Source organism: Kosmotoga sp. DU53 (assembly GCF_001639905.1).
Lineage (GTDB): Bacteria > Thermotogota > Thermotogae > Petrotogales > Kosmotogaceae > Kosmotoga > Kosmotoga olearia.
Window position 1 is genome coordinate 1 of the sequence record NZ_JGCK01000015.1, and the last position, 57671, is coordinate 57671.

Annotated in this window: 55 protein-coding genes, 1 pseudogene and 1 riboswitch (1 of these 57 running past the window's edge); of the genes and pseudogenes, 37 read left to right on the top strand and 19 right to left on the bottom strand. The window is 40.5% G+C overall.

What is annotated here, in order from left to right; genetic code table 11:
- A partial coding sequence (locus DU53_RS11785) for an integrase core domain-containing protein (RefSeq protein ID WP_153020791.1) occupies positions 1–175 on the top strand: 175 nt, incomplete at its 5' end.
- A 31-nt stretch (positions 176–206) separates the two neighbouring features.
- Here DU53_RS11785 and DU53_RS12240 read toward each other — a convergent pair.
- The 6 genes from DU53_RS12240 to DU53_RS01995 all read right to left on the bottom strand — a co-directional run bounded on the left by DU53_RS12240 (position 207) and on the right by DU53_RS01995 (position 7440).
- Positions 207–545 (bottom strand): hypothetical protein, encoded by a 339-nt coding sequence (locus DU53_RS12240; RefSeq protein WP_161484728.1) that lies wholly within the window; start codon positions 543–545, stop codon positions 207–209.
- Positions 546–698: 153 nt separating this feature from the next.
- Entirely contained in the window at positions 699–1631 is a 933-nt protein-coding gene (locus tag DU53_RS01975) for an SIR2 family protein (RefSeq protein ID WP_063727166.1), read from the bottom strand.
- 92 nt (positions 1632–1723) lie between these two features.
- Positions 1724–2494 (bottom strand): lamin tail domain-containing protein, encoded by a 771-nt coding sequence (locus DU53_RS01980; RefSeq protein ID WP_012744929.1) that lies wholly within the window; start codon positions 2492–2494, stop codon positions 1724–1726.
- A gap of 149 nt (positions 2495–2643) precedes the next feature.
- Positions 2644–4836 (bottom strand): VIT domain-containing protein, encoded by a 2193-nt coding sequence (locus DU53_RS01985; RefSeq protein WP_012744930.1) that lies wholly within the window; start codon positions 4834–4836, stop codon positions 2644–2646.
- A gap of 137 nt (positions 4837–4973) precedes the next feature.
- Positions 4974–6866 (bottom strand): M6 family metalloprotease domain-containing protein, encoded by a 1893-nt coding sequence (locus tag DU53_RS01990; RefSeq protein ID WP_063727168.1) that lies wholly within the window; start codon positions 6864–6866, stop codon positions 4974–4976.
- Position 6867: 1 nt separating this feature from the next.
- Positions 6868–7440: a tetratricopeptide repeat protein gene (locus DU53_RS01995; protein WP_063727169.1), complete on the bottom strand. Its 573-nt coding sequence runs from the start codon at positions 7438–7440 to the stop codon at positions 6868–6870.
- Positions 7441–7700: 260 nt separating this feature from the next.
- On the opposite strand from DU53_RS01995, the gene DU53_RS02000 reads away from it, so the two are divergent.
- On the top strand, positions 7701–8777 hold the full coding sequence (locus tag DU53_RS02000) for a metallophosphoesterase (protein WP_063727171.1): 1077 nt from the start codon (positions 7701–7703) through the stop codon (positions 8775–8777).
- Here the strand turns inward: DU53_RS02000 and DU53_RS13300 are convergent.
- Positions 8778–10312: pseudogene (locus DU53_RS13300) on the bottom strand (B12-binding domain-containing radical SAM protein).
- A gap of 206 nt (positions 10313–10518) precedes the next feature.
- Here DU53_RS13300 and DU53_RS02010 point away from each other — a divergent pair.
- The 10 genes from DU53_RS02010 to DU53_RS02050 all read left to right on the top strand — a co-directional run bounded on the left by DU53_RS02010 (position 10519) and on the right by DU53_RS02050 (position 19464).
- Positions 10519–11238 carry a DegV family protein gene (locus tag DU53_RS02010; RefSeq protein ID WP_161484729.1) on the top strand — a complete coding sequence of 240 codons (720 nt, stop codon included), beginning with the start codon at positions 10519–10521 and terminating at the stop codon, positions 11236–11238.
- A 10-nt stretch (positions 11239–11248) separates the two neighbouring features.
- Complete coding sequence (locus tag DU53_RS13135) at positions 11249–11383, top strand: hypothetical protein (protein WP_255358859.1); 135 nt, start codon at positions 11249–11251, stop codon at positions 11381–11383.
- A gap of 32 nt (positions 11384–11415) precedes the next feature.
- Positions 11416–12327, top strand: coding sequence for a cation diffusion facilitator family transporter (locus tag DU53_RS02015; protein ID WP_082853747.1), 912 nt, complete (start codon positions 11416–11418; stop codon positions 12325–12327).
- 134 nt (positions 12328–12461) lie between these two features.
- Positions 12462–12521, top strand: a riboswitch (Fluoride riboswitch).
- Positions 12522–12564: 43 nt separating this feature from the next.
- Entirely contained in the window at positions 12565–13275 is a 711-nt protein-coding gene (locus DU53_RS02020) for a DUF6062 family protein (RefSeq protein ID WP_063727173.1), read from the top strand.
- A gap of 29 nt (positions 13276–13304) precedes the next feature.
- Positions 13305–14246, top strand: coding sequence for a MoxR family ATPase (locus DU53_RS02025; protein ID WP_012744938.1), 942 nt, complete (start codon positions 13305–13307; stop codon positions 14244–14246).
- Positions 14239–15528, top strand: a complete 1290-nt coding sequence (locus DU53_RS02030) for a DUF58 domain-containing protein (protein WP_063727175.1) — start codon at positions 14239–14241, stop codon at positions 15526–15528. The genes DU53_RS02025 and DU53_RS02030 overlap by 8 nt, the downstream gene beginning before the upstream one ends.
- Entirely contained in the window at positions 15509–16942 is a 1434-nt protein-coding gene (locus DU53_RS02035; protein ID WP_012744940.1) for a hypothetical protein, read from the top strand. The genes DU53_RS02030 and DU53_RS02035 overlap by 20 nt, the downstream gene beginning before the upstream one ends.
- 97 nt (positions 16943–17039) lie before the next feature.
- Positions 17040–17354, top strand: coding sequence for a 1-acyl-sn-glycerol-3-phosphate acyltransferase (locus tag DU53_RS12375; RefSeq protein WP_063727178.1), 315 nt, complete (start codon positions 17040–17042; stop codon positions 17352–17354).
- 150 nt (positions 17355–17504) lie between these two features.
- Positions 17505–18152, top strand: a complete 648-nt coding sequence (locus DU53_RS12380; RefSeq protein ID WP_201029973.1) for a hypothetical protein — start codon at positions 17505–17507, stop codon at positions 18150–18152.
- Complete coding sequence (locus DU53_RS02050; protein ID WP_012744941.1) at positions 18130–19464, top strand: membrane protein; 1335 nt, start codon at positions 18130–18132, stop codon at positions 19462–19464. The genes DU53_RS12380 and DU53_RS02050 overlap by 23 nt, the downstream gene beginning before the upstream one ends.
- Positions 19465–19541: 77 nt before the next feature.
- Here the strand turns inward: DU53_RS02050 and DU53_RS02055 are convergent, their stop codons facing one another.
- The 4 genes from DU53_RS02055 to DU53_RS02070 form a co-directional block, all read right to left on the bottom strand.
- Positions 19542–20045, bottom strand: a complete 504-nt coding sequence (locus DU53_RS02055) for a TraR/DksA C4-type zinc finger protein (RefSeq protein ID WP_012744942.1) — start codon at positions 20043–20045, stop codon at positions 19542–19544.
- Positions 20046–20091: 46 nt separating this feature from the next.
- Positions 20092–20970, bottom strand: a complete 879-nt coding sequence (locus DU53_RS02060; RefSeq protein WP_012744943.1) for a DegV family protein — start codon at positions 20968–20970, stop codon at positions 20092–20094.
- Positions 20971–21134: 164 nt separating this feature from the next.
- A complete protein-coding gene (locus DU53_RS02065; RefSeq protein ID WP_012744944.1) occupies positions 21135–21656 on the bottom strand; it encodes a chromate transporter in 522 nt (173 codons plus the stop codon).
- Positions 21653–22183, bottom strand: coding sequence for a chromate transporter (locus DU53_RS02070; protein WP_012744945.1), 531 nt, complete (start codon positions 22181–22183; stop codon positions 21653–21655). Before DU53_RS02070 ends, DU53_RS02065 begins: the two co-directional genes overlap by 4 nt.
- An 82-nt stretch (positions 22184–22265) precedes the next feature.
- On the opposite strand from DU53_RS02070, the gene DU53_RS02075 reads away from it, so the two are divergent.
- The 8 genes from DU53_RS02075 (at position 22266) to DU53_RS02110 (ending at position 29451) form a co-directional block, all read left to right on the top strand.
- On the top strand, positions 22266–22880 hold the full coding sequence (locus DU53_RS02075) for a PRC-barrel domain-containing protein (protein WP_012744946.1): 615 nt from the start codon (positions 22266–22268) through the stop codon (positions 22878–22880).
- A gap of 115 nt (positions 22881–22995) precedes the next feature.
- Positions 22996–23430, top strand: a complete 435-nt coding sequence (locus tag DU53_RS02080) for a hypothetical protein (protein ID WP_148207968.1) — start codon at positions 22996–22998, stop codon at positions 23428–23430.
- Positions 23431–23456: 26 nt separating this feature from the next.
- Positions 23457–24146, top strand: a complete 690-nt coding sequence (locus DU53_RS02085; protein ID WP_041288621.1) for an ABC transporter ATP-binding protein — start codon at positions 23457–23459, stop codon at positions 24144–24146.
- Positions 24147–24152: 6 nt separating this feature from the next.
- Complete coding sequence (locus DU53_RS02090) at positions 24153–27179, top strand: FtsX-like permease family protein (RefSeq protein WP_012744949.1); 3027 nt, start codon at positions 24153–24155, stop codon at positions 27177–27179.
- Positions 27180–27215: 36 nt separating this feature from the next.
- Complete coding sequence (locus DU53_RS02095) at positions 27216–28361, top strand: SpoIIE family protein phosphatase (RefSeq protein WP_012744950.1); 1146 nt, start codon at positions 27216–27218, stop codon at positions 28359–28361.
- Positions 28362–28396: 35 nt separating this feature from the next.
- Positions 28397–28756 (top strand): STAS domain-containing protein, encoded by a 360-nt coding sequence (locus tag DU53_RS02100; RefSeq protein ID WP_063727180.1) that lies wholly within the window; start codon positions 28397–28399, stop codon positions 28754–28756.
- Positions 28749–29060, top strand: coding sequence for an STAS domain-containing protein (locus tag DU53_RS02105; RefSeq protein ID WP_063727182.1), 312 nt, complete (start codon positions 28749–28751; stop codon positions 29058–29060). Before DU53_RS02100 ends, DU53_RS02105 begins: the two co-directional genes overlap by 8 nt.
- On the top strand, positions 29047–29451 hold the full coding sequence (locus tag DU53_RS02110) for an ATP-binding protein (RefSeq protein WP_012744953.1): 405 nt from the start codon (positions 29047–29049) through the stop codon (positions 29449–29451). The genes DU53_RS02105 and DU53_RS02110 overlap by 14 nt, the downstream gene beginning before the upstream one ends.
- On the opposite strand, the gene DU53_RS02115 is transcribed toward DU53_RS02110, so the two are convergent.
- A complete protein-coding gene (locus tag DU53_RS02115) occupies positions 29434–32310 on the bottom strand; it encodes a response regulator (protein ID WP_063727184.1) in 2877 nt (958 codons plus the stop codon). The genes DU53_RS02110 and DU53_RS02115 overlap by 18 nt on opposite strands.
- Before the next feature lie 219 nt (positions 32311–32529).
- Between DU53_RS02115 and DU53_RS02120 the strand changes: the two genes are divergently transcribed.
- Both DU53_RS02120 and DU53_RS02125 read left to right on the top strand, forming a co-directional pair.
- Positions 32530–32733, top strand: a complete 204-nt coding sequence (locus tag DU53_RS02120; RefSeq protein WP_063727186.1) for a hypothetical protein — start codon at positions 32530–32532, stop codon at positions 32731–32733.
- 250 nt (positions 32734–32983) lie between these two features.
- Positions 32984–33514 (top strand): cob(I)yrinic acid a,c-diamide adenosyltransferase, encoded by a 531-nt coding sequence (locus tag DU53_RS02125; RefSeq protein WP_063727188.1) that lies wholly within the window; start codon positions 32984–32986, stop codon positions 33512–33514.
- Positions 33515–33538: 24 nt separating this feature from the next.
- On the opposite strand, the gene DU53_RS02130 is transcribed toward DU53_RS02125, so the two are convergent.
- Positions 33539–35563, bottom strand: a complete 2025-nt coding sequence (locus tag DU53_RS02130; RefSeq protein WP_063727190.1) for a urocanate hydratase — start codon at positions 35561–35563, stop codon at positions 33539–33541.
- A 360-nt stretch (positions 35564–35923) separates the two neighbouring features.
- Between DU53_RS02130 and DU53_RS02135 the strand changes: the two genes are divergently transcribed.
- From DU53_RS02135 to DU53_RS02180, 10 genes are all read left to right on the top strand, one after another.
- Positions 35924–37249 (top strand): transporter substrate-binding domain-containing protein, encoded by a 1326-nt coding sequence (locus DU53_RS02135; protein WP_063727192.1) that lies wholly within the window; start codon positions 35924–35926, stop codon positions 37247–37249.
- 40 nt (positions 37250–37289) lie between these two features.
- Complete coding sequence (locus tag DU53_RS02140) at positions 37290–38786, top strand: HD domain-containing phosphohydrolase (protein ID WP_063727194.1); 1497 nt, start codon at positions 37290–37292, stop codon at positions 38784–38786.
- A gap of 11 nt (positions 38787–38797) precedes the next feature.
- The gene (cobT, locus tag DU53_RS02145; protein WP_063727195.1) at positions 38798–39820 is read left to right on the top strand and encodes a nicotinate-nucleotide--dimethylbenzimidazole phosphoribosyltransferase; all 1023 of its coding nucleotides are present in this window, start codon (positions 38798–38800) and stop codon (positions 39818–39820) included.
- A gap of 114 nt (positions 39821–39934) precedes the next feature.
- Positions 39935–40306 carry a bifunctional adenosylcobinamide kinase/adenosylcobinamide-phosphate guanylyltransferase gene (locus tag DU53_RS02150; protein WP_255358860.1) on the top strand — a complete coding sequence of 124 codons (372 nt, stop codon included), beginning with the start codon at positions 39935–39937 and terminating at the stop codon, positions 40304–40306.
- Complete coding sequence (cbiR, locus tag DU53_RS02155) at positions 40303–40902, top strand: cobamide remodeling phosphodiesterase CbiR (RefSeq protein ID WP_063727197.1); 600 nt, start codon at positions 40303–40305, stop codon at positions 40900–40902. The genes DU53_RS02150 and cbiR overlap by 4 nt, the downstream gene beginning before the upstream one ends.
- Entirely contained in the window at positions 40892–41587 is a 696-nt protein-coding gene (locus DU53_RS02160) for an adenosylcobinamide-GDP ribazoletransferase (RefSeq protein WP_012744966.1), read from the top strand. The genes cbiR and DU53_RS02160 overlap by 11 nt, the downstream gene beginning before the upstream one ends.
- A 125-nt stretch (positions 41588–41712) precedes the next feature.
- A complete protein-coding gene (locus DU53_RS02165; protein WP_063727199.1) occupies positions 41713–42147 on the top strand; it encodes an Rrf2 family transcriptional regulator in 435 nt (144 codons plus the stop codon).
- Complete coding sequence (locus tag DU53_RS02170; protein WP_082853753.1) at positions 42144–42605, top strand: hypothetical protein; 462 nt, start codon at positions 42144–42146, stop codon at positions 42603–42605. The genes DU53_RS02165 and DU53_RS02170 overlap by 4 nt, the downstream gene beginning before the upstream one ends.
- Before the next feature lie 34 nt (positions 42606–42639).
- Positions 42640–43857: an MFS transporter gene (locus tag DU53_RS02175; RefSeq protein ID WP_063727201.1), complete on the top strand. Its 1218-nt coding sequence runs from the start codon at positions 42640–42642 to the stop codon at positions 43855–43857.
- A gap of 28 nt (positions 43858–43885) precedes the next feature.
- Entirely contained in the window at positions 43886–45001 is a 1116-nt protein-coding gene (locus tag DU53_RS02180) for a sugar phosphate nucleotidyltransferase (protein ID WP_235599669.1), read from the top strand.
- Between the two features lie 62 nt (positions 45002–45063).
- On the opposite strand, the gene DU53_RS12695 is transcribed toward DU53_RS02180, so the two are convergent.
- The 6 genes from DU53_RS12695 to DU53_RS02205 all read right to left on the bottom strand — a co-directional run bounded on the left by DU53_RS12695 (position 45064) and on the right by DU53_RS02205 (position 52708).
- Positions 45064–46656, bottom strand: a complete 1593-nt coding sequence (locus DU53_RS12695) for a glucodextranase DOMON-like domain-containing protein (protein WP_235599664.1) — start codon at positions 46654–46656, stop codon at positions 45064–45066.
- Between the two features lie 59 nt (positions 46657–46715).
- A complete protein-coding gene (locus DU53_RS12700; RefSeq protein ID WP_235599665.1) occupies positions 46716–47570 on the bottom strand; it encodes an alpha-amylase family glycosyl hydrolase in 855 nt (284 codons plus the stop codon).
- 420 nt (positions 47571–47990) lie between these two features.
- Positions 47991–48929, bottom strand: a complete 939-nt coding sequence (locus DU53_RS02190; RefSeq protein WP_012744972.1) for an ABC transporter permease — start codon at positions 48927–48929, stop codon at positions 47991–47993.
- A complete protein-coding gene (locus DU53_RS02195) occupies positions 48926–50038 on the bottom strand; it encodes an ABC transporter permease (RefSeq protein WP_012744973.1) in 1113 nt (370 codons plus the stop codon). Before DU53_RS02195 ends, DU53_RS02190 begins: the two co-directional genes overlap by 4 nt.
- Positions 50035–51540: an ABC transporter ATP-binding protein gene (locus DU53_RS02200; protein WP_041288824.1), complete on the bottom strand. Its 1506-nt coding sequence runs from the start codon at positions 51538–51540 to the stop codon at positions 50035–50037. The genes DU53_RS02195 and DU53_RS02200 overlap by 4 nt, the downstream gene beginning before the upstream one ends.
- Positions 51541–51649: 109 nt before the next feature.
- Positions 51650–52708: a BMP family ABC transporter substrate-binding protein gene (locus DU53_RS02205; protein WP_012744975.1), complete on the bottom strand. Its 1059-nt coding sequence runs from the start codon at positions 52706–52708 to the stop codon at positions 51650–51652.
- Between the two features lie 359 nt (positions 52709–53067).
- On the opposite strand from DU53_RS02205, the gene DU53_RS02210 reads away from it, so the two are divergent.
- From DU53_RS02210 to DU53_RS02230, 5 genes are all read left to right on the top strand, one after another.
- Positions 53068–53838: an ABC transporter ATP-binding protein gene (locus tag DU53_RS02210; RefSeq protein ID WP_201029974.1), complete on the top strand. Its 771-nt coding sequence runs from the start codon at positions 53068–53070 to the stop codon at positions 53836–53838.
- The gene (locus tag DU53_RS02215) at positions 53835–54638 is read left to right on the top strand and encodes an ABC transporter permease subunit (protein WP_063727204.1); all 804 of its coding nucleotides are present in this window, start codon (positions 53835–53837) and stop codon (positions 54636–54638) included. Before DU53_RS02210 ends, DU53_RS02215 begins: the two co-directional genes overlap by 4 nt.
- A gap of 891 nt (positions 54639–55529) precedes the next feature.
- Positions 55530–56828, top strand: a complete 1299-nt coding sequence (locus DU53_RS02220; RefSeq protein WP_161484730.1) for a WD40 repeat domain-containing protein — start codon at positions 55530–55532, stop codon at positions 56826–56828.
- A 17-nt stretch (positions 56829–56845) separates the two neighbouring features.
- Positions 56846–57421 carry a hypothetical protein gene (locus DU53_RS02225; RefSeq protein ID WP_012744979.1) on the top strand — a complete coding sequence of 192 codons (576 nt, stop codon included), beginning with the start codon at positions 56846–56848 and terminating at the stop codon, positions 57419–57421.
- A protein-coding gene (locus tag DU53_RS02230; protein ID WP_063727207.1) for a BREX system ATP-binding domain-containing protein crosses the window boundary here: on the top strand, positions 57422–57671 show its 5' end (the start). 965 nt of this gene lie beyond the right edge of the window; 250 of the gene's 1215 nt are visible here — the first part of the coding sequence; the start codon lies at positions 57422–57424; its stop codon lies beyond the right edge, outside the window. It begins immediately after the preceding gene.

Sequence of the window (57671 nt, forward strand, 5' to 3'; positions counted from 1 at the left end):
AAGGGAATTCGTAAGAAACAACGAATTCAAGAATCTTGAAGACTTGTGTGAAAAACTAAAGGTATATCTGTCTTTTTACAACAACCTGAGACCTCATGGGTCATTGAAATACCAAACACCAAGATACTATACTGAATTCTCCAGCCAAAACGAGCCTGTGTACGTAAATCCTTGATGTTGGTCTGCTTTTGTCCAATATTTGGGGGTCAAGCCGACTTTTTGAAAACAGCTGGTCTAGGGGTTAGAAAAACGAACGCACAACGTACAACCAACAACAATGAAATCCGAGAAAGCTGTTTTGCAGCGGTGATACGAATCCCTTCGGGATTGGAACGACCGACTGCGGCGGTGGGGCGAACTCCTTCGTAGTTGATTCGAACTGCTTCGCAGTTGTAGCTACCGGCTACACCGGTGATTTGCGCCTTCGGCGGATAAAAACCCGGGATTCGAGACCCGAGATTCGAGAAGTTAAGATCCGGAGATCCTGAATCGAGCTCAGGATGACAAGTTGGCTTTTGTAAAATCTGTTTTATCAGTTTTTTCAACTGCGAAGCAGTTCGGAACAACCACGTAGTGGTTCGAAACAACTCTGAAAGAGTTCGCAACAACCGCTTGCAGTTCGCATCGTTCACCATCTGACAGCGTTGCAAGCCTCCGGAGCGCAGCTCCGCACATCATTGCCAAAGGCAATTCCGGTATTATTCCTCAAAAAGCTCTATCGCTTTTTTCACCTTTTCTTTCGTTAGTTCCACAACATCCTCTTTGCTGTTCTCGCTTAAAGGACATGGAGTGAGGTTACTCAGAAGATTTTGGAGATAAGAGAACGGGCGACTGACAAAATCCGGTGGAAAACAATTGAGGTTCTGCGCCAATTTAACGAAGAAACTATCGGCATCGTAACCTCTGATATAAAAAGCGTACTTACCTTCTTGAAGAAGTTTTTCTTGAACGTGCTTGGGAGGCTCGCTGTCTTTATAACCTACCCAGTAAAGCCTGTAATCAAAACGCGGGAATTTTGCCAGATGATCAAAAACAGGATCGTTTCTACCACTGTATCCCACAACGATCCACATTCTTCCCCGTGCCGTATCCATTATGGCCGGTTCTATACGTTTAACATGTTCCTCAAACTCTTTCTCGGTATTGATAAGCTCAAATCCGGTCCGCTGCCCGTGAAGATAGAAAACCGCTTTATCCGGGATGAAGTCCGGTTTGAAGTTTGCACTTGTAGTGAGATCATATACGGCAGGAAATTCCCCGAGAAGAGCACAGGCCCGAATTACAAGTGAGTCAAAATTAGTTGTAAGGATTCTGTCAACATAACCTGATTTCATAAGCTGCGCTATTACAATATGCGCCCAATTTACTTTCGTTTCATCGGTAAAATTGGCTATAAGATCCCTACGCTCGCCAGGAGCTAGCTGGCTCATACATTTGGAATACGTTTTTTTCGGGGCCCTTTCGTAGTCCAAAGGCCGGGTCTCCTTTATCATATCTACAACCTTGGCTGCTGTCGGAACACCGGCCTGAGCAGAACACCCTGTACCTATCAAGAGAGCAGTTTTTCGACCATGTATTTTCGCGTTTCTTAAGGATTCCACTACATCATCTATTTCTCTTTCAAAAATCATAAGCTTAAGAGCCTCCATTTCTTTGACTAACTATCCTATATTCTCTGGATTATATCATGTTCTATTTTTGGTCAGGAAATCCATTTCCGTCCTCAATAAGAATAAGTGGTTACCGTTGCACCTGAAGAATCGTAGAGATAAGCAGTATCTCCATCGTTGTTCCATACATATTGCCCTGTCCACTTCAAATTATTTTCTCCTTCTGGCATCGGCGAGCTGGCGGTAACGTGGGAATAGACCCTGACTTCTTCACCCGGCTCAAGCACGAAATTAGGAAATGTGAAAATATGGTTGGCTATATCTTTCAACTTCCACCCAAGAAGATTCACAGAGAGTGTTCCGAGATTTTTTATATGAACCACTTCAGGATTTGCGGCGTATTCAATGTTTGTGATCTCAACATCTGCTTCTAGAGTCCCGCCACCTATCGAGATCACGTAGCTATAGTAGATGTTTTCAGGATCTTCTGAGTAAGACGGACTTCCCGACAATACTGTTGGTGAGCTCAACGGAACGTAGTCCTGGGAAACGTCAGGTAGTATGGTTTTGAGCGTATCGTAGTCAACATCTTTGCCAGTATAATATACAACTACCAACCATGTCCCATTACTTACTTCATATGCCACTCCATAATTGTCCGGAATATTCCTTCCAATCTCATCAATTGATAATGGGGGAACGTTATCCACCAATATCTTATTTTCAAAACCAATGGAAAGATTCTTCAGGTTCCGGGCAACCTGAACAGCCTTTGCTTTTCTTATAGAATTCATCGCTGGTGGAATCAGTGCAGCAACTAAAACAGCAATAATAGCAAGAACAATTAACAGCTCAACAAGTGTGAATCCTTTTTTGTACAACATAAATAGGCCTCCTAATTTTAATGATGCAAGGCCATGCCATAATGTAGCGTATTTTGTAACTTTTCTTGATTATATTATAAAAAAGCCCGACATCTGTCGGGCTTTTCAGTTAATTTGGCTTGTATTAAGTTTTTCATTAAAATTACTGTTCATCTCAGAACCTCAGGAAGCTCATCAACGGTCTCCATTCCATCATTTCCAGTAATGATTTTGTATCCCTCATAGATGAACCGAACTTTATCTCCAAGCTTTAGTACATCAGCAATCCAAAAATCCCTGGAAAACAGATGGAAATACGCATCGCTGAAGGATTTGATGTGAACTTCCAGCCCTTTGTACTCTTCAAACCCTTCCTGAGTCCAAATGCCATCGTACTTTGCAAATAGTTTATCACCGACATACTGACGATTTTCTTCCCCTGCAATAATGATATCCTCTTTCATTTCAGATACAGCTTTCGAAGCGAGAATATCGCCAACTTCAACATAATTAATGACTCCACCCAATGGTGCTACCAGTGTTGGCATAACCGATTTATTTCCGGTACGAATCGGGACATTGTAATCAGCAGCCATTTCGCTCTCGGGATCTATGAGATAAGAAGTGAATTCATTGATTATGTTGTATTTCTTTGATAAATTGATTATTTCTTGCCTTATCTCTTCGCGCTGTGCTGGGGTCAGGGTTTCATCATACCTGTAGATATTCGCCAGTTCACTAATGCGCTTTTGTGCCCATAAAGTAGCAATGAACGGGAAACTGGAGTTCCTTGTTAAATCAAATTTGTATTTGATCTTATTCTGGACAATGACGCCATTGAGTTTCTCCTCCCATGAAAGGGTTACGTTTACCACACCTTCATGGTAATACACGCCTGATATCCTCAATGCCGTTCCAGAGAACAGGGTGTAAGGTCCCTTGGGAAGAACATAAGAAATATCTGTACCGTTTATTTCAAGATGAACATTCGACATGACCGGAGTCTCTATCATTCTATAAAGCTCCAGAACCTTTTCATCAATTTCTTCGTTCTCAACGATGTATTTAACCTTTCCCCCTCCTTTTTCTGCTAGTTCATCAAGTAATTCGGCATTTACATCGTATCCTACACCAAAAACAAAAAGATGTACATCTCTTACCTTAGCAAGTTTTGTGGAATCCCTGATAATTGTTCCAATATCAGTAATACCTTCTGTTGGTGCACCATCGGTGAGAAACAGCACAACTTTATACCTGTCATCCGTACTCTGCGTACCAAGAACTTCAATACCTTCAAGCAATGCATCATGAATATTTGTCATGCCACCAGCCATTATTTGCTTTACTGCCGGATACCATTCTGTTCTATCCGAAAAAGGCAGCAGACGCTCTGTAAGATTGTTTACTTCATTGTTGAAAGTTATGATTGAAAACCTATCACCTTCATGGAGCATTTGCAGAACCTGCAGCAACGCGAGTTTCGCTTTTTCAATCTTTTGACCGCTCATAGACCCGGAAATGTCCAGAATAAAAACTATATCTTTCGGAATGATTCTTTCAGGCTCTCTTGGTGGCACAAGGGTGAGAAGAAAGTACCCGCGCCTGTCTGCTTCATCCCAATAATTCATGATCGAGGAAGAAAGCGTCCCCCCTGTTACTGTCAAAGCTAAAGATACATCAGAACGTGGAACATAATCGGATGCTGAGAATACCCAGGAACTCTCGTCGCCTTTTTTTATGTAATTAAAAGAATGTATCGGGGAAAAGACGTCAGAGATTTCGTTCGGATCAGCGACCACTTCAATCCGAACGTTTTCTATGGATCTGGAAAGCATACTTTCGATTTTCAACGGATACGTCATCGTATACGATGATCCCCACAGCTCCAAAGGTTGAACATACTCAATAACAAATCGCCTGTGCTCTCCCGGTTCAAATGGGTAAACCTTCATCCTCACCATTCTGCTGTTGGCATATTCTAAAAGCGCAGGATCTTTCATTCTTCTAACGATATCCTGGTAGATTTTCCGTGCCTCTTCAGCTGGCAAAACCTTTCCTTCATAAACCTGATCGCCCACGATCATGGAAAACCTGTCTATAACGGCACCTAATGGAACAGGGAAGATGTACTCAGCTTCGATAGGCATAGAATTCGGATTCACAAACTCCTCTTCGATTCTTACCTTTGCGATACCATTCTCTACAGTTATAGTCACATAGTGATAAGTCATGTAAAACATTTGTACATCAGGGAGTGGTGGCATAACATGCGATTCCCAATTCGGGATAACTATCCCATCCGCAATGGCGATAGAAGAAATCACCAGAAATAAAACAAGCAACGCACCAACCATTTTTTTCATACACGACACCCCTTCGCTCGTTAGTTTCCCCCGCCGGCAAAGACTTATGCTAACAATTCTTTGACCACCTAAAAAGAATGTTCGTTCAAAACTAAAAAAGCCCGCCAAAAGGCGGGCATTTGCTGCTTATTCTGGTTTCACTCCTCCAATTGATGACCAAATACTTCGACAGGCAACGAATCTATCCACTTCCAGTAAAGCGGTGCGTCACCGTTCCAGGTACCGTCAGGCGCCTCATACTCAACCTCATCCCAGTTCAATTCTTTTACAGTGATAAGATGATTTTCAGAGACACCGTCATGAACAATTAGATAAATGAAAGGCAAGAACCTCTGGGTCAGGACTTCACTTTCGCCAGTTCCATCCGTCGCTTCAAGCGTCAGCTCAAAGGGATGATCAGGTGACAGCACCTGGACATCCAAAGAAAGCCTATCGGGAGCAAGTGTGCAATCTATTATAGTTGCATCCTGAGAAATCAGGTTGTAAGACACTATCTCGGAAATGAATTCATACACCAGTGTGTTCGATTCTCCATAAATAACATATGGCAGCGGTGCTTTGAGTACCACACCGGTACGAACGTCAAATTCAATATCAAGACCATTTACAGTTATATTTTCAACACTGAGTTTTGAGGTTCCATCGTAGAATGTCGAACTTGGCGAAGTGCCGGGACCAAATTCAATATTTGCCGAAGTTCCAGGGAACGGATCGCCAGCAGAACCATTATCTCCACCGTAAGTATCAAGGGCATTGTCGTCATCCGCTTCTTCGACATCTACCCTTCTATGCAAATCATTGGTCTGATAAGCATCTTCATCGATATGGTAAATCAACAACCCCGCGCCCGGAAGAGCCGCATCGTAGCCAAGCAACTGACGGTTTTCTAAAAGAAAGTACTCTTCTCCGGCTGGACGGTCTGCATTTTCGAACATCAGGACCTCGAAGTTGGTTTCAACTGGAGATAATAATTCATGGCCGTTGAATCCATTCAAGGAACCAACCGTTACCCAACCAAGTTCTTTCTTGCTCCAGGCACACATATGGGCAGGGGAATCCGCAGCTCTGTGTATGCCATTCCATGCTCCAGCAGCCATCAGCCCCCATAAACCAATTCCATCAGAACTGTAATCAGTGTCATACAGATCTGGCAACCCAAAAACGTGCCCGAGTTCATGACAGGCAACCCCGATTGTCAACAACTTTCCTCCCACCGTTTCCGGCTGGATCGTGTAATGTTTTATATACACACCATCTAAATACAAGTACGGCCAGATATCCCCGCTGTGTGACCATATATCATATGGATCTCCCGATAATTCCTGGCCCTCACCCTGATGAATCACTATGACACTGTCAACGTAACCGTCACCATCGTTATCAAACTGTGAAAAGTCGATAGCACCATCTGAAAGCTGCACTACTTCGCTAACAAGTTCTTGAGGATGTGCGTCATTACCTTCACCACCCTCATCTTCCCCATAATAATCATGTGTTTCGAATACCGTGTACCAGCCCACAACAACAAACTCAAGAATAACTTTACCGCCAGAGACTTCAAAATAATAGCTTTTTATTGAATCGGTACTGCCGTTAAAAATCGGTTCAATATCATCGGGCGTGCATGTGGGGGTTGTATCAGAAAAGTTCACGAGTATTACCGGAAATTTCAGCACACCGGATGTTGGAGCACTGGCAACATATTGAGGTCTTTCCACCGCGCTCAGATAATCATAAACCGTTGAAATTTCAAAGAGATCTGGAAGTGCGTCAATGCCGGCTTTACTCCTCGAAGGTATCAATTTACCGGTTTCATCGAAAACTGCGTATTCCCACCAACCGGTGTCAACATTCTTTATTATCGGAAATCCATTATAAAGGGTGACGTGTGCAAATTCATCACCTATAACCCTAACCGTTAAAATCGTTCCATCGGGTTGAGAAAGCGCTATCTCTCCCGGATATGCCGGAACAGAAAAGGCTAAAGAAGTTACTATTAAGAGCAAAAAAACAATAATAGCTTTCTTCATTTTACTCGCCCCCTTTCAGTTGTTCGAGGCGATCAAGAAAATCCTGATCCGTAATCATACCTGTATAAGTACTATAAGCCGCATCATCATGTGCATGTATCGAGGCAATGGCCAGCAATTTCAGCAGTTCTTCCCTTCCAAGAGGGTCTGGCAGATAGTCAATTTGAAACTCCGTTTCATCAACAATAAACTCTCCGTGGCCTAGAGCTTCATCCCAATTCCCTTTTCTAACATTGACCAGAACCAGCCCAGCTTTAGCTTTGGAATTGGAAGGTATTATTTCTAATGAACGAAAAAAATTGCTCTCAGAGGTTCCGAAAAAACCTTTCATATAATAAGCCCAGCCCATTCCCTCGTAGGCAAGAGCTTCCTTCTGCTTGTCACTTGAAAAAAACAAAACCTTGTTAAACTTAGATATTGCATTATCATAATCCCCGAGTCGAAGGTAATCGAAACCGCTTGAGAGAGCCTCGTCTATCTTTACACAGGAAGTAACCGCGAGTAGCAACAATAGTAAAGTTACAACACTCAAAACAGTCTTCTTCACGATGAACGCCAGCAGAAGGTTCCTCATTTCAATACAGAGTGGTGTGCTGGCTCCCTCCTTTCTTATATTGTTTTTACCCAGTTGAAAAATTTGCTGTTAGCGTTGCCATTTGCTTTTTTATTTTAATCCTTTTCTACTCACCACCCAAGAAAAAACAACAGGCTACCTGTCGCTACATACACTTCAAAGCATTTTGATTAAATTCTCAACGTCGGGTAGATTTGTCGTTGAAAAGCATGATATAAATATGATATAAGTAGTATCATAAGAAAAAAGGAGCAAACACTATGAATAATAGAAGAAAACGCCTGATTATCTGGATAATTTCTGTTTTCTTAATTGCGATTTCTGCTATAAAGATAACCATGCCGTTCATTCAAAGTGAATCCGTTAAAAACGTGGTTTACAACAGTGTCAACAAGATCAAAACCCATTCGGGAAACTTTTCCTTTGCTGTCCTGGGGGATAACAAGAATTCAATCTCAACCTTTGGAAAGATAATTGAGCAGATCAACACCAACCCCGAGATCACATCCGTTGTGAATACTGGAGACATGGTGTTCGATGGAAGTGTAACAAAATACAACTTTTTTTTGAAACAGCTCTCTAAGCTACAAAAGCCATTTATTCCTGTCCCAGGAAATCACGACATTGCCGATGGTGGTATGAATAATTACGTCGAATTCTTCGGTCCTCTGTATTACGCGTTCGCCGTTGATCAGGTCTATTTCATAGTTCTTGATAGTTCCAACGAAGAAACCATAGGTGCCTGGCAGATGAAATGGCTGGAAGAACAATTGAAAAACTCACAAAAACACAAATACAGGTTTGTTTTTCTTCACGTACCTATCTTCGATCCGAGACTTCCAATGGATAAACAACCCGGACATTCATTAAAAAACACAAAAAACGCCATGGAACTACTGAAGCTTCTACAAAAATATAACGTTACAATGGTTTTTGCCGGCCACATCCACGGATATTTCAGAGGAGAATGGGAAGGTGTTCCGTATATCGTAACCGGTGGTGCTGGAGCGGAATTGGTTGGTTTGAACAAAGAACATTATTTTTATCACTATTTGATAGTCCGTGTAAAAGATACCGGCATTGATTATGAAGTTGTGAAGGTTAACTCCCCGGATTTCAACGTAATAGACAGGATAGGTGCCTTCCTGTGGCTTTATCTTTATTCTTTCGTGGTAATAAATTATTGGTGGATAGTCTTCATAATCGGTGTGTTCATTTTCACAATATTGCTAGTTAGGGGCTTCAAAAAAGAGATAATGAATATCTGGCGTTGGTTAATGAAACGAAAGATAATCAGATTTATCTCGAGGCTCTTCGTGGAGTCAAAGCCACACTGATTACGTCTTAGCGGCAAGATTTCCGGAAGAGAAAGGTTTTTCGAATATCAATGAAACCTTCTTTTTTGAAATTTTCTCGGCTATTTTCCTGAAATGATAACCTGATATTGCAAGCGCCACGACCAGTGGAAAATGCCTTCTTTTTTTGAAGAGGCTCCATATGAGTAATTTCCAGTACTCAAACCTTTCTTTACCAAATATCCCTATCACCACAAGCGACCTTAAAAAGGCTTTGATTTCTATGAAAGTTATTTTTTTCAATCTAAAAGTATTGGGGAATTTATAGACAGACAAGAATTTTCTTAACCGTCTATAGTAATTTACGGGAGAATAAAGTTGTTTCATAAGCCTTTGATAACCGGAGATCAGGGTTTTTATATTCATTCTGGGAATAAAATTTATGGAAATCTCCACGTTATTTTCAACAAACTCACTGATCAATCTGCCTTCATTACGCATCCGCTCGTAAAGCTTGCTTCCACGAGGAGCATTCAGCATGCCAACCATGGCCGTTACTATACCCGTTCGTTGAATGAAACTGAATTGACGCTTGAATATAGAAGGCGTATCATGGTCAAACCCTATGATGAACCCCCCTGTACTTCAAGACCTGAAGAATGTAATTTCTCTACGGATTTCTCCAGATTATGTTTGATATTCTGATATTTGTTTGTTTCCTTAAGACTCTCCTTATCCGGAGTTTCTATACCAACAAAAACCCTGTTAAATCCCGCCCGGGTCATCAAGTTTACTAGTTCATCGTCATCCGCAAGATCTATGGATACCTCCGTGTAGAATGTGAAAGGGTAGTTATGCGCTTTTTGCCATTCGATAATAGCTGGTAAAACTTTCCGTTTGAGGTCAAATCTTTTCCCGATGAAGTTATCGTCCACAAAAAAAACAGATCTTCTCCATCCCAAATCATAGAGGGTTTGCAATTCTTGAATAATCTGTTCTGTACTTTTCGATCTTGGAACATGGCCATTAAGTGCACCTATCTCACAAAACTCACAGTCGAATGGACAGCCCCTGGAATACTGTATCCCCATCGAGTAATACCACTTGAGATGTAAAAGATCCCATCTGGGAACAGGTGCTTTTGTTATATCAGGAAAATCCGGGCTTGCGTAATATCTCTTCAATTTGCCATTTTCAATATCTTCTACGAGTTCTGGCATGATCTCTTCAGCTTCTCCTAAAACGAAATGATCTGCATCCGGAAAATGATCGGGTTCCATTGTGAATAGCGGTCCACCTGCAATAACCGGAACATTCAATTCGTTGCATCGCCGTATGACATCTTTGACAGATTCACGTTGTACAGCCATAGCGCTTATAAAAACGTAATCACTGTTTCTAACATCCTTTTCTTTCAACCTCTCACAGTTCATATCGACCAACTTTATATTCCATTCATCTGGAAGATAAGAAGCGATCGTCAGCAATCCCAATGGAGGTAATGCAGCCCTTTTAGAAGCAAACTTCAGAGCATGCTTGAATCCCCAGAAGGTGTCCGGATATTCTGGATAGACCATTAGTATGTTTTTCAAAAGCGACACCACCTTTCCTGAAAATTCTTCTCCTGAAACTAGTATCTCATCTTGTATCTTTTAATCCAAACCTTTTAAGAGATTAATACGCATTATGTTCTTTTTTTGCTTTCGTGCGAAAAGAAGTATAATAAATTGTTGGGATTTAAATGCACATGACATTCACTAAAAACAAAAAAGGAGGTTCAGGCATGATAGGCATTCTCTGTGACTCTGCAACAGATGTCCCCGATGGAATAGCTAAAAGCGGTCACGTTGAGGTTGTCCCGGTACGGGTAGTCATAGATTCTCAAACCTTCAGAGACAATGAGATAAAACGTGAAGAATTGCTTCGCTTAATGGAAAATGGGACCATTCCAAAAACTTCAATTCCGGCTTACTCCGATGTGGAAAAAGGGTTCTTTCGCCTTATGAGCAAAGGAATCAATGAAATCATTTGTATAAATATTGCTGGAAGTCAAAGCGGGACGCTAAACCTTTTTCGGATGACAGCAGAAAGCTTTCAAAGAACATTTGCGCACCTCAAAATAAAGATCGTTGATTCCAGAAGTGTTTCCATTGGCTCTGCACTTTTGATATTCAAAGCTTTCAAACTCATAGAATCAGGAAACAACATTGACAAAATAGTCAGCACCTTAAAAGAGTACATTGAAAAGAAAATAAAGGTTTTGTTTACACTTCCCACTCTGAAATTTCTCAAAGCAGGCGGTCGAATAGGAAAGATAAGTGCTACCATAGCAGAGCTATTGAATATTAAACCGGTTATAGGTCTTGAAAAGGATGGAACCTTTTACAGTGCAGCCAAAGTCAGAGGAATGAATAGAGCCATCAAAAAAAATGGCGGAATTGACGCAAGAATTTATCAACGAAAGGGACGTAGAAGCATTAGCAATTTACAGATCCAGCGATGATGAAGGAACATTGAACCTTGCCAAAATGCTCCTTCATGAATTTAAAAACGTAAAAATAGAAAAACTCTTCACCGGGATAATCTCTCCAGCCCTACTCGTGCACGGCGGAAGAGGTCTCGTTGGCATCTCTACAATGGTGAGATAATATCAAAAAGGGATGGAAAGGACTGGATTAAAATGGCATATTCCCATAGAAAAAAACACGGGCATTCACATAGTTTTGAGGATACCTCTGAAAGACGATTATTGTTTTCCATTGTACTGAATCTCGGGATAACCCTCGTGGAATTTATTGGTGGAATAGTATCAAACAGTCTGGCTCTGATTTCAGATTCTCTTCACAATCTCACTGATTCAAGCTCGATGATTGTGAGCTACTCAGCAAAAAGAATTGCGCGAAAAAAACGAACACCGTTTCATACCTACGGTTTCAAGAGAGCAGAGATCCTGGCGGCTGCTCTGAACTCAATTGTTCTTCTTGCCATTGCGCTTTTCCTTTTTGTGGAAGCATTAAAAAAAGTTTTTACCCCTTCGGAAATAAACGGTACAGTCATGTTGACAGTTGCAGTTATTGGCTTACTCGGCAACCTCTTCACGGCCATTTTACTATTCAATGACGCAAAAAAGAGCTTGAACGTGAAATCGACTTTCATACATATCGTAAGTGACACTCTCTCTTCGGTATTCGTAATAATCGCTGCCGTTCTCATAAGGAATTACGGCTGGATAATTCTTGATCCCCTGTTTACCGGAGTCGTTGGTGTTTTCATACTCTTTCAATCCATTTCCATATTGAAAGAATCCGTTCATATTCTCATGCAGGGAACTCCAAAGGATATTGAACTAGAAAAGATCTCGAAAGAAATCGAGAAATTTGATTTTGTGAAAAATGTTCATCATCTCCATGTATGGACAACAGATGGGCACGACAAATATCTCGAATGTCACGTGGAACTCTTTGACAATAATCTGGAAAAAGCCGATGCCTATTTAGATGAAATAAACGATCTTCTAGAGAGACAGTTCCATATAGAGCATTCTACGATTCAGTTTGAAAAGGATCGTTGTAAGAAGAATGGAAAGCAATAAAAACATTTACTACAGTCCAACCAAACAAGGACTTAAGGAAATGGAAGAGAAATTATCAGTATATTTGATAAAACATCTTTTTTGAAATTGACTGTACCGCTTTTTTGGTAACAATAAGTACCTTTTATGATAAAATTTCTTTGGGCGATGGGGTCCGCCCTAATTGCCAAAAGGCTGATGACTCCTATCTCTATGAGGTAGGAGTTTTTATTTTTTTGATATGGATGGTCGATGCCTATGAAACACAATCAGAAGAAAGAGAATCAGGCGTATTTCACCCTTCTTGACCTAATTGAAAACGAAAAAAACGTATGTCCCATATGTTTGGCAACGGAAAAAAGCGTTGTCAATTACTTTGATATACTACTCTATGAGCTGGTTAATGACCCAAGAATCATGGGAACAATTGACAATGCAATGGGTTTTTGCAAAAAGCACACTGCACTCCTTATGTCAATGGGTGATCCCTTTGGACAATCAATAATATACAAAAGTATTCTTGAACAGGCAACTAAAGTTCTACCATCTCTACTATTAAAACCAAAGAATAATGTTAAACTCTTTAAGAACAAACGCTCGTTGATCTACGAAACCATTAAAAGTCGTTGCCCCGCTTGCGCCTTAGAGAAAGAATTCGAAAAATTGTATATCAATGAGTTTATTTCAGCTCTTGAAAAACAGGAATTTAGAGAATATTTTTCACTGTCAAATGGTTTATGTATACCACATTTCATCAAAATCATGGAAGCATGCAAGAATCGAAACTCGGCTACTTTTTTGTTTAATACTCAACTTAAAATAATGAATAACATAATAGCTGAATTGGGCGAATTTATCAGAAAAAATGATTATAGATTTTCAAAAGAACGCATAAACAACGAGAAAGATGCATGGAAAAGAGCTGCAAGGCTTCTAGGAGGCAAACATATTTTAGATAAATTACACTAAGGAATTGTTGAAAAAAGAGGGGGAGAATAATGCAGGTAAAAAAATTCGGCGAAAAAGTGTTGAAAAATATAGCTAAAGTAATCATTGGAAAAGACAACGTTATAGAAAAAACACTCGCAGTTATGATAAGCGGTGGTCACGTTCTTTTGAACGATGTTCCAGGTGTTGGAAAAACCATGCTGGCAAGGAGTCTTGCAATTTCGCTTGGTCTTGAATTCAAACGAATACAATGTACCCCGGATCTCCTGCCAACCGACATAACCGGATTAAATGTCCTGGATATGCGAACAAAAGAATTCGTTTTCAGGCCAGGTCCAATTTTCACAGATATTTTGCTGGCCGATGAAGTAAACAGAACCACCCCAAGAACCCAATCGGCACTCCTTGAAGCAATGGCAGAAAAACAGGTTACCATAGATGGTAAAACCTATCCTTTGAACGATTGTTTTTTTGTTATTGCAACCCAGAACCCGGTAGAATTTGAGGGAACATTTTCGCTGCCGGAAGCCCAACTCGATAGATTCTCAATCTGCTTATCCATGGGTTATCCCGATAAAGAACAGGAAATAAAAATGCTTGAAGGAATGCAAAAAGTACATCCTATTGAATCAATAAAACCAGTCACTGAGGCCTCAGAACTTACAAAAGTTCGAGAACTGGTGAAAAATGTTCGGATCGACCCATCGATATTGGAATATATTACAACTGTTGTAGAAAACACTAGAAAACATCCGGATTTACTCTTGGGTTCAAGTCCAAGAGGAAGCATTGCTTTGATGAATATTTCTCGAGGATTGGCAGCCCTTTCCGGAAGGAATTTTGTGATTCCTGATGATGTTAAGAAAATAGCTGTAGATGTTCTTTCGCACAGAATAATGCTGAAACCTGAAGCACGTCTCATGAAACGCACACCCGAAGAAATCATCCATGAGATCCTCAACACGGTTGAGGTGCCGCTGATAAATGACTGAACTGAAACCAACGAAGCTAATTTCTTCATCTTCTAACGTTGTTATTATGACCATTATTGCCCTTATATGGTTAACTTTGCAGGTTAATGGTTTTTCTTTGCTATTTGCGGCTTTCGTAGCAATTCTCTGGGTTGAATTCTTCATGAGCCGATTCCTGCTCAAAAATTTAACGGTCAAAAGAAAAATTCAAAGGAACAGGGCTTTCATCGATCAAAAGATAAAAATAGATTATACGATTCACAACAAATCCCCGATAAAACTCATTGTCTGGTTTTTGCCAATGGTTGAATCTGCTTCCAGCGCTTCGAAAATAAGGAAGAAAAAATTGATCTTGAAGCCTCGCGAAGAGGCAAAAATAAGTTCACACATCTATTTCGGGAAACGGGGAATAAAGGACGTCTCAAAATGTTTATTGAGTTATCCTGATCCCCTGGGCTTCTTCAAACACTGGATTACCTATGAAGCTCCGGAAGAGATTCTTGTACTTCCAAGTTTGATGGAATTCGAGAACTTTCCGCTCAGATTGCGAGAACTTTTGCCAGGTTTGAAGAGTGATTTCAAACTGATGGAAGACATGACCTATATGAAAGGGATCAGAGAATATTCCGGAGATCCCCTAAACAAAATACACTGGAAAATTTCCGCAAAAATGAACTCACTTTACGTGAAAGAATTCAATTATACTGCAATCAGTAGAACACATTTATATCTCGATCTGAATCTTTCAAAAGAAGTTTTCGCCCGGGACGTATGGGGCAGAATTCGGGAATTTTACGAAGAACAGGCGATCCTGGCAGCCTCATCGTTGATTCACTGGAGCGCGAAAATCGGACACAAAATAGATTTGACAGTTGTAGGGAAAAAAGTGCTTAGAAGTACCGGAAGTTTCAGCAATGATTGGGTAAAAACAGTGGAACTTCTCGCTATTTCTGAAGGGACCAATACCGGCCCAGAATTATCCGATGTACTATCAACGGATGTGGAGAAGTTAACCCCGGCTACTACCGTTGTGCTCTTCTCTATGTATCTGACTGATTCCATCCTTCCTGTCTTGTTGAAAGCAAGGGCTAGATGTTCCAGAGTTATCGTGATCCTGATGCCTTATGGATTCAGGGATCCACGTTACAAGCCAGCACGATCTTACGAACTTCTTCCTATTGACATGAGAGATCTAAAAGAAAAAGCGGCTGCTCTTGAGGAAGAACAGATAATCGTGCGAATATTGCGAGACAACCAATCACTCCAAGAGGTGGTAATGGAAATTGAGCAGCAGAGTGTTTAAAAAAACTATTGTCATGGTGTATGCGATATTTCTGAGTATTTATCTCTTCAGTGGAGAGTTCTCATTGACCTCTACAATAACGTTAACAGGGATAATAGTTCTTATTGCTTTGCAATCGCTATCCCGGATGGGGTGTAGTATTTTCCTCTCGGTTCCCTTTTCCATCATTGCCATGGTCATTTTCACAACAGGGGCAGAAAAACTCCCTGCAAAAGAGTCCTTGGCTTTTATCATGATGTTCGCTGCCATTGTTCTGATTATTTCTGAAAAACTTATCAGTTCAGGGTTGGGAGTTTTCCTTCTTGGTATAGCCTTGGCGATTAATCCCATTTTGGGTGTTCCCATGGACATCGTGGCTTTTTTGTTGGTACTTCTTGGATGGCTTCTGATACATTCTCAAGAAATCCCTTTACGTATTCTAATCCTTCTAGTACTCGCTTCATCAACAATTATACTGTTTACCGAGAATCTCGAAATCAGCCCAACTGCCAAGCTTTTAGAGGTACTCAATACGACAAACACTGCCACAGCTGTAGAAGGACACCTTACCAATAACCATCAAATTCCCATTTCAAGCAAAACCGGAAACTCGATCGATATCGAACATCCGGTCAATGCTCCAGAAATATTGAATGCACATAAAAGCTTTGAGGATAAACTATCCGATTTCGTGGTATTGCTGCTTTTGATTGTTGGGGCAAGCACAATGCTGGTTCTTTATGCGAGAGCCACTCGCATCAAAGGCTTCTGGAACTCCTTAATAATTGGTGCCGTCGTATTTGTACTGGTCCTCTCGTTAGCAATCATGGGTTTTATGTATTTAAGAGAACAACCAGATAAGCCTGTTTTCGGAGCAGCTGTTCCGAACGAACAACCAGGATATACAGGAGCACCATCAGCAAACCTTAATTCACAGCCCATCGAGAAAGACAATAAAGAAAAGGGAATTGAAGATACCGTACCATTAATCGGAATAACTCTAAGATCTTTCCTCACAATCGGCACCGTTATTGTAGGTGTTGTATTTGCAATATTGCTCTTTTCCTTTTTAATCAGAATATTGAAAGAAAAGAAAGAGAAAGAGCAGCCAGAAGAAGCTCCGGAAGAAATCCCTGAAGGAATCATACTATATCCCCTGGATGAAGTTCCGGCTTTCTCGCCAACTGTTAATTACATCCTTGGAGCCTACTGGTGGCTTCGAAGAAAGTACTATTCCGGGTTTCATCACCTTACACCTTACGAACTACTCGAAAAAGAAAAAGAAAGCGATTTTGAAAAAAACCTCAAACTGGTCACAGAATTGTACGTTTTGGTTAAATATGCAGGAAGAAAACCTTTGCACAGAGACCTTGAGAGTTTCCACAAAAACCTCTTAAAGATCGTCAATGCACTTTCAGAGAACAAAGAGATGTAAGAAAAAACAGTTTTCTGAACATTATGATGCCGAAGAATAATTCAATGTTAGAATGATATTGATAAAAAAGTTTCCCATCTCAATAAGGAGGGGTTTGGTGACTGAAAAGCTACCCGGTGATACATGGCTTTGGCGCCTCGCAAAACGATTTCTCACAAAAAGCTTCATAAAAAAATATAACCTGTGTGTTCAAGGAGTGGATAAAATACCAAAGCCACCCTTTTTGATCATAGGTAATCACACTCACTTTCTCGACCCGCTTTTTATCAATGCTATTCTTGATTACCCCATCGTTTGGGTAGCTGCAAGGGGAACTTTTCAAGCCTGGTGGGCAGGCCCAATCCTAAAAGCTTCTGGTGCAATAGCAAAACAAAAAGGCGTCCCGGATATGAATACTATAAGACAAATATAGGCCACTTTAAGGAAAAGCGGTATAGTCGGTATTTTCCCTGAAGGCTCGGTCACATGGAACGGTAACTTCGGAGAACTACCAAAAGGGACAAATAAACTTCTTGAAAAGGTAAAGGTCCCTACTCTAGCCACAAAGATCCATGGTGGCTATTTGTCAAAGCCGCGTTGGGCAGATTATGCGAGGAAAGGAAAAATCGAGATAGAATTAGCTATCTTTGAAGATGAAAGAGCTATCGACTTCATAAGTGATTCTGAATGGGACTGGCAGGAAAAAAAGAAAATAAAGTTTATTGGCAAAAATAAAGCTGAAGGGATTGAAAGGGTCATATGGTTCTGCCCAAAATGTCAAACATTCAAATCAATCAAGGCAAAAGGAGATAAAGCAAAGTGCACCAAATGCGGATATGAACTGATAGTGGATGAATATGGATATGTAAACAATTCTCGTTTGGATTTTCTTATGGCTGAACAAGAAAGAATCTTGTATGAATACATCAAAGAAAATGGTGGATTGATAAACCTGGAGTACGGAAAGATAGTGGAAAGAGACAGAAAATCCGCCAGAATCGTAAAAAAAGCTTCAGGTGGGGTTAGTATAACGAAAAAAGCTCTTTCCATCGGTAACAATATCTATCCTTTAGAAAAAATCAGAGGACTAACAACATTCCTCAAAAGGGTCAACGAATTCATTTTTGAAGACAGCGTCGTACGACTCACCACGAATCATTCATCACTTTTAATATACAAAACTGTAAAATTACTTAAGGAGGGGGATTATGTACTGGTCGATGATAGATAATTTCATTTATATCTCTATCTTTTTTGCTATTGCCATAATCTTAAAAAGATTCCTACCGTTTTTAAGAAAGTTCATCATTCCTAACGCTATCCTCGCGGGATTTATCGGATTAATCCTTGGGCCAAATCTATTTAAGGTTGTTCCCCTGGATTACGAAAAACTCGGACAGACCATATATCATCTGATGGGTATAGGTTTCATAAGTCTTGCACTAAGAAAAACGAAAAGCCGTAAAACCAGGAGCACCATGAATGCCGGATTTATAATTGTTTCCACATATCTTTTTCAAGGGATCATCGGTATGATCATGGCATATGGATTCAACCTCTTCAACAAAAATGTATCCCCTATAATTGGTCTTCTATTGCCCCTTGGTTTTGGCCAGGGGCCAGGTCAGGCGTTCTCAATTGGCTCACAATGGGAAAAGCTTGGATTGTTGAACGGCTCTTCCATTGGACTCGCAGTGGCAGCAGCAGGATTCACGTGGGCGACTATTGGCGGCATAATATTCTTAAATATATTTGCCCATGGTAACCACAAAAAACCCCGCGTGAAGGTCATCGAGAAAAAGGTTCTTGAAGTTAAAGACTACGAATTTTCCGATATGGATGGAATGACCATACAACTCGTAATCATAGGCGGTATTTATTTCGCGGTTATGGTTTTTCTGACACTTCTTGAAAAAGTTCTCGCACCGCTCGGAGCTCTCGGCGAAACCTTCGCAACGGTCATGTGGGGATTTCATTTTGTCTTTGGCGCAATATTTGCCATGTTGTTTAGAAAGATATACGACAAACTTCATGAAAAGGGAATTACCAGTGAAAACTATCTCAATAATTTCATTCTGCAGAGGATTGCCGGAGGCGTCTTTGATTTCATGGTTGCCGCATCGATAAGCGCTGTCGTTTACGCTAAGATAAGTACCGTCTTTTTCCCGCTCTTTGTTATAACCTTCCTTGGCGGTATATTTACCTACATTTACATTTCTTATGTTGTGAAAAAAACCATGAAAGACTATATTGTCGAGAACACTCTGGCATTTTTTGGTATGCTCACCGGTACGATTTCCACAGGTATGGCGCTTCTCAGAGAGGTCGATCCTGCCCTTGAAACAGGAACAGCCGAAAATCTCGTCTTCGGGAGTGGATTTTCTATCTTTGTAGGAATACCAATGATCGCGGTGTTAAATGTTCCTGCTTTTGCGCTTAGAACAGGAAACAGTGTTTACTTTTTGTACACACTTTTGACCATGCTCGCGTATGGATTTTTCCTGTACATAGTGTGGTTTCGAAGATTTTCAAAAAGCACGTAATATAGCCATGTTTCTTAGATAATTTCGGGTATTTTTCGGGCAGATATTTCGCGTGAAGGAACTTTTGACAATGCTCATTATTTTCTATGATGATGCTCTATGAATGAAGTATCTTCTACCAGAACAGGTGTACCACTCATAGAAACTATCAGGAGTTTCTCGTCATCTATGAAGCTGATAGTATTGTAAAAAACTTTTACACCAAGTACAACATTTGCACCAACTATTCCAGCCTGGATCTTGAGGTCTTCCATTAGCTGAAGTTTGAAGGTATCTATGTCATAGGTAAGAGAAACAACTTTTATAGGAGAGTCTTTTTCACCGTACAATCTAAACTTTTCCGGATTTATTGAAACAAGTACTTCAGAGGAGATAGCCTGGAAGTAAGCAGTGATTTCTACGGGTATTGTCTCAACAGACAGAAGAATTACATCGGGAACTCCAAACTCTGCTGACCAACCTTTGTTTTTTGTTTTATTCCCTAAGTTTGCAGCACATTCAAGACAGTAAATAGCACCATCTATTTTTATTGCTTCACCCCGAGGAACGATTTTTCCACAGGAAGAACACGTTCGAGCCATATTTAAACCTCCTAAATTATTCTACCATCCAATCCCAAACAAACCATTACTCCGAAAGAGGTTCACCATATGCAGCGCAACCAAAAAGTTCCGGACCACTATGACATGCAAGAACTGGGGGCAAATAAATATGGATAAATTCTGGAACTTCCTCAAGAAAATCGCTAAGCTTCTTTTCAAGTATTGCTTTTAGCTCCAGCGCATACTCTTTCATTCGACTATGTCCCCACCCTATTGCGAGTATATTATTCTTTCTCCGATTTCTCAAATGTTCAACAATATCGTCGGTCATTTTCTTCATCACAAGTTTCGTACTGCGTGCTTTGTGAAATGGAATTATACTGCCTGTTTTATCTATTCCAAGAATAGGCTTTATCTTTAAAAGAGCTCCAATAAGACCTTCAATTTTAGTGAGTCTTCCCCCTTTTATCAGATATTCAAGATTAAAAACTGTAAAACGAACACACACGTTTTTACTGAAGTCTTTAAGGATATCAATTATTTCCTTCACAGATTTCCCCTTTTCGAGAAGTTTGATAGCTCTCATTACAGCAAATCCGCCACCAATGGATATTTGCCTCGTGTCAAAGAAATGCACCTTCAGTCCTTTGATCTGAGACGCTACAAGCTTGATGGCATTGGGCACACTCGTTAATTCAGGAGAAACGTGGAAAAAAAGCAACTCATCATAACCATCGGATTTAATCCTCTCATAAAACTCTTCAATAACCTTCAATGAAGGTGCCGAGGTTTTCAATACAACTCCAGGATGAAACTTTCTGTAAAACTCTTCAGAGGTTATATCTACACCATCAAGGTACATTTTCCCGTCTATGTAAACAGGAATAGGAAGTATGTAAACTCCCTTTTTCTTCGCGATATTTTCCGGTATATCCAGCACTCTATCTATTGCTATAGCAAGCAACTCAATCCCCCATACAACTTAGAGTGTCAGAATAAGACTTTTCAAAAAGCTTCAGAGAAAAGCAATCAAGAGAACACGTTGTCACCTTATTAATCGCGGATAACTAACAACTATCAACCAGGAACTAAAAACTATTATTATTTTATTCTATCAAAAATACCCTGTCAGTTTAAAAATTCCAAACCAACTCCAATCAACCCGGATATCAAAACAATCCATATGACAGATAATCTGTATCTTACCTTTAGCCATATCACAAAAACCAACAAGCTCAAACTATATAAATCAGTAATTGAACTCATTCCTATTCTAAAAGTCACCGAGATGATGAGCGCAATTACTGCAAATCGCAAAGCCTCGAGAACCCTTGAAATATCCGACTTTTTTGCCACAATACCTAAAGCTCCTGTTATAAGAAAAACCCAAAAAAGACTTGGCAAAACAACACCAGCGGTAGCTACAAAAGAACCTGGAAGCCCATATAATCTGTATCCTATAAATGTCGCTGTGTTGATCGCTATTGGACCCGGCGTCATCTGAGAAATGGATAGCAAATCCAAAAAAGCATCGTGGTCGATCCAACTGTGAACAACAACTACCTCATCCTGAATCAACCCAAGAGCACCGTATCCCCCTCCAAAAGCCAAAAAACCTATCTTGAGAAAAGTAAGAAAGAGCTCGATCATCTTTTTCCTCCATGAAAGATATAAATCAAAGCGCCACATAAAAGGAGTCCCCAAAACGATGGAAGCTGAAAGATGACAATGGCAAATGCAAATACAGCTATTGTCACAAGGGTTTTAATCTGTTTCGTGCTTTCTTTTATAAGACTAAAAGAAAGTATTATAAGTGCCGCGGTGATTCCAATTCTTACCCCTTTCAAAAATCCCGAAAACACAGGAGTACTTACGAACTCCGTAAATATCATGGCAATTAGAAGAATAACCAAAAAAGGAGGAACGACAACCCCAAGCAACGATCCAATTGAACCCGGGATCCCGGCTATCCTCTTGCCAATTATCAGGGATAGGTTAACCGCTATTGCTCCTGGAACCGATTGAGCACGGACAACAGCGTCAAGAAATTCGGAGTCACTTATCAAGCCACGCTTAACCACAAGTTGTTCCCTTATAACGGGAATCATGGCGTAGCCGCCGCCCACCGTTAACAGGCTTATTTTCGAAAATGTCAGGAACAATCCAAATGCATTCATCTTTTCACTCCCTACTGAATATTTTACATGATACGCTTTTAATCGTCTCTTCCATGTTAGAATTTATTAAGGGGGTGAAAAGATGGAAACCAGATTGCGCTGGGGAGCTAAAGTAATATCTTCCGACGGAAAAAACCTTGGGAGGCTTACAAGGGTTGTAGTCCATCCTGTTAATAACGAAGTGACCCACATAGTTATTGAAAAAGGCATGTTTAACAGAAAAGCCAAGCTTGTTCCGATAAATTCCATATATTTTGCCGCTCCTGACGAAATTCGCTTGCGGGTAAAAGCCAGTGAAGTAGAAAAACTTCAAGATTTTGAGGAAATCTATTTCATTACAGGCGAAGGAGCAGAAGGAAGAGTAACACCAGTTTACTGGTTGAGACCTGTAGGAGATTACGCTGAGTTATATCCCCTGCCATCATTCAGCGTATCAAGCAACATATCCGAGGACTCCACCGCTATTGAACCCGGAGCTTTAATTATAACAGCAGAAGACAAAGAAGCCGGGCGGGTCAGAAGCATTCTTTTAGATGAAACGGGACACATAACTCATCTTGTTATTGAAATAAGCAGTCAAGGAAAAAAGAAAGAGAAGCTTCTTCCCATAGACTGGGTTACTGAAATCGAACAATCATCCGTAAAAGTATCAGCATCCTACATTATGCTGGAAAAACTGCCAGATAAGGATGAATAAACGGTTTCTTTTTATATATTATCTTGCGTGTATGGCTCTGTTATACGGGCTGAGTGTTTCTTTACATTCGTTATTAGTTTCCCTACTCCCGTTAGGTCTGATCTTCGCTTACATATTGATCACAAAAAGAACGAAAAAACTCTCGAGAAGTTTGAAATTCGAAGATTTTTTCAGTGGAGACATAATTACTCTTTCAACAATTGAAAAAGAGCTTTGCGATATAAAGGAAATTACAGCGCAGACAGAAGAATTTCAGCGATTAAAAAGACATATAAATTTACTTCTGAAACAGCTGAAAAACGGTATAAAATTCCAGAGGTGGCTCTATTATGCTTCTGTCTTGATAGCACCTCTGTTTCCTGTTGTAAGCACCGTTTTCATGTTTTTCTTTAAAAGCCAACGCTGGATTATAACAGTCGTATCTGGGTACATTGCCATGTTTTTGTTGCTAATCATCGTGGTTTCCGGTTCTGATAATTTGCTAAAAAACCTCGAAAAAATAGAAAAAGAGCTCAAAGATCTATTGCGTAAATATAAAAATGAAAATTAGTGGAACAAGAAATAGAGGTGATCTTTTTGGCATTCGTCAAAGCTCAGGATCTGGTTAAAATATACAAAAACGGGGAAATTGAATATCGAGCACTCAATGGTGTATCTTTCGAAATCAACGAGGGAGAAATTCTCTCTATTTTAGGTCCTTCGGGCTGTGGTAAAAGTACCCTTTTGAATTGTCTTTCCGGTATAGATGATCCAACCTCAGGAAAAGTTTTCGTTGATGGTGTCAATTTACATGCCCTGTCCGACAACGAAAAAACACGTTTCAGAGCACTCAAAATGGGGTTTATATTTCAATTCTATAATCTCATTCCTGTTTTAACAGCACTTGAAAACGTTGAACTTACCATGCTTGCTATCGGCGCTGAAAACAAATCAGCACGAAGAGCCGCTATGGAAGCACTCGAACAGATTGGAATGAAAGATAGGGTTGACTATTTACCTTCCCAATTGAGTGGTGGTGAAAGGCAGAGAGTCGCCATTGCCAGAGCCCTCGTTCATAAACCAAAAATAGTGTGGGCAGATGAACCCACCGGCGCACTCGACAGCAAAACAGGCGCTGAAATAATGGAACTGATTAAACATTTGAATGAAGAATTCAACCAAACCTTCGTCATTGTAACACACGACGATAGAGTGGCAAGTTACTCAGAAAGGATCCTTCACATGGATAGCGGAAAGATAATCTCAATCGAAAAACGCCAGGGATGATGATAGATGTTGATCAAAACGCTTACCTTTGCCGTTATTTTTGGAAGTAGCTGGGTAATTCTTTCAATGCTCCGCAACAGGATTATTCTGAAAATAAGTTTCAAAAATATCTTTAGAAGGAAGGCTGAAGCCCTTCTTATAATCGCTGGTTCACTTATAGGAACGGCTCTTATAGTAGGCTCCATGTCGATGAACGACTCGTTTCAAAAGTTTCTCTATTCTCGAGTTGAAGAGCAGTTGGGTGAAATCGATGAAGTTATCACTTTGAGACAAATCAATGGAACCGCTCCACCTTTCTTCACTTTGAATGACGTTAGCGATCTCATTAAAAGATTAAAGCACTCTGAATACGTTGATGAAGTACTACCCATCCTGAGAAAAGAGGTTAGCTGCGGCTCAATAGGAACGGTTCGTTCGTTAGAACCCGGAGCAGCAGCAAACGCCAATCTTATAGGCGTGGACTTCGCTCAATTGTCTCAATTTGGCTATGCTAAAGGAGTTTTCGATACAAATATCCCTGAAGAGCTGGATGGAGACATCCCTGTTGTAATCAATGAAACCTTAGCAGAGAAACTGAATCTCGGAGAAGGAGATGTTTTCGAGATACTCCCTGATCCGAGTTATAAACTTCTGGTGTGGTTGAAGTTACCAAAGGTTAGAGTTTATAAGATAGTTGAAGGTAAGGGAATTGTCAACTATTCTGGCACAAACCTTTCAAACGATACAGGAAAACTCTTTCTCTCAATAGAAAACGCCAGGAAAATTCTGGGTATAAAAGTTCCAGACAGCTATAACGAAATACTCGTATCCAATACAGGAGACTATCTTTCCGGTGAAAAATTCAGCAGCAGAATCGAGGAAATAGTTAGAGTCTGGGACAAAGATAAAAAATTTGAAGTTGCTAAAGTAAAGAGTGAAGCAATAGAAGCAGCATCAGGAAACAACATAGGATTGGTATTCTTCGCGTTGAGTTTCTTTGCAATCATAGCTGGAATACTGTTATTATCAAACATCTACATGATGCTTGCCCAGGAAAGAAAAAGCGAACTTGGAACCTTGAGAGCTCTGGGTTATACAAGGTCAAAAACATCGAAGGTTATCGTTTACGAAGGTTTTTTGTATTCTTTGCTTTCCTCCATTGTAGGATTACCCGTAGGTGTGGGAATATCATACTTTATTCTTTCTAAATTCGTAAATCTCTTCACGGATCTATCCACCATGGTACCAACCGAAAGGGCCGGACAAGCTCTCAATACATTTCAGAGCTCTTTTACTTTTTACGTAAAACCCCAGACGCTCTTCTATGGCTTTTTCCTTGGCTTGATAATTCCTATGATGGTTGTTCTCTGGACCGGTCGAAGAATCTCTCGAATGAACATAGTAAATGCTATTCGTGGTATTCCAGAAGAAATAACTCAACGTACGAAATACTTATTCAAGGTTTTTGTTGTATTCTCGCTGTTTGCTGGTGTTGTAATTGTGATGAGTGGCTACCTATCAGGCAGTGGAACAGCTTTTCTTAGTGGAACAACTCTCTTACTACTTTTGTTTCCTTATGTTTTGAATATAAGAGACAAAAGACTCATAGAAAGCATAACCAGCGTAGCCGTAATCGTTCTGGTAATGTTTAGCGATTACATTCCTTTCATCACTGAAGAGAGCGCAACCTCCGTCCCGTTGATCATTACCAAAGGATTCTCCATCCTCTTTTCCGGAATATTGCTTGTTGTTTACAACCTGAAAACCTTCGAAATTGTTCTATCACGATTATTTCACGGTACAGGAAAGAAAGCTGCGGTATTGAAAATATCAACAGCTTTCCCGGCAAGGAACAGAACCAGAACGGGGTTGACAATTGCAATGTACGCACTCGTTATTTACATAATAACGCTGGTCTCGATCCTCCCATATTCTCAGGAACAGAACTTAAAAAGAAGCAAAGATACCATGTTCATAGGCTTTGACTGCGCTGTTTTTTCTACGATCGGTAACCTGAATTTAAAAGCTTCCGAACTTTCTGAAATGAAACAGGTAACAACGGCTGTAGAGTTATCCCGTTTGAATATAATTGTCAACAAACAGGCGCAAACAGAAAGCTACAGGGCAGATCTTTACATTTTCGACGATGGATTTATAACAAAAGCTGAATTTAAGCTGAATGATATTGAAGTAATTCCGGAACTCAAAAAGAAATTCAATAGTAGCACAGATCTATGGAATTATCTTAAAGAACACCCAACCGATATAGTCGTTTCAAAATCCGCACTTCCTGGATTGACCCCCGGCGATATCATTGAGATTTTCACCGACAGTACTCCCGTGTTCTCAAGACCACCGAGACACTCAGAGATTGGAACAAAAATCACGGAAACCGGTAAAAAAATTCTGGAAGCAAGAGTTGTTGCTACCCTTCCTGAGAATGATATTAACTTCTTTAATGGGCTCTTCCTCTATCATGGAAATCTATCGTTATCAGATGAAACCGACGGATCAAAGATCATACTCATGAATGTGGCTGGTAGTTCTAAGGAGGAAAAGAAATCAAATTTCTACACATTGAAAAAATTGTTGGGAGCAAACATCTTTATATTTTACGTTGATGATATGATAGAACTAATTACCACAGCTATAAGTGGAATAATAGATATTTTAAGGTCGTTCCTCTATTTCGGGATGATTGTTGGAATCGTTGGAGTTTCTATACTCATGTTCAAAGCCCTTTACGAGCGAAAGAGGTTGATCGGAATGTTGAAAGCCATAGGCTTTACCAAAAAAATGGTTTTCGATGCCTTCATGATAGAAACAAGTTTCATTGTTATTCTGGGTATTTTGCTTGGTTTCACGACAGGAACATTGACCAGCATAGAGATCTTTAACTCTGTGTTATCTGGGTCTATGGAGATGTCTGTACCGTGGGGATACATGGCCATTTTATCCATCATCTTTTATGTCATATCACTCATCTCTACCATTATTCCTAGCTATCTTGCTTCTAAACTCACTCCAGCAGAAGCGTTACGCTATTTTGAATGAACTCACAACTGTTTCGACGCATTTAGGAGGGGGAAAATGAAGAGGGTGCTCGTTATTGACGACGATCGAACAGTAAGAATGTTGCTCAAAGTGATTCTCAAAAAAGCAGGATATGATGTTGTTGAGTGTGCAAATGGAAAAACCTCTTTAAAAAAGGCTGAAAGTTTCAAACCCGATTTGATTCTTCTTGACCTGATGTTACCGGATATAAATGGACTTCAGCTCCTTGAAACCTTCACATCCAAAGAGAATCTAAAAGATGTTCCCATAATAGTACTAACGGGTTCAACAGATGAAGAGAACAAACTAACCGCATTGAGAAGCGGTGCGGTGGATTTTATTACCAAACCTTTTCTTTCGGAAGAGGTTTTGCTACGTGTTCGTACACAACTTAGAATCCATAGCCTTATACACTCTTTACAGGAGGCGGTTGAAAAACTACAGGACGACGTCGCTGCAGCTGCGAAGATTCAGAAAGCATTGGTCCCGGTTTCCACTCCACAGGGGTTTAGAGACAGGGTTAATTGGATATACGAACCTTCGTACAATGTGGGAGGAGACATCTTTGATTTCATCAAACTTAATGACGAAAAAGAACTTATATATCTTGCAGATGTTGCTGGACATGGGGTCAAAGCGGCAATGCTCTCGGTAATCTTTCACAGATTTGTTGAGGATTATGTAGAAAACATAAAAAACCAGGGTGAAAAACTGGAACTTTCTAAGCTCATAAGAGCTCTGGAAGATAATTTCAAATTTGACAAGTTCGATCTGTTTATCACAACCGTAGCCGTGGTTATTGATAGGAAAAACATGAGGATCGAAATCGGAAATGCTGGTCATCCATCTCCATTCTTTATGAAAAAAAAGGACAGGAAGACTTTTTTTGTAAACGATCCGGTTGAAAGCATGCTGGGCCTGGGACTCGTCGAAGGTAAAACGAAGGTTTTAGAAATAAACAGAGGCGACAGAATATACCTCTTTACCGATGGTGTCATAGAAGTTGTAAATTCCTCAGGAACACAATTCGGCTTAGAAAATCTTAAAAAAAACCTGGAAAAAAACATTTGGTCCAAACTTGAAGAAAGCGTTAAAGATCTCTTTAATGAAGTTAAAACCTATAAAAATGGCGAGCATTTCGAGGACGATGTTACTATAATAGGTATAGAATTCACCGGCTGAATGTTTTCAATTAAAAAAAAAACAGGGGGGATATCGTGTTTTCTTTTAAGGTTGTAGATGAGAAATTCGCCATCATAAGCGTTGAAGAAAGGTCACGTATCACCGGCAAGATCCCTGCGGAGTTCAAAAAATGGTTCGAATCCAAAAAACTGGATACCTACAAAGCGGTCATTCTGGATGGTAGAAATATAGAATTCGTTGATAGCATGGGCATTGCTTCTTTCATAAGCCTTTACAAGATTCTCAGCCAAAAAAACATTCCTTTTGCTGTTTGCGGATTAAACAGCGAGGTAAGAAATCTTTTCAAACTTCTCAAACTCGACAAGATATTTGTTATGGATTGCAATTCACCTGAAGACTTTATGAAAAACTTAGGGGATGATTCTCATGATTAAAGAGCTGGTTATCGACCAGGATAGATTCACAGCGTCTTCCAGCAGTGAGTTGCTTTCAACCATCGAAAAATTGACAGATTTCGATATTCTTGCCCTGAACATGAAAAACGTGCAATTAATAGACTCCTCCGGCGTGGCCACGCTTCTTATTTTGAGAAGAAAGCTCGAATTCAAGGGTAAACGATTTGTGATTCTTTCGCCCACACCCAACGTTAAAAGGGTATTTATGATAATGGGAATAAACAAGGTTCTGGAAATCGTTGACAATCTCAGTGAAGTGAGCGATAACCGTGAAAAGAAATAAGTGGTCCTTTGAAATAAAGGCTTCTTTGGAAGCAGTCGACGCGCTTGCCTCTCAGATATTCAGGATGGTTGCTTCCGAAAAAAGCAACGAACTAGGGTTTAAGGTGGGCCTTATAATTATAGAGGTGTGCAGCAACATAGTAAGGCATGGTTACAACAAAAAAAACGACGAAAAGATATACATCGATCTGGAATATCTTGATGAAAGTGTTTTATTAACCATAACCGACAATGCTCCTCCTTTTAACCCTCTTATCGCACGCCCCCCTGACCTCAACGATATCAATTCGCTGGAAAAAGGCGGAATGGGCATATACCTGATCAAACAATTTGCCCAACAAATAAATTATAAATTCAAAGACAATCAAAATATTCTAACTATTCTGGTCTGAACCCCAGATTTGATCAATTAGTTTCTCAAGCTCACTTATCAGTTGAAGGATCTTATCTTTTTTCTTTGCTTTGGCGGCATTCTGCAATTTCACACCTATTTCTGATACCTCAACCACACTGTACATCTTACCAGAACCTTTTAAACTGTGGCCTTCCCGATCGATAGCCTCGAAATCTTCCTTCAGGCTCAACTCTTTAAGCTGCATTATACTTTCCCTGAGATAATTTTCATACTCTTCAAACATCTCACGCGCTTCTTCAAGGGTTAATCCCATGTTTGTCGAGAGTTCCTGAATGCGTTTTTCAATATCATTTCTCGGATTTTTAGGAGGTTCTCCTATCTTCTCCTCTGCTTTCCCAGTCTTTTGATCAGGTGTTTGAACAGGTTCAAATCTGGTTGTTTCTAATTCTTCTTGAATTCTAAGAAAATATACAATCGCATCTATCAGTTCCTTTTGTTTTACCGGTTTTCCAAGGTAACCATCACAACCGGCTTCAAGTGATTTAGCTTCATCTCCTCTCAATGTATGAGCTGTTAAGGCGATCACAGGTACCTTAAGTCCCTTTTCTCGTATCTTCCTGGTAGCGGTATAACCATCCATGACAGGCATCTGCATATCCATGATTATCAATGAATAAGTTTTCTCTTTGATTTTTTCAAGGGCTTCTTTGCCATTCCCTGCAACGTCCACTTTGAACCCAACTTTTTCAAGCATTTTCTTAATCAGCACCTGATTAGCTTTATTATCTTCGACAACCAGTATTTCTTTACCAGAAAACTCGTGTACAGGATACAGATCTTCCTTCAAATATCTTGAAATAATCTCTATCAATTTCTTTTCTGAAATTGGTCTCGTTAATACTTCAAATCCTTCAATATTTTCTCTGGCGTCTTTAGCCACCAACACTACAGGCGTCTCGGATTTTTTTACGGTGTCAAGAATCGATAGATCGTTCTCAGAAATCCTATCAAGATCCACTATAACCAGCATGTATTTTGCTTCCTTGCATAAAAGTGGGAGCATAGATATATTTAGAGTCGTTCTGTGTTTGATGTTATACCGTGAAAGAAGCGAAGCGATATTTTCAAAAAAGTTTTTATCTTTGCCTGCAATTAAAACAACCTTGTTGGTGTCTTCCTTTTTGTTTATAACTTTTTCTATTTCCTCTTTCGATGGAAGTTTCGTTGGAAGTGAGACAACGACTTTTGTCCCTTTGCCCATATGACTTTCGATATATAATTTACCGTTCATAAGATCAACGAGCTTCTTTGTAATAGCAAGACCGAGTCCCGTACCACCATACTTTCTCGACATTGTTCCATCCAGCTGCGTAAACGGTTCAAAAATCTTATCAAGTTTTTCCTCGGGAATCCCTATCCCTGTATCGTTAACAATGTACGTGATCTTCCCTTCTTTATAATTAGCCTGTATGGTTATATATCCTTGCGAGGTAAACTTGATACCATTTGACACGAGATTTGTCAAAATTTGTTTGATTCTGAAAGCATCGCCAACAACATATTCAGGAACATTATTATCTAGACTATAAGCAAGATGTAAACCCTTAGAGTAAGCCATAGGAAGATACGTTTCAACAAGCTCTTTCAACAAATTTCGGGGGCTATATATTTCTTCGTATATCTGCATTTTTCCAGATTCAATCTTCGAAAGATCCAGAACGTCATTTATAAGACTCAGTAGATGTTCTCCGCTTCGGTATATTGTTACAAGGTGTTTCCGCTTTTCTTCATTAGTTTCCTCATTGAGAAGAAGCTCTGTAAACCCGAGGATAGCATTCATCGGCGTTCGCATTTCATGAGACATATTGGCCAAAAATTCTGATTTCATACGACTTGCTTGTCTGTCTTCTGCTGTTGCTTTCCTCAACAATTCATTTGATTTCCTGAGCTTTTCGAGAGTCATTTCAATGAATTCCATTGTTTTATTAAGTTCCATAGATATTTTTCCGAGCTCATCATTAGATTTAAACTCCACACGCTCAAAAGAACCGTCACGGATCGATGTAAATCCAGACAGTATTGAGTCCAGAGCCGTAGATATATAACGGTTCAAAGACCACGAAAAAACCAAAGAGAAAAAAACGACCCCCACGACGATAAGAAACATTATTGGAATAAGCCTGTTGACAAGTTGAACAAGTAGTGTTTCTGACTGCAGGACAAAAACTTTAACACCAGCAATATCTACCGAATCCGTAAGATACACTTGTCCCCATCCAAATATGGATAAGATCCCTCTCGGCTGGCTAACAACAAAAGGACGCGAAGTTGCCTCTTTACTTTGCTGGATGACCGAACGTACGTAAATACCCGTTTGGATAAACTCTTGAGGGACTATATAATGATCATTATAACTAATAAAAACCGTTGCATCTTCACCAAGGTATTTGGATAAGCTTCCAATCAATTCTCCGTCAAAAATACTGCCAATTATTGCCTGCTTATTTGGTGTTTCAAATACCATCAAATATACTGGTTCACTATTAAGTAAAACAACCTTTGAACCTGATTGAACCAAACGTGCGATTTCATCAAATCCAACTCCAATTAAATTTTTAACTATATTAACCCTTCCGTCCCCTTCGAGTTCAATAAGCAAATCGATATCATCGTCAACAATACCGGTCTCTATATATACCTCATAAAGCTGTTTATACTCATTTCTCAATTCAGCAAACCATTTGTACACATTCTGCTTTTTGATCTCCAAATAACGTGTATATTCATCTCTAGCAGAATGGGAAAGCGAAAGCGAGAAAGCGATGACCACTACAATTAAAACTGAAAGAACAAAAATAAAAAATTCCAACGAAACTTTATTGCTGAGCTTTTTCATCACCTTCACTCCTAACGAAGACTTTCTATTTTTAAATGTTTGAAAACCTCTATATTCTTTCAATCTTCAAAAACAAAAGGTTTACCCGAAAAACATTGAGTATTGCAAAAATCAATCAAACGACACAGTACAATTTTATCATCCCAAAGGTGTTATCAAAAATCAGATAAATATAAGATTTCAAGAAAATGATAAAATAAACTCAGGGAGGTGCTAAAAGTGACGGAATTTCTTGCGATAATTGGAGCACTATTTCTTTTGTATATTGCTATAAGAGCCTTTCCAGTTTTGGTTGGCGTAGTTGTTGGTATCGGTGTTCTCCTGTTGATTGTTTTCTTGATTATTGGACTCACTTTCTTACTGCTTCCGCTTTTGGGAATAATCGCCTTGATCGTACTCGTCGCAAAACTGTTTGCTGTATGAGGATTCAAATAAAAAACGTTGTTGGTTGTACGTTGTGCGTTGTACGTCTCTTTTCTAAACCCAAGATCCGACCTTTGCTTTTTCCGTCATAGGCACTAATCACCGGCGTAGCCGCTCGTACCAACTGCGAAGCAGTTCGTGACAACTCTTGAAGAGTTCGCAACAACCGTTCTTTGGTTCGAGTCGAGCGTTCTTTCTCGGACTCTCGTTTCTCGGACTCTCGATTTTTGGCTCCAAAGGAGGAATACCTATGAGTATAACCACAGGTGGAGGAGATAAAGGTGAAACCAGCCTCTGGTCTGGCGAAAGGGTATCTAAAGATGATTTACGTGTCGAAGCATACGGAACGATAGATGAATTGAATTCACATATCGGTGAAGCCAGGCATTACTGTAAATCAAAAGAAACCAAGGAACTTCTTTTAAGAATTCAAAATGACCTTTTCAAAGTGGCGGGGCAACTGGCTTCTAAAGGTAAATTATTCATCGAACCAGTAACTGAAACCAATGTTCAATGGCTAACAGAAAAAGTGCACCACTATGAAAAAATCATCAAATTAAAAGGTTTCGTTATCCCGGGAACGACAATTCAATCTGCAAAATTAGATATATGCCGAACAGTAGCAAGAAGAGCAGAAAGAAGAATTGTCAGTCTGTATAAGACTGAAAAGATTGCCAATGAACTTTTGAAATATATGAACAGATTATCGGATTTCCTATTCATTTTGGCTCGCTTTGAGGAGCACCTTGAAGGAAAACTCATGTACAAAAACGATGTGTAAAACCGGGGCTTAAGCCCCGGTTATTTAAATATCGAGTTTATCGGTAAGTTTGTCAATAAGTTCATCATCTACAAGATAGGGAAGAGTTATGTGATCTTCGCCTACATTTTTCTTATTATACTCTATTGCGGTTTCGATCGAGTGTTCATTTCTCGCCCAGGCTCTTCTAGACACACCACTCATAACATCCCATGCGACAGCAGTCTTTATTACTTCGTCAACCCTTCTACTACCATCAAGCACAAGGCCGAACCCTCCGTTGATAGCCTTTCCAATACCGACTCCACCACCGTTATGAAGTGCTACGAGCGTCATTCCTCTTGCAGCATTCCCGGCGAAACAGTGGGTAGCCATGTCCGCCATTATGTTGCTTCCATCCTTTATATTCGAGGTTTCCCTGAATGGGGAATCCGTACCACCCGTGTCATGGTGATCCCTTCCTATCATGATTGGTCCTACTTCTCCGCGCCTTACCATCTCATTAAACCTAAGAGCTATTCGAATTCTCCCTTCAGCATCAGAATAAAGAATCCTAGCCTGGGTGCCAACTACTAACTTATTTTTCTCAGCATCTCTTATCCAGATGTAATTATCCCTGTCTTGCCCTCGTCTTGTTGGATCTATACACTCCATAGCAGCTTTATCGGTTTTTACGAGATCCTCATGCTTGCCACTGAGACACACCCATCTGAAAGGACCGTAACCGTAGTCAAAAAGCATGGGCCCCATGATATCCTCTACATAAGAAGGGAAAATAAAGCCTTCGCTAGTATCGACACCATTTTTGGCTATCTCTTTGACACCAGCGTCGAAAACGGCCTTCATGAAACTGTTGCCATAATCGAAGAAATACGTTCCCCGTTCTACCAGAGTCTTAATGAGCTCAAAATGCTTTCTGAGAGATCTATTTACTAGTTCTTTGAATTTCTGTTTGTTTGTTCTAAGAAGTTCTGTTCTCTCTTCAAAAGTAATGCCCTGAGGACAGTATCCACCATCGTAAGCAGCATGACAGGAAGTTTGGTCGGACAACAGATCGATGTGAATGTTGTTATCCACAGCGTACTGAAGGAGATCAACCACGTTTCCGTAATAAGCAATGGCTATGCTCTTTCCGTCTTTCTTGTACTCGAGAGCAGTCTTAAAGACCTCATCGAGATCATCAAGAACCACATCAATCCATCCCTGTTCAAGTCTCGTCTGTATTCTTGAATAATCAACCTCGGCGATTATTCCAACTCCATTGGCAATTCTCACAGCTTTACCCTGAGCACCACTCATTCCACCCAATCCAGAAGAAACAAAAAGATTACCCCTCAAGTCACCATCATCGGGTACACCAAGTTTCAGCCTTCCTGCATTCAAAATAGTATTGAACGTTCCATGTACGATTCCCTGAGGGCCGATGTACATCCAGCCGCCGGCGGTCATCTGCCCGTAGTTGGCCACACCAAGTGCTTGCGCTCTTATCCAGTTTTCCTGGTTGTCGAACATCCCCACCATAAGCGCATTGGTAATGATAACCCTTGGAGCATTTCTTGAAGATTTGAAAAGCCCCAGAGGATGTCCAGACATTACCACAAGCGTTTGCTCTTCCGTCATAACTTCAAGATATTTCTTCGTAAGCTGGTATTGTATCCAGTTTTGAAACACCTGACCTGTCTCACCGTATGTAACCAGTTCATAAGGATAGAGCGCGACATCGAAATCCAGATTGTTGTCGATCATAACCTGAAGGGCTTTCCCCTCCAGAGTCTTTCCTTTGTACTCATACACAGGTTTTCCCTTTATAGGACCTTTAGGGCGGAACCGGTAACCGTAAATTCTCCCTCTGGTGAGCAGTTCGTTAAGAAATTCGGGTGCCAATTTCTCATGAAGTTCCTCGGGAATATATCGCAGAGCATTTTTCAGCGCTAGCTTTATCTCTTTTTTGTTCAATGTTAATTCTCTTTTTGGCGCTCTCCTTATCCCTGGTAGGAACTCCGGATCAGGCGGTAGAACCGGATCGAGCTTGATAGTCATAGCTTGTGAAATATCAAAATTTGAAATCATAGAAACCTCCCCCGATTTGTAAGAATTTTATTATTGAACATTTTACATACAATATAATTTTATCACTTCGCGTTATCTCAAAAAATTGATATTAAAAATCAGCATTACTGATTGATATCGACGTCCTCTATCACTAATTGAACCTGAAAACTACCAGCCAGTAACCGAAACAAACGTTTTTCGTTTTCGTTTTTTAGTCTTAAGATTAAAACTATAATTCCCATTTTTTGATAGCAAACAGTGCATGTTAAAATATAAAAGCGTCGTCCGCACCACAATCCTCTATGAAATGTCCCCTTCAAGACGACTATGCACATAAAAACTTAACAGGTGAAAAATCGGATAGGAGTGTAAATCGGTGTGGTGTTTCCGAAAAAATGGATATGTGCGATTATACTGATTCTTCTTTTGCTATCACCCCAAAGTTTTGCTCTGGATGATACTGTTACCAAACAACACTACGTCTTTGGTGGGGATCATGATTATCCTCCATACGAATTTATAGATGAAAACGGCAATCCCGCAGGTTTCAATATTGATTTGCTTGGAGCTATTGCTGAAGTTATGGGTATGGATATTGAGATACGGCTTGGTCCCTGGAACGAAGTAAGAACAGCTCTCGAAAGAGGGGAACTAGACGGCCTTACAGGAATGTATTATTCTGAACAGAGAGACAAACTGGTTGATTTCTCTACAGGATTTCTCATTGTTCATACAACGGTATTTGTTCGTAAAGATTATAATGGAATAACCTCAGAGGAAGACCTGGCAGGCAAGGAAATAATCGTTCCGTATGGAGATATCATGCATGACTATTTACTCGAAAAAAAGATCACTGACAAAATCATCACTGTCGAATCACCTGCCCAGGCTTTGCGCCTTCTCGCTTCAGGAAAACACGATTGCGCTCTTTTGGGGAATCTTCAAGGATTTTATCTTGCAAAAAAACTAAAACTAGATAACATAAAGGCGATTAAATCCGTCTTATTCACTCAAGAATATTGTTTTGCTACTAAAGAAGGAAACGATCAGCTTTTAAGTAGCCTCAACGAAGGGCTGGCTATAATCAAAGAGACAGGTAAATACAAAGAGATCTATGAAAATTGGTTTGGGACGTTGTCAGCACAACATCTTATAATCAAAAATTTAACAAAGTACGGATCGATAATCTTGTTGATTTTAACTGTTGGATTTTTGCTTGCCTTGAGCTGGTCGAGAGTTTTAAAGATAAGAGTAGAAGAAAAAACAAAAGAATTACGAAAAGAACTGCTCGAAAGAATGATTACTGAAGAAAAACTCCGCGTTAGTGAAGAGCGATACCGCAAGCTTTTCGAGAGTATGCTCGATGGTTTTATTCTCCTTAAACCCGTGGCAGATAAAGATGGTAATATAAACAATTTCAAGATCATCGAAGCAAATACCTCTTTTTTGAAAGCAGTAGGCAAGAAGAAAGAAGAAGTCGTGGGGAAAATGCTCTGGGACATATTTCCAACGGTTTACAAATCCCACATAAAAGTCTATGAAAAAGTTATAGAAACAGGAAGACCAACACATTTTGAAATCCATTCAGATGAAACAAACAAAACATTTGAGATAGTCGGATTCACTCCGCAGACTGGTTATTTTGCTGCAATCGTAAGAGATATAACCCAAAGAAAGCAGGCTGAAAAAGCCCTGAAAGAATAATCTGGAAAAAATCAGGAAACTACATGAAATAGCGTTAAAAATGGAAAAGAGTAAATCTGAAGAAGAAGTATATCACTTAATTGTCGAAGCAGCTAAAAAGATACTTGAGTTCGACATTTACAGTCTCGACATAGTTGAAGGAAATAAATTCGTGGTTAAAGCAATATCTGAAAAAGTTGCAAGTCCGGAAATCATGGAGGCTCCCCTAAATGAGGGTATAGCCGGAAAAACTTTCCGTACAGGCAAAACCATCGTGGTAAAAGATATCGCTAATGAACCGGAAGCGAAACCCCGGAGTAAAGAATACCGTTCAGCTATAAGCATACCAATAGGCAATATAGGTGTTTTCCAGACAATCTCAACGAAGAGGAACGCTTTCAGCAAAGAAGATGTTGAACTTGCGGAACTACTCATTTTCCATGCCACAGAAGCAATTGAACGAATTCGCTCAGAGGCAAAGATAAAATATCTCATCTTTCACGATCACCTGACAGGGGTTTACAATCGAGCATTCTTCGAAGAGGAGTTAAAACGTTTTGACGCTGAATCCCATCTTCCCCTTAGCATAATCATGGGAGATGTAAACGGCCTTAAACTCGTAAACGACGCTTTTGGACATACCGAGGGAGATCGTCTGTTAAAAACCGTCGCCACATCAATAATCTCCTCTTGCAGGCCACAAGACATTGTAGCTCGATGGGGCGGAGATGAATTTATAATCTTATTGCCGAGGGCCGGTTATATGCTCGCCGAAAGAATATTGAAACGAATCAAGATGAATCTGGAAAAATCTGACGAGGGTTCATATATCCCTATTAGCGTAGCTTTTGGAATTGCGACTAAAGAAAATGCCGACCAAAATATTCAAGAAATTCTGAAAAAAGTCGAAGAACAAATGTATAAAAACAAACTTTTGAAAAGCATGAGCACCAGAAATTCAATAATAACTTCCCTTGAAAAAATGTTACTCGAAAAGAGCAATGAAACCGAAGAACACGCAAGGCGCATGAGAAAAATAGCCTATGAATTCGGAAAGTATATCAATCTCACGGACAGTGAGATCAACGATTTAGTTTTGCTGGCTGCACTTCACGATATTGGAAAGATATCCGTACCTGAATCAATACTCAAGAAACCTGGTCCACTGACAGTCGAAGAATGGGAAAAAATAAAAGAGCATCCGGAAACAGTTTATCGTATAGCATTAAACTCGCCAGACCTTGTTACTATAGCAGATGGTATCCTGTACCATCACGAATGGTGGAATGGAAGCGGTTATCCACGAGGGCTTAAGGAGGAAGAAATACCGTTTATAGCGAGGGTCATTTCAATAATTGATGCGTACGATGTCATGACTTCTGGACGCCCTTATAAGAAACGGCTGAGCAAAGATAAAGCCCTCGAAGAGATAAAGAAATCCTCGGGAATCCAGTTTGATCCCAGGCTTGCAAGGTTATTTATGAAGTTCATGCAAAGCCTGAAAGACTTTGAAGAATCTGATAGAAATTCTGATAAAGATAAAAGTTATCATGAGTAAGGAGGTAAAAAATGACAAAAAAAGAGCTTGAAAACAAAATAAATGAAAGACTGAATAGTCTAACAAAACCAAAAGAAAGCCTTGGCTTCCTTGAGGATATAGCATTGAAGATGGGAAAAATACAGGGAAAAGTCCTTCCAAAACTACCGGAGAAAAAAGCGGTTTTTGTCTTCGCAGGAGACCACGGTGTTACGGAGGAAGGAGTTTCTGCGTATCCAAAAGAAGTAACGGCACAGATGGTGTTGAATTTTTTGAATGGTGGAGCAGCGATAAACGTCTTTTCAAGGCATGTTGGAAGTGAAGTTTATGTTGTTGACGCAGGGGTTGATTATGATTTTCCTGCTCATGAAAGGCTTTTGAATAAGAAAGTTGGAAAAGGCACGAAAAATTTCTCCAAAGAACCTGCGATGTCAAGGGAAGAAGCGGAAAAATCGATAGAATATGGAAAAGAAATAGTACGCTTCGCTAAAGAAAAAGGGTTTGAATTGGTCGCCGTAGGTGATATGGGAATAGGAAACACAACAACCGCAACCGCTATTGCCGTGGCATTGGGGCACAACCTTTCAGAACTGATAGATATTGGAACGGCTATAACCGGGCAACAATTGGAGAAGAAAGAGGCAGTGGTAAGACAAGCTATTTCAATTCACGAACCATTTATGGATCCTATTGATGTCTTATCGAAAGTAGGTAGCTACTGTCTGGGAGAAATGGCAGGATTTATACTCGAATGCGCACAATTAAATATTCCTGTAGTTATAGATGGGTTCCCAACCACAGCGGCTGCCCTCATAGCAGCACAACTGAATCCTGAAGTCGTTGACTGTATGTTTGCCGGGCATCGTTCAAAGGTTAAGGGACATAGAGTGTTGCTTGATGCTCTCAATCTACGCCCTATCCTGGATCTTGATATGCGTCTCGGCGAAGGAACAGGGGCTGTGCTTTCTTTCTCGATTATAGAAGCAGCCATTAAGATGATCAATGAAATGGCAACCTTTGATGACGCGAACGTTTCAAAGGGGAAAGAAAAATGATCTTAATTACAGGAGGAGAACGCTCAGGGAAAAGCCGCCTCGCACTGGAACTGGCGTTGAAAAAAGGAAGAAAAAAGAGCATTCATCGCAACAGCAGAAGCCATAGATGAGGAAATGAGTTCGCGTATAGCAAAACACAAAGAGGAGCGGGGGAACCTGTTCGTTACATACGAAGAACCGCTGGACATACACGAGATCCTGAAAAAGACAGGGGATTACGACGTTGTTGTGGTGGAATGCATGACAACGTGGTTGGGGAATCTTTTCCACTACGGTCGAAATACCGAGGAGATGGTTGAAAAGTTTATCGGCAGTATCAATGGAAATGAGATAATCGTAAGCAATGAAATAGGCATGGGGGTGATACCGGAAAACCCGATCACCCGGACTTTTGTGGAAGCGCTCGGAAGGCTAAACGCAAGAATCGCGCAGATAGCAGATGAGGTTTACTTTGTAGTTTCAGGGATAGGTGTGAAGATAAAATGATAGGATCTACCTCATGGGTAATTCCCGGAACATATTACGAAAACGCTTTACTCCTCGAAGAACTCGTAGACTTTGTGGAGCTGTTGGTTTATACGTGGGATGAAGATACAAAGACACTTCTCTTTAATGAAATGGATAAACTCTTACAGCTTGATCTGTCTTATACAGTTCACCTCCCGATGGATCGGCTGGACAACGTAATACGCGCCTACAATTTTTTTGAAGACGCGCAGTTTCCTGCCATAAACTATGTTCTCCACCCAATCGAAGGGTGGAGAACAATTTTGGGAGAAAACATCGCCCTGGAAAACCTCAAAGAAATCATTGAACCTCATAATAGAATGGTTTTTGATGTCGGGCACCATTTTCTTGGGAAAAAATTCCCTGCTCATCTGAAGGAAGCGATTGTAGAAATACACGCAATGGGAGTAATCGATGGAAGAGACCATCTCCCACTCGATCGCGAAACGGCAGCGTTCATCAAAGGCTTCATGGGAGATCTTATTACCGAAAATGTTCTTATAAACTTTGAGGTTTTCGATCTTGAAGATTTGAAAAACTCTCTCAAAGTATGGAGTGATACCTTTGTGGAATGACATGAAACTTGCAATAGCATTCCTGAGCAGAGTACCAGTCCCTCTAAAACAAAATAAAGGGAACCTAAAAAAAATCTGTGCGTATTTCACATTCGTAGGATATCTGGCCGGCGTATTCTATTTTTCTATGAAGCTTATAAGCGAAAACTTTTTATGGACGCTGTTATCAGTTGCACTTGGATTTTACCTTTTTGATCTATTTCACTTTGATGGTCTCTTAGATACGCTAGACGGGTTCTTCTATCAGGGAACGAAGGAGCGGCGTTTTGAAATAATGTCAAAAGGAGATATCGGCCCCTTCGCTTTTTTCTATGCCGCATTGTATATAGTGGCTTATCTTTACGCTTTTTTGCATGTAGATCCAATTGATCTCATTTATGTGGCAGTTCTCGGAAGATTCTCCATGAATATTCTTTTGCACTTCGGAAAACCAGCAAAAAACACGGGGCTTGGAAAGTTATTACATCCCTATGAAAAAAAGCATACCCTTATAAGCCTTGTTTTTACCATTCCTCTTGTATACTTTCCTCTAAACTACATCATTTCGTTATCTATCGCGCTATTGCTGGGAAGCTCTATGCATTTCATTACAAATAGAAAAATCGAAGGGTATACCGGCGATGTACTAGGGGCAACTTGCATGTTTTCCCAGCTTTCAATTATGGTAGCACTTTCGCTAATTTGATACGTACTCCCTATCGTCGATAGTTAATCTTCCACAAAAATATTCTCGATTCCATATTTTCGCCTATCCACCTCTGATATATAATCAAGATAGGGGGGCAATAATGTTGATGATAGGGGGGGATAATGTTGATCCAAAAGACCGTTAGGTATGCTCTGAGAATATTGGTTAAGCTGTCCATCGAGAATAGAGCCTTGAATTCAAAAGAAATCTCTCTATCCGAAAATCTCGATCACGGTTTTACATTGAAAATTCTCTACTATCTCAAAAAAGCTGGATTGGTTCGAGCTATTCGCGGTCGAAAAGGTGGATACGCTCTTGCAAAGAATCCCGAAGATATAACCATAGCAAAGATATTCGAGGCTATACCAGACGTTGAAGAAAGGCTCATCGACTGTGATACCAGCTGCAAATTTCACAAAGAATGCTACGTGAAGGATTTCTGGGAATTGACAAACCATATCATAGGGTACACCTTTTCAAATGTATCCATCGCCAATATAATCAATAATAATTTCAAGGAAAAGATCAAGTTCCTGGAAGGGGAATTTCATCAATGAAGTCTGAGAGTGTGAACAAAGTTCAGCTTGCAAAACAATTTCAAATGCTTGCAAGGCTCCTGGAAGTTCTCAAAGAAAACCCTTTCAAAATAAGGGCCTATCGTTTTGCTGCCAACGTAATTGGTTCATTGGACAGAAGGGAGCTTAATCTGAAAGATGTTCAGGAGCTCTCAAAAATCAAAGGGATCGGAAAAGCCATTGTGGAAAAGTCAAAGGAGTTCCTCGAAACCGGAAAGATCAGGAAGCTGGATGAAATCAGGGAAATGATACCGGATACAATAAGGGTCCTCGCAGAACAAACAACTCTATCGTCAAAAACCCTTGCAGTTATGTGGAAGGATTACGGTATCGCAAAGAAAGAGGAAATTATCTCTTTTCTTAATGACTACAAAAGGTCTCTTAAACTAAGCGATTCAGACCTCGAGAAAGTCAAAGAGGTTTTAAACAACGAATCGTAACTGTGTGATCTGAAAGGATAAGGAGGAAACACCATTGGCGTTTACGAAAGATAGGCAGTTTTACAAGTTTGCAGCTTATGGCTTCTTAAAAAACTTACGGTTTTTCGAACCATTTCTAATTCTCTTCTTTCGTGAAATGGGGCTTTCATTTTTACAGATAGGAATGCTCTTCTCGATAAGAGAAATTGCTACCAATCTTCTCGAACTACCTACGGGACTCGTTGCGGATATATACGGCAGACGAATCTCCATGCTTTTTTCTATGACATCTTATATCATTTCTTTCATAATTTTCTATTTCTTCCCGAATTTCTATATTTATGCTCTAGCAATGGTTCTCTTTGCCTTTGGTGAAGCTTTCAGGACCGGAACACACAAGGCCATGATCCTCGAGTACCTTCGCATGAATAAAATACTCGACAAAAGGGTAGAGTATTATGGTTCAACCCGTGCCGCTTCACAACTTGGCTCAGCTATAAACTCACTCATCGCTGCGGCCATAGTCTTTTACAGCGGCAATTACAAGGTAGTCTTTCTCGCTGCAACGTTACCATATATCTTCAATCTCATAAACCTCGCAACGTATCCAAAGGAACTTGATGGAGAGATCAAAAAGACCGGAAAACGGGAGACCTTCAAAGAGTTTTTTGGTATATTCAAGAACAAAGACTCTCTAAAAGGTATCATGAACTCTTCTATCTTCGATGCATTTTTCAAAACCGTTAAAGAGTACCTGCAACCGGTTTTAAAATCTCTGGCACTTTCCCTGCCTGTAATGCTAGCGTTCAGTAATAATGAAAGAACAGCGGTAGTCGTCGGCATTGTATATTTCTTTATCTATCTGGCAACAAGCTATGCTTCGAAGAATGCATCGAAAGTAGCTAAAAAGATCGGAAATAAGGAAAAGGCTATCAATATCACTTATCTGTTGGGAGCGGTTTTAATAATACTCTCCGGTGTCTCTCAGCGCCTCAATTTCCAGATTGGCGCGGTGATCTTTTTCCTGATACTATTTGTTATTGAAAACATACGAAGGCCCCTGAACGTAGCTTATATCAGCGAAAAGATATCCCATAAAACCATGGCATCGGGATTGTCCGCAGAATCACAGTTGAAAACTCTTTTAACAGCTGTTCTAGCACCAACAATAGGGTTTCTTGCTGACAAAATTACCATCGGTGGTGCATTGGTTGTCTGTGGGTTCGTGATGTCCATATTCTATTTGCTGATCCGTCTGCGTGAAGAAAAATGACCATCAGGAGGGATAAAAAGTGAAAGCAATGATTCTCGCCGCCGGAAAAGGAACAAGGGTAAGACCTTTAACAAACAAAATTCCAAAGCCCATGATACCAATCGTAACCAAACCTACAATCGAGTTTCTAATCGAGCTTCTAAAAAACCACGATGTTACAGAGATAATGATAAACATCTCACATCTTGGCTGGCTCATTCAGGACTACCTTAGAAATGGCTCAAAATACGGGGTAAACATTGGCTACTCCTTCGAGGGAAAACTTTTGCCAGATGGAACCCTTGAAACTGAACCTATTGGTTCTGCCGGTGGGATGAAACTTATCCAGGAACGCTATAACTTTTTTGACGAGACTTTTATCGTACTATGCGGCGACGCAATTGTTGATTTGGACATCACCGAGGCCTATAATTTTCATAAATCAAAGGGAGCATTAGCTACGATCATAACAAAAGAAGTCAGCAAGGACCAGGTGTCAAATTACGGTATCGTGGTTACAGATGAAAAAGGGAAAGTGTTGAGTTTTCAGGAAAAACCCTCCTCGGAAGAAGCAAAATCGAACATAGCCAATACCGGCATTTACATTTTCGAGCCTGAAATATTTGAACACATACCTTCAGGTGAATTCTACGATATCGGGAGCCAGCTCTTCCCGAAGCTCGTCAGCGAGGGCAAACCCATTTACGCCTATTCTATGGATTTCAATTGGTTCGACATAGGCCGGAACAAAGATTATCTGGTTATCCTTGAAAAAGCTCTCTCTGGAGAGATTAAAAACTTCTATCCTGGTGGGAAGGAGATTTATCCGGGTGTCTGGGTTGGTACAGGGGCGGTAATATCTCAAGGGGTTGAAATAAAACCGCCTGTCTATATAGGAAGCAGTACAATATTGGAGAAAGGCGTTACTATCACTGGGCCCGCAATCATAGGAGCAAACTGTTATATTAGTAAAGACAGCCACATTGCCAACGCTTTTGTGATGGACTATTGTTATTTGAAACCCGGTACCTCTCTTTCCAGAATACTGGTTACTCCAGAATATTTTGTCCATTCTGATGGCGAAAGTGGAGAAATCTCCGAAAGCCATCTCAGTAAATCCGTAAAGGACGTCCGTACGCTCGGAATAGAAATGAAAGAAGCATAAGAAAACTATTTTACGATACAACAAATAAAAGAGGTGGAGCGAACGCTCCACCTTTGTCTTTGCTATTTTCCAAGATCTATCAGCACATCATCCATGATATATGGATCTGTCTTCTCGCCGCCACCAAAATGGAAGGCTTTTGGTTTAGGATACAGATCACGGTAACGTGCCTCAATCCCATCAAAATCCCATGTGGTGATATAAAATTTGAATCCATCAAAGCTATCCGGCCTTCCAAGAACCTCACTCGGGATTATCAGCGTTACCTCTCTGGTCATCTTGTTTGTTTTAACCTGAGGTGTTGGAGATATAGGAGTACCGAACGCTTGTGGTCCGCTTCCTTCTGAAGAATAAGCGACAATCGACCAACCGTTGGCAAATATGAAATAATCCCAATCAAGCCCATCTGGCATTTTCGCATTCTGGAACGGCAAATCTTTTGCACCCGTTTTACTTGGGTCATCTATGTAGATCTGGAATGTTACATGGTCAAAGCCATTTTGCGGGCTCCAGGACGTTGTCAAATCTTTTATCTTCATGGTTATAACAAGGCTTGCGCCGATCTGCTTTATCGTAACTCCCAGCAGGTCCATCTGTCTCTTGAACGTAACATCGGTGGGGTAAAGATATTTTCCAAAGGGTCCATGGTCATCGCCTTCAGGGTCTTCCACCTGTGCCAGGAGTTTTTCCGGTATATCGAGGATTACCTGATAATCTTCAGAGTAAGTAGTATCTGTCCGTTTTTGACCGTAAACCTTGAAAACAATGGTGTGAATCCCCGGGTCGAATTTAGAGATGTCCCATTCATACGACCATTTTCCGTCGATTACATCAACAGAAACGCTTGCGTCTATTCTGGTATCAAAGATTATCTTGACGCTCTTTGCATTCTTTGCAGTACCGGTGATTACAAAGTTACCGGTTATTTTCTGTCCCTGTTTGAGATTTGGATAAATTTCTACTGTTGGCATCTTCACTTTTTTCTTTTGTGTTGTCGCTATACCAACGTAAACGGAGCGCGGATTTAATACGAGATTCAACTCTCCATCTTTGTCGGCACTGTATTTTTTCTTCAACGTATTGAGGGTGTAAAGCGGTTCTATAACCGTTCCAGGTTCTAACCTCGTTTTCAGGTTGGTTATTATCCTTCTTTCGTTCGAAGTATTCAGCATGACATATGCTGTAACCTCTTCATCGCTTATCTTAAAAGCGAAGATGCCGGGGCCATTTGGATCATCTTTGAGAACCTCTATGTGACCATGACGAAATACAGGATTACTCTTTCTAAACTCCGTCAATTCACGAATGAACTGGTACATTTCAAAGAAAGTATCGTAATGATCCACACCACCTGAGGCATACCCTTCCTTGAACATAGCCGCTCTCGTTTCTACAAATCCCTGTTCCGTTCCGTAATAGATCACCGGTATACCCGGAACGGTAAAGAGAAATGCAAGAGCCTGTTTTACGGTAGCCAATCCTGCACCCTTTAAGAATCGTTCCATATCGTGATTGTCTATGAACGTTACCAGCCTCTCAGGATGTTCGAATTGTTCGCGGCGCTCTAAACGGTAACGGAGGTTCGCCGTAGCCTTTCCTTCCTTAAAAACGCGCCTTATCTCTATGTTCAACGGGAAGTCGAGCATGGCACTCATACCGTCTTCGAAATAGCTCTCCAGAATCTTTTCACCTGAATCATCGTATGGATCAGACCTTATCCAGCCTCGCCAAAAGTTATAAAATCTTCCTTTCCGAGAGCTTTCGCAGTCTCATAAACACCGTTTTTACCATTCAAAAATTCCTTCCAGAACTCGTGAGGAACGTAAATGACGGTGTCAATTCTAAAACCATCTACTCCCGCTTCTTTTATCCAGTAAGTATAGCTATCCTTTAAGGCTTCAATAACCACCGGATTTTCCGTGTTGAGATCATCCAGTCCTGCCATCTGATAATTTAGCTTCTGGTTGGGATCACTGTAATTCGTAATATCCGGTGTCCAGTGATAAATGTTCTTATCCTTATCTTCCAGATAATCGTTTAACGAAAACGGATACTGTTCTGGGGCAGAAGTGGGAACACTTTCAGTGTTTTTGTAAAACTTTCCACCAACGAACTTGAAATAATCTCCAACATGATTGGCAACAATATCTTGAATCACGTACAAACCTCTCTTATGAGCCTCTTCAACAAACTTCTTATAAAGTTCCAGGTCTCCGAAATGCTCATCAATCTTCTTGAAGTCCCTTGCCCAGTAACCGTGATATCCACCATAATTTACCCACGGATTCCACCACTGGTTGGCAATGGGAGGTGTGATCCATATGGCAGTTGCACCAAGCTCTTTAATGTAATCGAGCTTTTCGATCAACCCGGCAAGATCTCCCCCGTTATAACGCGCATTGTCGTTTCCATACTCCCCCATGCCAAAATTGTCGTTGGTTGGGTCTCCATTTGCAAAACGATCAATCATAACGAAATAAATTATCTGGTCTTCCCACTTCGGGGAAGGAACTGCCAGAGCTAAAACACATACCAGCATCAAAAGAAATAACAAAATTAGCCTTCTCACACTATCACCCCTCTTTAAAATAAGAAATCGTTGTAGGTTGTCGGTTGTACGAAAAACATCGAGAGTCCGAGAAACCGAGAGCCGAGACTATAGAAAACCGGTTCTAGGGTTTAGGGTCTAGGTGTTAGTTTGTAATCAACTCCGGAGGAGTTCGTGGCAACTCAGAATGAGTTCCCTACACTGGCGTAGCCAATCGCTCAGGTTCTCGAATTCTCGGATTCTACGTTTTCCCACCACGATTCTAACCCAAAAAATATATTAAAACTACCGCTGCCGCTCTATAACTGTCAAAGGGTCTTAACTCCCGATTTTTGATTGATAGTTGACAGCAGCCAATTTTCTGAGAAGAAAAACATATTTAACCAGCAAAAAAGCGCAAGCTCTCAGCTTGCGCTTTTTTGTTCATTAAAAACTGCCAAATTAACTCTTTTCTTCTCTAGAGTATGGAACACCCAGCGCAGCAGGCGCCCCAACTTTAACCTTCATCTTCTCTGTGGAAGTAAATACAAGCACAGCAACGGTCAAAAGATATGGGAACATCATGAGAATATGGGAAGATATCGTTGTTCCGAGAGCCTGCATCCTCAAGCCAAGCGCAGTCACTCCACCAAAGAGATAAGCTCCGAGCAAAGCTTTTGCAGGATCCCAGGTTGCAAACAACACGAGCGCTATCGCAATCCATCCACGACCAGCAGTCATGTTTTCTATCCACATGGAAGTATATGCAAGAGAAAGATAAGCTCCACCAATTGCTGTTATAGAAGCACCAAAGATAGTGTAAAGATAACGAATAGCGAAAACATTTATACCCCTGGCATCAGCGGCATCCGGGGCTTCCCCAACAGCTCTAAGAATCATTCCCGGTTTAGTTTTGTATATATAGAACCACATGATGGGAACGAGTATATAACTCACATAAACCAGCAGATCGTGAGAAAACAATATATCGCCAATATAAGGAATCTTTGAAAGAACAGGAAGCTCGATTACCTGAAACTGCTTTGCAACAACACCAATGTAATTCTTTCCCCAGAGACCGCTAATCCCTGTGCCAAGCATCGTTATTGCAAGACCACTAACAACCTGGTTTATCCTCAGGGTTATCGTGAAGAAGGCGTGTACTAAACCAAGAACAGCACCAGCGATCATCGCCGCCAAAACGGCGAGAAGCAAATTGTTCGTATGGTATGAAACCACAAATCCACTTATTGCTCCTACCAACATCATGCCTTCAAGCCCCAGGTTCATAACCCCGGAACGTTCTGTGAATATATCTCCTAAAACAGCAAATAACAATGGTGTTCCAGCTCTTACCGTAGCTTGAAGCGTTGTTATAAAGATCGAATTCATTTCGTTCATGATCTCACTTCCTCTTCCTTCACAAATCTTATTCGATACCGGAATATAGATTCACCGCCAAGCAACGAGAACAAGACAAGACCCTGGAATATATAAACAAGTGATAGGGGTAATCCAAAAAACATCTGAAGCTGCTCATTCCCGACCAAAAGCCCACCAAACAAGAATGCCGCTACCAGAACGCCAATCGGGTTGAGTTTGGCAAGCCAGGCAATGATTATCGCTGTGTAACCATATCCGGGGGAAAAACCGTGCTGAAGCCTATGTTGAATTCCCATCATCTGTACTGCTCCTCCCATACCGGCTATCATCCCGCTGATTATCAGCGAGACAATTGTGTAAGTTTTAACGTCTATTCCTGAATACTTTGCTGCCATGGGATTATCTCCTACTATCCTTGAATTGAATCCCCACTTGGTTCTGGAGTACACATACTGCAGGATGAAAGCAAGAATTATAACGAATATGATCCCGATATGTACCTCTCCATTGAAAAGAGCTGGCAACCTTGCAGATTCCGGGAATTCTGCAGTTATAGGGAAGTTATAACCCTTTGGATCTTTCCACGGGCCATACACAAGATAATCCACCCAGAATATTGCAACATAGTTCAACATCAAAGTTACAACGATTTCATCTGTTTTGGCAAAGGCTTTCATAAAAGCTGGAATGGCACCCCATAGACCACCAAATATGGCACCCATCACCAACAACAGGAATATCATTAAAGGTTTTGATTCAATACCATTAAAAAGGTAAAGCGCTCCCCAGGTTGCTGCAAAAGCTCCCATGTAGAGCTGTCCTTCACCACCTATATTCCAGATCTTCATTCTATAAGCAAATGAAAGCCCAAGACCTACAAATGCCAATGGAATCATCTTAACCAGTGTCTGATACAGCCCATATATATTCCCGAAGGGCCAGGAGAACATCTCTTTATACGCAGACAGGGTCTCTCTGAAAGCTTCGCCCCATGTCTGGCCTCTCCCCTGAAAGAAGATTACGAGAATAATGCCCATTACCAGCAACGAAAAAGCTATGGAAACTACGGGAACTAGAAGATTCATGTACGCAGGAATGTTTGCTCTTTTTTCTATCCTAAGCCTCATACTGCATCCCCCATTCTCTTGGTTCCACCCATCATGAGTCCAATCTCCTCAATATATGCTGGATCAGGAGGTGTATAACCCATGATTTGACCTTCATAGATAACAGCGACTCTATCAGATAACCTGAAGATTTCGTACAACTCACCCGCAAGGAGTAGTACTGCTGCTCCCTTTGCTTTTTGCTGGAGCAAAGTCCTGTAAACAAATTCCATAGCTCCAATGTCCAATCCTCGCGTAGGATGGGCAGCTATTATTACCGATGGAGTTGTTGACAGCTCTCTTGCCAGAACAACTTTCTGGATGTTCCCACCCGATAAAAGTTTTACCGGGGTTTTTGGGGATGGGGTAGAAATGGAATACTCGTCTATTAGTTTTTCCGCAGTCTGAGTTATTAATCGTTTGTTGAGATAGTAAGGAGACATAGGAACATAATGTGTTATATAGTTTTTAAGGAACAAATTCTCAGCAACGGAAAGGTTCGGACAGGTAGCCATTCCTTTCCTATCCTGGGGAACATAAGAAATACCTTCTTTAATTCTTCTGGAAACGCTGGTGTGAGTAATATCCTTACCTTTGAGAATGATCTTCCCTGATTCTACTTTTCTAAGACCATATAAACTTTCAGCCAATTCCCTCTGACCGTTACCAGCAACGCCGGCAATTCCAAGGATTTCGCCGGCTTTTAATTCAAGACTCAGATTATTAATGGCAAAGAGATTCTTATCATTGCGAACCTTGAGGTTCTCTATCTTCAGAACCGTTTCACCAATTTCAACATCCGGTTTCTCTATATCGAGAATCACATCTCTTCCAACCATCATCTTTGCAAGGCCTTTCTTATCTATATCCTCTTTATTCACTGTCCCAACTACCTTACCTTGCTTCAATACCGTTATACGATCACTTATTTCCATAACCTCATCGAGTTTATGGCTGATAAAAATAACTGAAGTGCCCTCCGCCGTCATCTTCCTAACAGCCCTAAAAAGGGCCTCAGCCTCTTGTGGGGTCAGAACAGCGGTAGGTTCATCAAGGATCAATATCTTCGCGCCCGTATATAAAAGCTTTAGAATTTCAACTCTCTGCCTTTCGCCAACGGAAAGCGTCCATACTTTTGCTTTTGGATTGACCGCAAGCCCGTAGTGTTTTCCCAATTGTTCGATCTTTGCCTCAACATCTCTGGTTTTCACGATAAAACCAAGTTCTTTCAAACCAAGAACGATATTTTCTGAAGTACTAAAAGAAGGAACCAGTGTAAAATGTTGCTGAACCATACCTATTCCGCTTTTAAGGGCATCGTGTGGTGAAGCGATATGAACCTTCCTGCCGTTGATAAAAATCTCGCCGTAATCGGCGCGATATATACCAAAAAGAATGTTCATCAACGTTGTTTTCCCGGCTCCATTTTCTCCAAGAAGTGCAAGAACTTCTCCTTCCTTAAGGTCTATGGATACATTGTCATTGGCCAAAACACCAGGAAAAGATTTGGTAATATGTTTCATTTCCAAAACTGTCCGTTTTTCTTCCACGTTAGCATCACTCCAGTGTAAAAAATCTTAGAAAGGGTAAATTAATGGGGCCGTGAGGCCCCACTGAAAAGCATAAAAAAGATTATCTTGGAATTGTACCAACAACATTATCTACAAACCAATCCATTTCAAGAAGTTCTCCATCGCTCAAGACTTCCCCGGCGGGAACCCTGAGGTTTCCTTCTTGATCGTAAATTGGTCCGGTAAACGGATGGAATTTCCCTTCGATGATTGCCTCCTTGAAAACAGAAACAAGGTTCTTCACGCTCTCCGGAACAAGGTCGCTTACAACAATGTCAACTACACCGTCTGCCATACCGCCCCAGTACTGCTCTGATTTCCATGTTCCATTCATAACATCTCTGACAACCTTTTCATAATAAGGACCCCAGTTCCAGACGGGTGCACCGAGATACGCTTTTGGAGCAAAAGCTTCCATATCGCTGTTGTAACCAATGGAGTAAGCGCCATAAGACTGTGCTGCCTGTTGAGGAGCAGGAGAATCCTGATGTTGTGCTATGACATCCGCACCAATGTCAAGCAAGGAAATAGCAGCTTCTTTTTCAGTTGCCGGGTCGTACCATGTATTAGACCATACAACATGAACCTTCGCTTCTGGATTGACGTATTTAACACCAAGGGCAAAAGCGTTTATTCCTCTGATGACTTCAGGTATCGGGTGGGCTGCAACATAACCTATGATGTTGGACTTTGTCATGATTCCTGCAATCAAACCAGTAAGGAATCTTGGTTCGTACATTCTACCAAAATATGTCGCAACGTTTGGAGCTGTTTTGTAACCAGAACAATGCATGAAAACTGTTTTCGGGAACATTTTGCTTATCTTGATAACCGGATCCATGTAACCAAAGCTGGTAGCGAAGATTATATCGTACCCTCTTGCTGCGAAGTTTCTCAAAACACTTTCTGATTCAGCACCTTCTGGCACACTTTCAATGAAACTCGTAAAAATTTGATTGCCAAATACTTTTTCGATGTACTGCCTTCCCTGCTCGTGAGCATAAGTCCAACCTGCATCACCAATAGGTCCAACATAAATAAAAGCAACCTTTAGTTTGGCACTAAAGGCAAGACCAGCAATCACGAGTATAAGAAGCGCAAATACAAGAAATTTCTTCACAAAAATCCCCCCTTCTTAGAAGTATAAAAATACGCGGGTTGTTGATATTATACCGATTCATAGCTGATTCAACCAAATAAGCAATTCATAGATTTTTTCGTCTAATCGCCACTTTTAATAAGTGAGAGGAATCATCACCTGTTATTTTAAGATATTCTGGAATATTCACCCTTTATTTTGGCATTGCATCAAACAAGAGATATGCTAGTATCAAGCTGGTTGTCTTCAAACCATGTAGCCTAAATATGTATGAAGGGCAGTGAAATCATGATTGAGGTTAAAGGCTTAAAGAAATACTACGGTAAAAACCGGGGCATTGAGAACGTTTCATTTATGATTAACGATGGTGAGACTTATGGTTGATCGGCCCAAACGGCGCTGGAAAGTCAACCACAATACGCATCCTCACCGGTCTTCTCAATGAAGACAGTGGCGAAGCGTATATCGGTGGCTTCAGAATCCCGAAGCAAATAAACAAAGTGAAAGCAGCGATCGGTTACATACCGGGCGAGGTGAATTTCTACGGTGACATGAGGGTAAAGGATTTCCTGGAACTCAACAGAAATTTCTATAAGAACGTGGATATAGATTACGAAAGGTATATTGTGGACCTTCTTGGGATCGATACAAACAAAAGGTTCAAAGAATTATCGTTGGGAAACAAAAAGAAGGTCGCCATACTTCAGGCATTCGTTCACAAACCACACTATCTCGTACTCGATGAACCAACGAACGGCCTGGATCCGCTAATCCAGCAGAAATTCTACAGTTTGCTCGAAGACCACAGAAGAACCGGAGCGGTCGTTCTTTTTTCCTCGCACGTGCTTTCAGAGGTTGAAAAAGTATGCCAAAGATTTGGAATGATAAAAGAAGGCAAAATGATAAAAGAAGGTGACGTGAATACGCTGAAAGAGTTAACATACAAGGTTGTGGAAATTCGCGGATTCTCCGGAACCATTCATGGTTACGAAGGGAAGATAAATAGGAATGGAATCACATTCCACGTTAAAATAGAAGAATTGAAAGACTTTCTGAAACGTGTTACAGAACACGAATTTGAAGACATAGAGATAAAGAATCCTACGCTTGAGAACATTTTCCTCAAATACTACAAGGAGGAAGTAAAATGAATGTTTTCAAAAAAGATTTTAGGGGCAGATTCAGATCTTTTTTCATATGGACAATAATAATCTCGCTCTTCGGATTTTTGTACATACCATTTACAGATAAGCTGCTCGAGGAATCCGAACCCATGCTGAAGATGCTTGAAAATATTCCTAAGGTTCTTTTGAATATGTTCAACATGGACGTTGCGATGTTTTCGAAACCTGAAGGAATCTTCGGCTCTGAAGGAATGAGCTTTGTTTATATACTAACCGGCGTCTTTGCTGCTATGATGGCTGGTGCCCTTTTTTCCAGAGAATTTGAAGAAAAGACCATAGAGTACCTTCTGGTAAAACCGATATCCCGTCGTCGTATTTTCCTCGAAAAGAGTTTTACGTTGATTACCTTTGTCATCTTACTCTCCGGTCTATTCACCATAACAACCGTTCTGCTCTTTAGAACTCTTGTTCATACTGCACCATACAACGAACATATTCTCTTTTGTTTTGGGTTGTATGTGCTCTCGATCCAGTTGTTCTTTGCCGCCGTTTCAACTCTTGTGTCAGTAGCTACCCAAAAATCATCTTTAACCACATCTCTTACATTGGGTATTCTTATTTTCATGTACTTCGGAAACTCCTTGTCATCCGTCAACAAAAATCTGGCCTGGATGGGAAAAATCAGTGTCTTTCACTATCTTCCCCTCATAGACACTGTCGTAAAAGAAAAAATATTCGTATCAAACGCACTCGTCATAATACTGGTGGCATTGCTCATCTTTTATGGAGCACTTGAGTTTTTCAAACGAAAAGATGTGCTAATTTGAAAGAACGCGCTTCGCGTCGGACGCTGGAAATCAGCTCCACTGATTGAAACTGGGGGTTGCCTGATGGCAACTGGTGCCTGGATTTACTGACGCAAATGGTGCTAGGAGCAACTACGTCACTGACATAAAAAACGGGACACAGCATGCTGTGTCCCTACAATAGCTGATCTCGGGTCTCGGTTTCTCGGACTCTCGTGTTTTTGATATGGAAAGAATCAATGTGGTATGAATAGCCTGCGGCCATGAGGCTTGCGACGCTGTCAGCTGATGGAGCGACGCTCGAAGACTGAGGCTCACGACGTTGAAGCAAGAGCACGTTAGCGTGATTACCTTGTTTCGTAGGGAATATCAGATTCTATATCTTGAATTTTTTAATCAGCCTTGCAAACGTCAGCCTCCGCAAGCGTCAACCTTGTGAGCGTCCTGGACGAAGTCCAGCACTTCAGCAGCGTAGCTGCTCTCTCGGATCTCGGATTCTCGCCTCTCGTCCTGAAATTAATTATGTGATATAGTTTTACTATCAGCAGTCAGTCATTACCATTCCTATCTTTAAAGCAAGTTTTAGGTGATTCTTCACAACTATATGTATCAACCAAGAAAACAAAAAAATTCGGGGTAAGGGTGAAATATATGAAACCAACAATTGCACTGATTCTATCGTTTCTGTGCCTGTTTTCAGGCACTGTTTTGATGTTGAAAACAATAGGTTTTCCAGTCGAAAACAATCCGATAACTCTCCTGGTTCTAGTCGGTGGAGTGTTTTTTATCTATTTGGTATCACTCATATTTAGGGGTCTCCGCACACTAAAAGAGAAAAAAGCGAACACTACGCGCAAAAACACTCACAATTTTGGATTAGTTAACAAGAAAGTAACACCCAACGATGATGAAATGCCCAGGTTTATTTCTCTCCAGGGTCATTCTGGACCTGTATCATCAGTAGCGATAAGCCCTGATGGAAAATACATAGTATCCGGTTCCTGGGATAACACGATAAAGTTATGGAATATCAACGGCGAGTGCCTCAGAACCTTTGAAGGGCACACCGACTGGGTAAGGACAGTAGCAATAAGTCCTGACGGAAAGTATATTGTATCCGGATCAGAAAATGGAAAGATAAGGATCTGGAATCTGAAAGGGAACTGCCTCAGGATATTGAGCGGTCATTCCGGGTCTGTACTATCGTTAGCTGTAAGCCCCGATGGGAAATATATTGCATCCGGTTCCTGGGATAACGCAATAAAGTTATGGAATACTAACGGCGAGTGCCTCAGAACCTTTGAAGGGCACATCGACTGGGTAAGATCGGTAGCAATAAGTCCAGATGGTAAGTACATTGTCTCCGGATCTGAAGATGGAAAAATAAGGCTCTGGGATCTAAAAGGTAATTGTTTTGGGATATTAAGTGACCATTCGGGACCTGTACTGTCGGTAGCTATAAGCCCCAATGGGAAATATATTGTATCCGGTTCCTGGGATAACACAATAAAGTTATGGAATGTCAACGGTGAATGCCTTAAAACCTTTAAGGGACATACCGATTGGGTAAGATCAGTAACGATAAGTCCAGATGGTAAGTACATTGTCTCCGGATCAGAAAACGGAAAGGTGAGAATCTGGGATACGGAAGGCAACTGCCTCAAGATATTAAACGGCCATTCCGGACCCATACTGTCGGTAGCTATAAGCCCTGATAAAAGATATATTGTTACAGGTTCCAGAGACAAAACACTTAAACTATGGAGTCTGGGGAACTATCTTGAAATAAAAAAGCCATTTCTCGTAAGCGAAGAACCCCAGCCTGAAAACAGAATTTTAAATTATGAAAATAAAAGCGAAAATCAAAATCTGGAAATTGAAGAAGAAGAACAGTATTTTGAGGAAAATGACTCCCCCATACAAAGTGACGATAAAATCTTACTCTATTTCATGAATCAAATTCAGGAATTAACTGAACTTCAGAAAGCCGAGCTTAGAAAAGTTCTGGTTTTAGAACCCAAAAAAGAATACTCTATTTCGGAAGCTGGAGTAAATCAACTTGTACTCTTTCAGTTATTGCCCAGAATCTCATATAATCGAATTCCTCTTATAGAACTCATTGAGAAAAATGGCCTCATGATAATTTGGGGAAATCAGTATTCAGACGAACTATGTGAGAAACTAAAAAGTACAATTATAGGCGGTATGTAAGTTCCTGGAGGGATGTTATGGAAAAAAGCCTTAGGGAAAAATATACAGAAGCGTTTTCCGGAAACTGGCAATATCTATTGAAATTTGCCCTGAAAATAGCAGAAGCAGGGGGAGAATTTCCACCCAAAACAACCATTTCATCAATGAGAGGTTGTATGGAATTTCTTTATTCAAAATATATTGAACGGGTACCGGTGGATATAAAACTAATAGCATACGGGCATGGCATTACTCCTGAAACTCTTAAAAAACATGTCAAAAAAATAGAAAACGCTGCGATTGTTTACCTTAAATCCATTGGAAATAAAATTGATGGCTATGTGGCTCTGTTCAGAACGGCTGCGAAACAGATTAAACTTATAACAGGCAAGGAATCCATCGAGGTAAAAACATTCATTAAATATGTACAATACCTGTGTAATTACTGGAGAAGTGATAAAACAGAAGAAATAGAAAAATTTTTTACTCGCTACTTCTATTTGACAGGTTTGAAGGCTGAAACCGGAAGAAATGCTGCCTCCGGATTGGACCTTTATACTTCTCCACGCGTAAAGGGGACGTACGTAATTCTAAGGTTTGAGGGGGATAATTAAATGGATTACAGACCTATGTTTGAAGCTATACGAACAGGTGTTTCCGTTCCAGAGGAATATGCTGCACATTTAATTATCGGAAGAACTTTTGAAAAAGAGATTATAGAAAACGACATAGATTATGTAATTTCATACCAGGCAAGCAAAATTAGGATCTTCCTTGGAGATTACGGGTTTGGTAAAACAACACTTGCAAAATACGCAATCACCAGAGCGTCAGAAAAAGGCATGGTCTATTCGATGCTAACCG

Excerpts from the sequence above, each read along its gene's own strand:
- DU53_RS02225 (WP_012744979.1), top strand. The coding sequence starts at position 56,846 with ATGGAAAAAAGCCTTAGGGAAAAATATACAGAAGCGTTTTCCGGAAAC.
- cbiR (WP_063727197.1), top strand. The coding sequence starts at position 40,303 with ATGATAGGATCTACCTCATGGGTAATTCCCGGAACATATTACGAAAAC.
- DU53_RS02130 (WP_063727190.1), bottom strand. The coding sequence starts at position 35,563 with ATGATTTCAAATTTTGATATTTCACAAGCTATGACTATCAAGCTCGAT.
- DU53_RS02170 (WP_082853753.1), top strand. The coding sequence starts at position 42,144 with ATGAAGTCTGAGAGTGTGAACAAAGTTCAGCTTGCAAAACAATTTCAA.
- DU53_RS02050 (WP_012744941.1), top strand. The coding sequence starts at position 18,130 with ATGTACTGGTCGATGATAGATAATTTCATTTATATCTCTATCTTTTTT.
- DU53_RS02025 (WP_012744938.1), top strand. The coding sequence starts at position 13,305 with ATGCAGGTAAAAAAATTCGGCGAAAAAGTGTTGAAAAATATAGCTAAA.
- DU53_RS02030 (WP_063727175.1), top strand. The coding sequence starts at position 14,239 with ATGACTGAACTGAAACCAACGAAGCTAATTTCTTCATCTTCTAACGTT.
- DU53_RS01980 (WP_012744929.1), bottom strand. The coding sequence starts at position 2,494 with ATGTTGTACAAAAAAGGATTCACACTTGTTGAGCTGTTAATTGTTCTT.
- DU53_RS12695 (WP_235599664.1), bottom strand. The coding sequence starts at position 46,656 with ATGAGTGCCATGCTCGACTTCCCGTTGAACATAGAGATAAGGCGCGTT.
- DU53_RS02190 (WP_012744972.1), bottom strand. The coding sequence starts at position 48,929 with ATGAACGAAATGAATTCGATCTTTATAACAACGCTTCAAGCTACGGTA.
- DU53_RS02075 (WP_012744946.1), top strand. The coding sequence starts at position 22,266 with ATGGAAACCAGATTGCGCTGGGGAGCTAAAGTAATATCTTCCGACGGA.
- DU53_RS02220 (WP_161484730.1), top strand. The coding sequence starts at position 55,530 with ATGCCCAGGTTTATTTCTCTCCAGGGTCATTCTGGACCTGTATCATCA.
- DU53_RS02165 (WP_063727199.1), top strand. The coding sequence starts at position 41,713 with ATGTTGATCCAAAAGACCGTTAGGTATGCTCTGAGAATATTGGTTAAG.
- DU53_RS02125 (WP_063727188.1), top strand. The coding sequence starts at position 32,984 with ATGAGTATAACCACAGGTGGAGGAGATAAAGGTGAAACCAGCCTCTGG.
- DU53_RS02180 (WP_235599669.1), top strand. The coding sequence starts at position 43,886 with ATGATTCTCGCCGCCGGAAAAGGAACAAGGGTAAGACCTTTAACAAAC.
- DU53_RS02195 (WP_012744973.1), bottom strand. The coding sequence starts at position 50,038 with ATGAGGCTTAGGATAGAAAAAAGAGCAAACATTCCTGCGTACATGAAT.
- DU53_RS02200 (WP_041288824.1), bottom strand. The coding sequence starts at position 51,540 with ATGAAACATATTACCAAATCTTTTCCTGGTGTTTTGGCCAATGACAAT.
- DU53_RS02105 (WP_063727182.1), top strand. The coding sequence starts at position 28,749 with ATGATTAAAGAGCTGGTTATCGACCAGGATAGATTCACAGCGTCTTCC.
- DU53_RS02055 (WP_012744942.1), bottom strand. The coding sequence starts at position 20,045 with ATGGCTCGAACGTGTTCTTCCTGTGGAAAAATCGTTCCTCGGGGTGAA.
- DU53_RS02215 (WP_063727204.1), top strand. The coding sequence starts at position 53,835 with ATGAATGTTTTCAAAAAAGATTTTAGGGGCAGATTCAGATCTTTTTTC.
- DU53_RS02065 (WP_012744944.1), bottom strand. The coding sequence starts at position 21,656 with ATGATCGAGCTCTTTCTTACTTTTCTCAAGATAGGTTTTTTGGCTTTT.
- DU53_RS02020 (WP_063727173.1), top strand. The coding sequence starts at position 12,565 with ATGAAACACAATCAGAAGAAAGAGAATCAGGCGTATTTCACCCTTCTT.
- cobT (WP_063727195.1), top strand. The coding sequence starts at position 38,798 with ATGACAAAAAAAGAGCTTGAAAACAAAATAAATGAAAGACTGAATAGT.
- DU53_RS02115 (WP_063727184.1), bottom strand. The coding sequence starts at position 32,310 with ATGAAAAAGCTCAGCAATAAAGTTTCGTTGGAATTTTTTATTTTTGTT.
- DU53_RS01985 (WP_012744930.1), bottom strand. The coding sequence starts at position 4,836 with ATGAAAAAAATGGTTGGTGCGTTGCTTGTTTTATTTCTGGTGATTTCT.
- DU53_RS02150 (WP_255358860.1), top strand. The coding sequence starts at position 39,935 with ATGAGTTCGCGTATAGCAAAACACAAAGAGGAGCGGGGGAACCTGTTC.
- DU53_RS02140 (WP_063727194.1), top strand. The coding sequence starts at position 37,290 with ATGGAAAAGAGTAAATCTGAAGAAGAAGTATATCACTTAATTGTCGAA.
- DU53_RS02095 (WP_012744950.1), top strand. The coding sequence starts at position 27,216 with ATGAAGAGGGTGCTCGTTATTGACGACGATCGAACAGTAAGAATGTTG.
- DU53_RS02090 (WP_012744949.1), top strand. The coding sequence starts at position 24,153 with ATGTTGATCAAAACGCTTACCTTTGCCGTTATTTTTGGAAGTAGCTGG.
- DU53_RS02010 (WP_161484729.1), top strand. The coding sequence starts at position 10,519 with ATGATAGGCATTCTCTGTGACTCTGCAACAGATGTCCCCGATGGAATA.
- DU53_RS02000 (WP_063727171.1), top strand. The coding sequence starts at position 7,701 with ATGAATAATAGAAGAAAACGCCTGATTATCTGGATAATTTCTGTTTTC.
- DU53_RS01975 (WP_063727166.1), bottom strand. The coding sequence starts at position 1,631 with ATGATTTTTGAAAGAGAAATAGATGATGTAGTGGAATCCTTAAGAAAC.
- DU53_RS01990 (WP_063727168.1), bottom strand. The coding sequence starts at position 6,866 with ATGAAGAAAGCTATTATTGTTTTTTTGCTCTTAATAGTAACTTCTTTA.
- DU53_RS02070 (WP_012744945.1), bottom strand. The coding sequence starts at position 22,183 with ATGAATGCATTTGGATTGTTCCTGACATTTTCGAAAATAAGCCTGTTA.
- DU53_RS01995 (WP_063727169.1), bottom strand. The coding sequence starts at position 7,440 with ATGAGGAACCTTCTGCTGGCGTTCATCGTGAAGAAGACTGTTTTGAGT.
- DU53_RS02015 (WP_082853747.1), top strand. The coding sequence starts at position 11,416 with ATGGCATATTCCCATAGAAAAAAACACGGGCATTCACATAGTTTTGAG.